Raw genomic sequence first — 57,671 nt, forward strand, 5'->3', positions numbered from 1 at the left:
AGCAGGGGAAAATAGCACCCAATATTTTGAAAAGAAACTTTAAAGCCGGGCAGCCGAACAAAAAATGGGCAACTGATGTAACAGAGTTTAATGTCTCGGGAAACAAACTTTATCTGTCTCCGATAATCGATTTATTCAACGGTGAAATCATCAGCTATAATCTCTCAGAAAGGCCTGTCTTTGCGCAGATTACAGATATGCTGAAAAAGAGTTTAAAGAAAATTAAAAATACAGAAAATATCATCTTACACTCAGACCAAGGTTGGCAATACCAGATGAAGGCATATCAAAATATCCTAAAAGAAAAAGGAATTATCCAGAGTATGTCCAGAAAAGGAAACTGTCTGGACAATGCCGTGATTGAAAACTTTTTCGGAACGCTGAAATCTGAGATGTTTTATACCAAAAAGTTTAAAACAATCAATGAGTTGAAAAAAGAAATAAAACAATACATCACTTATTACAACAACGACAGAATACGATTAAATCTAAATGGAAAGAGCCCGGTACAGTACCGAACTCTTTTCTTTAATAATTTTGTCTAAACTTTTGGGTGCAGTCTAGTACTTTGAGGAATTTTTCATATAAATTTTAAACTTTTCAGAAATTAAGAATACATTTTTTCTCTTAATTCTTTTACTTTTTTATCAGCAAGATATTCATCGTAAGACATTTCTCTGTCGATGATTCCGTTGGGAGTCAATTCGATGATTCTGTTACAGACAGTTGAAAGCATTTCGTGGTCATGAGAAGCCAATAAAATGTTTCCTTTGAAGTTAGACAGTGAGTTGTTCAAAGTCGTAATGCTTTCCAAGTCTAAGTGGTTCGTAGGCTCATCTAATAAAAGGATGTTTGCTTTCTGAAGCATCATTCTGCTGAACATACATCTCATTTTTTCACCTCCTGAAAGTACTTTACAAGATTTCAACGCTTCATCACCTGAGAAAAGCATTCTTCCTAAGAATCCTCTTACAAATTCTTCGTGACGTTCCTCATCATTTTTAGTGAATTGTCTCAACCAGTCAACCAAGCTAAGATCTTCCTGGAAGAAGTTTGTATTATCTAAAGGCATGTGAGATTGATTTGTTGTAACTCCCCAAGCAACAGTTCCTTTTTCTGCCTGAACGTTTCCAGCTAAAATTTCGAAAAATTCCGTGATTGCTAATGAGTTTTTAGATAAAACAGCAACTTTATCTCCTTTTTTAAGGTTTAAATCAATGTTTGAGAACAATAATTCCCCGTCTTTTGTTTTCTCAAGACCTTTTACATCAAGAATCTGATCTCCCGCTTCTCTTTCCATTTCGAAAATAATGGCAGGGTATCTTCTTGAAGATGGTTTAATATCATCGATGTTCAATTTATCGATCATTTTCTTTCTTGCAGTAGCCTGTTTAGCCTTTGCAACGTTTGAACTAAATCTTGCAATGAAGTCCTGAAGCTCTTTCTTCTTTTCTTCCGCTTTTTTGTTAGCCTGAGCTCTTTGTCTTGTTGCTAGCTGAGAAGCCTGGTACCAGAAAGAATAATTACCAGTGTAAAGATTTAATTTAGCATAATCCAAGTCACCGATGTGTGTACAAACCGTATCCAGGAAGTGACGGTCGTGAGATACAACGATTACTGTGTTTTCGTAGTCAGCCAGGAAATCTTCCAACCAAGAAATGGTATCGATATCAAGGTCGTTCGTAGGTTCGTCTAAGATCAATACGTCCGGATTTCCGAAAAGCGCCTGAGCCAAAAGGACTTTTACTTTGTCTTTGTTCTCAAGCTCGCTCATCATCTGCCAGTGCATGTCTTCTGTAATTCCTACGTTTGAAAGCATGGTCTGTGCATCAGATTCTGCAGTCCAACCTCCCATTTCATCGTAGATCACGCCTAATTCTCCGGCTTTAATTCCGTCCTCATCAGAGAAGTCTTCTTTCGCATAAAGCGCGTCCATCTCTTCTTTTATCTTGAATAATTTCTTGTTACCTCTCAAAACTGCTTCAAGTACCGTAAATTGATCGTAAGCAAAGTGATCCTGCTCAAGAACTGACATTCTTTTTCCAGGTTCCAAAGATACGTGTCCTGTTGTTGGGTCTTGTTTTCCAGTCAATATTTTAAGGAATGTAGACTTTCCTGCACCATTTGCTCCGATAATCCCGTAGCAGTTTCCTTTCGTAAACATGATGTTTACTTCGTCAAAAAGAACTCTTTTCCCGAATTGTAAAGATAAGTTAGATACTGTTAACATATAGTTTTGTAAATTTGGCGCAAAAATACGAAAAGAATTTGGGTAAATGATAATAATGTAATACTCAAGTTTTTATATGAAAGCAAATTTTGTATTTTTAATAACAAAATTAAGATAATGAAGATTGAAAAAACAGTCAGAATATTAAATAAAAGAGCACGATTTGAATATGAAATTCTCGAAGAAGTAGAAGCCGGGATGGTTTTGACGGGTACAGAGATCAAATCGCTACGTATGTCTAAGGCATCAATCACAGAGGCTTTCTGCCAGTTTATTGAGGGTGAATTGTATATCATTAATATGATGATTGATGAATATAAATTGGGAACTTTTTACAATCATAAAACAAAAAGGGAACGAAAGTTGCTCTTGCACAAAAGAGAATTGTTAAAATTTGAAAAAAAGCTTAAGGATGCAGGAAATACAATCATTCCTTTAAAACTTTATATTAATGAAAGAGGCAAAGCTAAAATTATTATCGCCTTGGGAAGAGGTAAAAAACTCTTTGATAAAAGGGAGGCCATAAAAGATAGAGAAAATAAACGAAACCTCGATAGAATATTAAAGAAAAGTTAAAAATCATCCTGAAAACTTTGTTTATAAAGAAAAATTATATTTATTTTGCAATATCAATTATTTAATCATTTAATTCTATGAAAAATCTAAAATTAGGAATTTCAGCATTGGCGCTTACAGTTGCCTCTACTGTTTTCGCTCAGACTACCAACAATCCGTGGATGATCGGAGTTGGTGCTCATGCGGAAAACCATAAAGCACAGGCGGGTAATTTCAGCAATACCTTCTCTGCTTCTAATTTGACGAAGACTATGTTCAATGTGGACAACTTCTCAATTACACCTCCATTATCTAAATTAACAGTTGCTAGAAACATCGGTAAAGGTTTAGTTATCGATTGGCAAACTACTGTAGGTAATGTTGAAAACCAAAGATTCAATATGGGTAAAGAATTCATGTTGATGACAGGTCTTGGTTTCCAGGCTAAGGCAGCTGGTCTTTTATGGAATGAAGAATCTTGGTTCGATCCATATTTAAGAGTAGGTGCTAACTACTTAAGACATGACTATACTGGTCTGTCTTTCCCTAGAACTGATGTTAATGGTGTAGTAGCTGAAAACGGAGAGAACGGAAATGAGCAAGGAAAAGCTAATCATTTCGCTGTTGCAACTGGTGCTGGTGTTAATTTCTGGTTAACTAAAAACTTCGGTTTAGGTGTTCAAGGAGATTATGTTTCGACTCCAGGTGATAAAGCTAACTATGCTAATTTCTGGCAAGCTTCTGCATCTTTGAACTTCAGATTCGGAAACAGAGACAGAGATAAAGATGGCATCTTAGATAAAGACGATTTATGTCCTGATACACCAGGTTTACCAGAATTCCAGGGATGCCCTGATACAGATGGTGATGGTGTTCCAGATAAAGACGATCAGTGTCCAGAAGTTGCTGGTCCGGTTGAAAACAACGGATGCCCTTGGCCAGATACAGATGGTGACGGTGTAATCGACAAAGATGATGCTTGTCCATCAGTTGCAGGTCCTGCAGAAAACAATGGTTGTCCTTGGCCAGATACAGATGGTGACGGTATCTTAGATAAAGATGATGCATGTCCTACAGTTCCTGGTGTTCCAGAACACAACGGATGTCCTCCTCCAGCAGCACCAGAGCCAATCGATGTTGTTATTACAAAAGAATTCAAAGATCTTTTATTTGATTTCAACAAAGCTACAATCAGAAAAGAATCTAACGGTAAATTAGATACTGCAGCTAAAATCATTAAGGATGCTCCAGCTCAGAATTTCGTAATCATCGGTATGACTGACAAAAAAGGTAGTGATGCTTATAACTTGAACTTATCTAGACAAAGAGCTGCTGCAGTAGTTTCTGCTCTTGAAGCTAGAGGTGTTAACCCATCAGTATTGAAATCTATCGGTATCGGTGAGCAAGAAGCTACAGTTCCTGAAACTGCTTCTGACGCTGAAAGACAAGCAGACAGAAAAGTTGTTGTAAGAGCTATCTCTGGATCAGAGTGGGAAACTTACAAGAAGTCTGACTTACCAACTAAAAAAGCTCCGGCTAAGAAAAAAGCTCCAGCTAAAAAAAGAAAATAATTAATTTTTCTAAATAATAAATACCTCCGGTTTCCGGGGGTATTTTTTTTGTTGTTGATTTTGAGTATTTTTGTCGAAATTTAAAATAAAATGGGAAGAGCGTTTGAATATAGAAAAGCTTCTAAAATGGCTCGTTGGGATAAAATGGCCAAAACTTTTTCTAAAATCGGGAAAGACATTGCTTTAGCAGTAAAAGCAGGCGGTCCTGATCCTGAATCCAATCCGGCATTAAGAAGATGCATACAGAATGCAAAAGGTGCAAATATGCCGAAAGATAATGTAGAAAGAGCTATAAAAAAAGCAAGTGGTGCCGATGCAGAAAACTACGAAGAAGTAACCTACGAAGGTTATGGACAGGGAGGTGTTGCATTTTTTGTAGAATGTACAACAAATAATACAACAAGAACTGTTGCTAATGTAAGAGCGGTTTTTAATAAGTTTGACGGAAACCTTGGGAAGAACGGTGAACTGGCTTTCATATTCGATAGAAAAGGAATCTTTACAATCGATTTGGCGCAGATCAAGATGGATTGGGATGATTTCGAAATGGAAATGATTGACGGTGGAGCTGAAGATGTGGAGAAGGATGAAGAAGAAGTGATGATTACCACTGCTTTTGAAGATTTCGGTTCTTTGTCTCATAAACTGGACGAGCTTGGTATTGAAGCAAAAAGTGCAGAATTACAGAGAATTCCAAATAATACAAAAGAAGTTACAGAAGAGCAGTTTAAGGCAAATATGAAAATGCTTGATCGCTTCGAGGAAGATGATGATGTACAAAACGTATATCACAACATGGAAATAACAGACGAGTTATTAGAATCTTTATAGAAATAAACTACTGTTTGTAGCAAATAATATTTTGCCACGAATTCACGAATTTTATTCATCAAATAAGCCTTGTTCAAAGATTTATTGATTTTCATTCGTGTATTCGTGGCTATTTTTTTTAAGTATAACAATAAAAATAACATAGTATTCACATACAGTTAATTTTCAATTAGTTTCTTTGCAGAAGAATCAATTGTGAAATCGCCATCCTTGGTAAATAGAAATACTAATCGACATGGCGATCACTTTTGGTCATTAGTTAAGATAAATATCTGCAAATGAAAAGAAACGTAGAATTGGTTGTCATTTCGGATGTACATTTGGGAACTTACGGATGTAAGGCTAAAGAACTTCTGCGGTATCTGAATTCTATTCAACCTAAAACCTTAGTTTTAAATGGCGATATTATCGATATTTGGCAGTTTAAAAAATCTTACTTCCCGAAGCCTCATTTAAAAGTTATTAAAAAGATTATTTCTTTTGCAACTAAAAATACAAATGTCTACTATATTACCGGTAATCATGATGAAATGTTCAGAAAATTTACCGATTTCGAATTGGGTAAGCTGAAAGTCTGTAATAAGCTCTGCCTTGATATTAATCACAAAAAGACATGGATTTTTCACGGGGATGTTTTCGATGCTTCGGTTCAGCATTCAAAATGGATAGCAAAACTGGGTGGAAAAGGCTATGATCTTCTCATTGTTATTAATAATGTTATAAATTGGTTTTTAGAAAAAATGGGTAAGGAAAAATATTCATTTTCAAAAAAAATCAAGAATAACGTAAAAAAAGCAGTAAAGTATATCGGTGATTTTGAATTGACAGCTTCAGAACTTGCCATAGATAATGGTTATGATTACGTTATTTGCGGCCACATTCATCAGCCGCAGATGAGAGAAGTGATTAATAAAAAGGGTTCCTGTATTTATTTGAATTCCGGAGACTGGATCGAAAATTTATCAGCTTTGGAATTTGACCAGAATAGATGGACGATTTTTCATTACGAAGATCATAAGCATTTGCTGAAAGACGATGAAACCGAAGAAATTCATGATATTAACACTTCTGACCTTTTAAAAATTGTAACTCAATTTACCTAAAATGAAAATTTTATATGCGTTTCAGGGAACAGGGAACGGTCACGTCGCAAGAGCACAGGAGATTATTCCGATTCTTAAAAAATATGCTTCGGTCGATACATTGATCAGTGGCCATCAGTCTCAATTAAGGGCTGATTTTCCTATTAATTTCCAACATCAGGGTGTTTCTTTGCTTTATAATAAAACGGGCGGAATTTCGTATACAAAAATTCTTTTCGAAAATAATTTTATCAAAGCGTTTAAAACAATTAAAAATATTGATTTAAGCAGATATGATTTAATCATCAATGATTATGAGCCTTTGACAGGCTGGGCTTGCAAAATACAAAATTTAAATATGATCGAACTGAGTCATCAGGCTTCGATGAGTTTTAAGGAAACACCAAAACCGGTAAAAAAAGATTTTTTCGGAGAATTGATTCTGAAATACTATGTTCCAAGTGAGCGAAAAATAGGTTTCCATTTTGAAAATTATCATCCTCAAATTAAAAAACCTGTCATCAGAAAAAAAATCAGAAATCTGAATGCTGATAAAAAAGGATTTTATGTTGTTTACCTCCCGAGTTTTTCAGATGAAAATATTATTAAAGTTTTAAGAGAAATTCCCGTAGAATGGAAAATTTTTTCAAAATATAATAAACTTCAGGTGAGAATTGAAAATGTTGAAGTTTTCCCGATTGATGAGATTCAATATTTAAAATCTTTCGAAAGCTGTGACGGAATTTTATGCAATGCAGGTTTTGAAACTCCTGCCGAAGCACTTTTCATGGATAAAAAACTTTTTGTGATTCCTATTCACAATCAGTATGAGCAGGAATGTAACGCAGCTGCGCTAGACAAAATGGGAATTCCGAATTCTAAAGTTTTAGATTTAGATGAAATTAAAAATTGGGTGGCTTCAGATCTTCATTTTAAAGTTGATTATCCCGATGACATTGAGGATATTCTTCTGAATGAAGTCTTAGTTCTGTAAAAAAATATCTTCCACATCATTCATTCTTCTCATTACGGCTCTGGCATAAGAACAATGCGGATATACTTTCCAATTATTTTCTCTTGAAAATTTAATGGCTTCCTCTACCAGAAATTTTCCCATTCCACGACCTTCAAATTCCGGATGAACCAAAACGAAGGAAATAATCAATTTTTGGTCTTCAGGAAATATCGTATATGTTAGTCTTCCTATTTCTTTGATTTCGTTGTTAAGTGTAATCACTCCGCCGTTTCCTGATTTATTATTTTCGAATTTCATAGCTTCTAATTTAATTAGGATTAAAAATACAAAAACTGAACCGCGCAGGTTTTGATATACATCAAGAAATAAATAATGAGTTTTCTGAATAATGAATATCGTTAGGTTTTTCAGAAGAAATCAGTACTAAAAACAGAATCTTTTAAAAGAAAATACCAAATATTCCGTTTAATTCTTAAATTTGACCAATGCGAAAGAATTTTTACCTTATCACTCTATCATTTTGTCTTGTAAGTTGTTATACCTATCAAGTGAGAAAACCTGTGGATCCGACAGCTGACAATAAGAAAGATCCTAAAAATAATGCTACTGTTGCTAATAACAATGCTTCCGGACAAAAAGATATGCAACCTGTGCCTGCTCCGATCAATGTTAAGGAGAAATTGGCAGCCAATAAAAATGTTAGAATTGATGTTGATGGTAAAAGCTATAAGGTGATTGTTGACCGTTGGGAAAACGACAGCCTTGTTGCGCACCCTGTTCGTCAGCCTGATAAGATTCTGAAATTCCATAAAAACCAGATCAATGCCGAGAAAATTGCTGAAAAAAGATTTTCTCAACCGATTGCCGATATTATTACGGTTACAGTGTATGCAGGTATTGGTGTCGGAATTTGGGCACTTTTACAACAGTAAAATTATTTTGTTTTAAGTACATTGTAATTGTCAATGCGTTATTGAGTAATTTCCTTAATACTCACTATCGATCAATTGTCTTTTCCCGTGTAGTAATTATAATCTTTAATAATAATTCCGATAAACTGTCTTTCCGTCATTTTTATAGCATCATAATCAAGTTTTAAAATCGAAATGATTTTATTTGAAAGTTTGCTAATGACTTGTCGGTCATCAATTTTTACGGCTTTCAAATAATTGTCTTTAATAATTCTCATATCGTTATCTGAAAGAGCAATAACCTGTGGAAAAGTAGGAATGTAATCTTCGTGAATATTTTCAAGAATCGTGTGAGAAATATTGATGTTATTTTTTAGTGAAATGACAGCGGTTCCGGAAGCAATATCTCCCAATCGCTGGTTGTTTTTAGAAACAATCATAGAAACTAAGCCCACCACTCCTGCGAAAGTTGTATCGATCAATCTGAATACCCAACGAATCAGATAATCTCCGAAACTTGCCTGATAACCATCAATTTTTACCACTCGTATTTTCATCAGTTTTTTTCCGGGAGTTTGCCCTTCCATCAAACTCTCAAGAACGACAGGATAAATAGAAACGGGTAGTGTAATTGCAATATAAACTGCCATTTGTGACCATTGATCTAGCCCGTCCAGAAGGTACCCCAAGTTTAAAATGCTGAAGAAAATATAGAACGCTGCAATAATGTATGCCACTTTAATAGCGCCGTCTATTAGGTACGCCAGAATCCTTTCTCCAATACTTGCAGTGATAAAATTAATATTTACATTTTGAGAGGTATTAATCGCAATTTGAGACATAATTTTTATTATTTTAGCCTTACAATTATGAGAGAGGTTTATTTCATTAAACAAAATAAAGAAAAATGGTTGGGAATCGAGCAGGTTGTTCAAGGGAAAATTAAAAAAAATCCTGATGACCTGTCTTCGCTGTATATCAATCTTGTGAATGATCTTTCATTTGCACAGACTTATTATCCTAAAAGCAATACCGTTGTTTATCTCAATCACCTTTCTTCACAGATTTTTCAGAAAATTTATAAAACAAAAAGAGTAGAGGAAAACAGAATTGTTTATTTCTTTAAAACTGAGGTTCCGCTTATTGTTTACGAATACAGAAGATATCTCGTTTATTCTTTTATTTTCTTTATATTTTTTATGCTGATCGGAGTTCTTTCGGCAATTTACGATAAAGATTTTGCCAATCTTATTCTGAGTGAAGGCTATGTAAATATGACCATCGAAAACATAAAAAACGGAAATGCAGTTGGTGTTTATCAGGATGGTTCGACTTGGGGAAGTACGATCGGTATTACATTTAACAATATTCTTGTCGGAGCAAAACTATACATTTACGGAATTACCTGCGGTTTGGGAACTTTATATCTTCTCATGCAGAATTCTATTATGGTAGGTACTTTCCAGTATTTTTTCTACGAACACGGAGCCTTGGGGGACAGTGCAAGAGGAATTTGGCTTCACGGAGCATTCGAGATTTTCAGTATGGTGGTTGAAGGAATGTGCGGATTGATTTTAGGTACTTCGATTCTTTTTCCTAAAACACTCTCAAGGTTTAACTCTTTTAAAAACGGATTCAAAAATTCATTCAAAATATTTTTAAGCACCGTTCCATTTACGGTTTGTGCCGGAATTATTGAAGGTTATGTAACGAGACATGCTCTGAAAATGCCTTTGGCTCTTAACCTGGTCATTATTTTCGGCTGTCTCGGAATCATAGGCTTTTATTATTTTATCTATCCTCATATTGTTAACCGAAGAGTAAAAAACCAGATTAATGATGCAATTTTATAAAAAAAGAGATTTCGGAGCGTTTATCAGCGATAGTTTTGCGTTCTTCAAGTTATACGGCAAAAATTATTTCAAAAATTATATTCTGCTGAACGGGCTATTGATGATCGTAATGGTCGCCATCTTTATTTTTGGGTACAGAGAGCTTCTTATGCAGATTTTTGGCTCGAATATGAATGGCGAAAGTTATTATTTTGAATCGTATTTTGAGAATAATATGGGAATGTTTATTGTGCTTGGTGTCATTACATTTATACTTTTCGTGACATTGATGATCGTCAATTATCTCTTCCCTGTTTTTTACATGAAAAGATTGGCAGAAGGACAAACGATAATAAAAACGGATGACATTTTAGGAGATTTTAAACAAAATGCGGGACGAATCGGAAAGCTTTTATTGGGTTTAATTCTTATTGTGATGCCTTTAGCAACCATCATTGTAGGGATTTCATATGCTTTGATTTTCATCGTTATAGGCTTCTTTATTTTGCTGCTTGTTTTTCCTGTGGTCATCAATATCATCAACTTTTTAATGTTTGATTACTTCAACAGCAGCAGAGGTTTTTTTGAAAGTTTAAGCTATTCTATCCGTTCTCAGTTTTCTTATTCAAACAACAGAGACGGCTCGCCTTACTGGAAATATTGGGGAGCAACATTGGTATTGCTGATTATTCTGTATGTAATTACCACTATTTTTACAATGATTCCGATGATACTCTTTATGATGAATCTTTTCACCACTGCGCCTGATGGAAATTTTGAGCAAAATCCTTTTGCTGGTGGTTTCGGAGTGCTGGTTTTTGTTTTGTACGGGGTTTCTACGCTTGTTTCGTTTTTCCTCTCAAATATACTGTATGTAAATTCTGGGTTGATGTATTACGACAGCAGAAGAGATTTTCACCAGAAAGTAGAACTTGAAGAAATTGAAACGATTGGTGTCAATGAATAAAATCCTTCTTTTTTTATTAATGATTCTGAATCTTGGGGTTGTAAAAGCTCAGGATTATGAAGACGATTTTTATATTGAAGATACTGTTGTGACCTCACATTACAAAAATATGTATGTGGCAGATTCGGTTTTAAAAGCTAATCCTCAAACTGAAAACACCGTTTTTCCAAAGAAATTTAAAGAAAATCTTCTTGCAAGATATAAAGGAAATGAGTTCGATTATACGACCTCAAAGCCAAGAGAATCTTTTTTTGAAAAATTGCAACGTAAAATTGCCCAGCTTATTCGTGCAATTTTCGGAGATACAAGTTTAGAAACATCATCACAGATTACAAGTATGGTTATCAGACTGTTTGCCATCATTTTGGTTGGGTTTTTACTGTATTTTATCATTAAATTTTTAATTAATAATAATGGATTAAGCTTTTTTGGTAAGAAGAATAAGAAAGTTGAAATCAATGAAGAGGAGCTTCATGAAAATATTCATGAAATCAATTTCCCACAAAGTATTGCAAGATTTGAAAATGGCGGAGATTACCGTTCTGCAGTGCGTTATCAGTTCCTTTTCATCCTCAAAAAACTGAGTGATAAAAAACTTATCCTCTGGAATCCTGAAAAAACAAATAAAGACTATGTTTCTGAATTAAAAGCAAATCATCTGAAAAATGATTTTTACAATCTTTCCTATATTTTCGATTACGTTTGGTACGGAGAATTCAGTATTGATGAAAACAGTTACAATAAATTTAAAAACCAGTTTCACAATTTTAAACCTTAAATAATCTTCTTAAAAAAATGAATAAAACTTTCAAAATATATGCTATCATTTTCATCATTGTCATGGTGATTCTTGCATTGTTTGAAGTAAATAAAAAGGAAGTAATAGACTGGCGCAAAAATTTTGATGTGAATCAGAAATCTCCTTTCGGACTTTTTGTTTTCAATAAAGAAGTGAAGGACCTGTTCAAAAATAAACTGTCTAAAATAGATGTAGCTCCTTACAAATATTACGCTGAGAAAAGCAGAAAACCGCACAATATTCTCATTATAGAAAGTGAAATTGATGAAGAATCTTGGAAGAAGATTTTTGATGAGGTTTCCAAAGGTTCCGATGCGATGATTATTGCCACAAGACTTCCAAAGAACATTTCAGATTCTATTGGCTTTTATGGTTCGAAAATTTCCTATGAAGATCAAAATGTTTTAAAACTGACCGATAAAAAATACCAGAATGATTTTATTAAGCTTGATAAATTTCCGTCGGGAAGAGGTTTTTCTTACATCAAACCCAAAGTTCAGATTTTAGGAAAAACCGTTGAGGAAAACAACGATGACCAGGCAAATTTTATCAAAGCACCCTTCGGAAAAGGAAATATCTACGTGCATTGCGAACCGCTGTTCCTGACCAATTATTATCTGCTGAAATCAGGAAATGTAAGATATGCACAAAGTGTTTTTTCTTATTTAAATGACAAAGAAACGCTGTGGTTTGTAGAAAGCAATACTCGAGAATCTAGCTTTCTGTTAAGATTTATTCTCGGAAATCCACCATTGAAATACGCTTGGTGGGTGTTTTTAGGAGGAATGGTTTTGTTTATCATTTTTAATGCAAAACGTAAACAAAGAATTGTTCCCATCATTGAACCTTTAAAAAATACTTCAGCAGATTTTGTGAAAAGTATCGGAAATCTTTACCTGCAGGAAGGAGATTTTCATGATATGATGGCGAAAAAAGCACAATATTTTTTAAATAAAATAAGAATTGATCTTTTGATTGATACCCAGAATCTGAATAACGAATTTGCGAAAAAACTTGAGTTGAAAACCGGAAAACCAGCAGAAATGATTACCGAAGCCATTGATTTAATCAAGAGAGCGCAAGATCCTTATGCAAGTGTAATGAAAGAAGATTTGACGCGCATTAATAAGCTTTTGGATGATATTTTACAATAGAGATTTCGGAAGGCTCCGGAGGAGTCTAACCTTTGTAGAAAAAATGAAGTTATAAAGAAATTTGAGCTCCGTAGGAGCGAAACAATAGAACCTTAATTAAAAAATGGCGAATACCTATTCACAAATTTATGTTCAATTTATTTTTGCGGTAAAAGGCAGAGAGAGGTTGATTAGTGATGAATATCGTGTACGCTTGGAAAAATATATTACCGGAATTATTGAGAATCATCATCAAAAATTATTGGCTGTTTATGCAAATACGGATCACATTCATATATTAATCGGATATAATAACTTGAATGTTCTTTTGCCTAATCTTGTAAGAGATATTAAATCTAATTCTTCAAAACTAATTAATGATGAAAATTGGTTTACCGGAAAATTTCACTGGCAGGAAGGTTATGGTGCATTTTCGTATTCTAAAAGCCAAATTGATTCGGTGATTAAATATATTTTAAATCAGAAGAAGCATCACGAAAAACAATCTTTTAAAGAAGAGTATATTGAATTTTTAACAAAATTTGAAATTGATTATAAGAATGAATATGTTTTTGAATTTTATGATGACTAAGGTGTCGCTCCTACGGAGCTCCACAAAATAACATAAAATCGCCTACAAAGGTTGAACTCCTACGGAGTTCGTCATTCTTAAAACTAAATAGAAGTAATTTGCTGTCGAGGAGGAAGGCTCCGGAGGAGTCTGAGCTTTGTAGAAAAAATAAGAAGCGAAACAGTTTTTCAAAAATAAAAAACAGAATAATATGGAAAATAACGAAGAATACAATGTAGAACCTCAAAATTCTATTAACTTAAATAAAGAACAAAAAACTCAGGACGAATTTCAATCGAGAATTGATATGATTGACCTTCGTGAAAATTTAAATAAGGTAAAAACGGAAATTGCAAAGGTAATTGTCGGTCAGGAAAACATGGTTGAGCATCTTTTAGCGGCTTTACTTTCTAACGGTCATGTTTTGATTGAAGGAGTTCCCGGAGTTGCAAAAACGATTACTGCTAAGTTATTGTCAAAAACAATAGATGTAGATTTCAGCAGAATTCAGTTTACACCGGATCTGATGCCTTCAGATATTTTGGGGACGTCGGTTTTCAGCATGAAAAATTCTGAATTTGAGTTTAAAAAAGGTCCGATTTTCTCAAGCTTTGTTCTGATTGATGAGATCAACCGTTCTCCGGCAAAAACTCAGGCTGCTTTGTTTGAAGTGATGGAGGAAAAGCAGATTACCATCGATGGAACCCGCTATGAAATGGAAGAACCTTTCCTTGTCATCGCGACCCAAAACCCGATTGAACATGAAGGAACTTATAGACTTCCCGAAGCGCAGCTTGACCGATTTTTATTTAAAATTAATGTAGGCTATCCGACGCTTGAGCAGGAAGTTGCGATTATCAAAAATCAGCATGACAACAGACTGGAAGATAAAACGGAGGCTATCAATAAGGTAATTACAGCGCAACAGCTTAATAATTATCAGAAGCTGGTAAAAAAAATTATTGTTGAGTCTCAACTGATTGAATACATTGCTAAAATCATCATCAATACGCGAGAAAATCAGTTCTTATATTTAGGCGCTTCGCCAAGGGCAAGTTTGGCATTGTTAACAGCTTCAAAAGCTTTTGCTGCATTAAGAGGAAGAGATTTTGTAACGCCTGAAGATATCAAGGAGGCGAGTTATGCCGTTTTGAGGCACAGAGTGATTGTTTCTCCTGAAAGAGAAATGGAAGGCTTGACAGCAGATGAAATTATCAGACAGATTCTGGAAGGAATAGAAATTCCGAGATAGATTGCAGGTAATAGATTTTAGGTTATAGGTAATGATTCGAGTTTAAAATATTTCGGGATGGCTAATTTTAAAGAGCTTTTAGTTTGGCAAAAATCAATAAGTTTTGTTACTGAAATTTATCAATTAACAAATGTTTTTCCTAAAGACGAAATGTACGGATTGACTTCTCAGATAAGAAGAGCCTCCATTTCAATTCCGTCAAATATTGCAGAAGGAAACTCAAGAAGAAGTGTCGCAGATTATTTGCAATTTCTAAAAATTGCAAGAGGAAGCAGTGCTGAAATTGAAACGCAATTAATTATTGCTAAAAATCTCAAATTTTTGAGCGAAGAAAATTATTTAAAGTTAAATCAAGATATTACTGAAATTTCAATAATGCTAAACGGACTCATCAATTCATTAAAATAACTAAGAACTTTAAACTGCAACCTAAACCCTAAAATCTGCAACCTTGAAAAACCTATATATCAATACACGCTTTTTTTTCGCACTCATCGGTGTAGGAATGTTGTATGTTCTGGCATTCTTCTTTCCGTTTTTTATGATTTTAGGGCATTCCTTTTTATTGTTGATTTTCCTAACCGTTTTTGTGGATTATTTACTTGTTTTCAGACAGAAAGATGCGGTTTTAGCACAGAGAATTTTACCTGAAAAATTATCAAATGGTGACGAAAATGCCATAAAGGTTGATATTAAAAATAATTACATTTTTAAAATTAAAGTAAAGGTTATCGATGAAATTCCGTTTCAGTTTCAGAAAAGAGATTTTTTAATGACAAAAGAAATTGAATCAGGGAAAAATGTTTTGTTTCAGTATTTTTTAGAACCGAAAGAACGGGGCGAATATAATTTTGGAGCACTAAATATTTACGCTTCTTCTCCGATTGGTTTTATCTCCAAAAGATTTATCTTTCAGAAAGATACTTCTCTGGCTTCTTATCCGTCATTTATTCATTTAAGAAAATACGAGTTGATGGCACTTCAGAACGAATTTCTTTTAGGGGGAATCAAAAAAATCCGAAAACTGGGACATACGATGGAATTTGAGCAAATCAAAGAATATGTTCCCGGAGATGATGTTCGAACGATCAACTGGAAAGCAACTTCAAAAACGAATCGTCTGATGGTGAATCAGTTTCAGGACGAGAAATCACAGCGTATTTTTATGCTGATTGATAAAGGAAGAACCATGAAAATGCCCTTCAACGGTTTGAGTCTTCTTGATTATTCCATCAACGCAACCATGGCTTTGTCACATATTATTCTGAAAAAAGGCGACCGCGCCGGAATGATGACCTTCTCCAAAAAAGCTGAAAATAAAGTGGCTGCAGAAAATAAATCCGGACAATTAAGAAAAATTTCAGAAGCATTATATAATATTAAAACCGATTTTTTTGAAAGTGATTTTAACCGATTGTATCAGGATGTAAAATATTCAATTAATCAGCGAAGTCTAGTTTTGTTATTTACCAATTTTGAAACATTGGACGGATTAAACCGACAGATGAAATATCTTCGTGGAATTGCAAAAAATCATTTGTTGGTTGTTGTTTTCTTTAAAAACACTGAAATTCAGAAGCTCATTCATTCTAATCCTGAAAGTATGCAGGAAATTTATGATGAAATTATTGCTGAGAAATTTGAGTTTGAAAAGAAACTCATTATTCAGGAATTAAGAAAATACGGAATTTATTCTGTCTATACTTTACCAGAAAATCTTAATGTAGAAGTAATTAATAAGTATCTTGAGATCAAAGCAAGAGGAATTTTATAAATAAAAAAACAGATGAAAAAATTAATTATTGTTGCAACAGTTTCATTAATAACTTTAAGCTGCGAAAATAAAAGAGAAAGAATTCAGAGAGAGGGCGAACCGGAAGTTTTGCTTGTTGAGTCTGAAGATGCAGGCATGAATGCTGCTATTGAAAATGCAAAGAAAACTTTTAAAACCAATTTTCATCCTGCATTGATAAGTAAGAATCCTGATTTCTCAAATTTTGCGATTAAACAAAGATTTGATACTCCTGAAGGCGGCGAAGATATCTGGATCGGCGACATTGTCTTCGATAACGGAAAATATCGTGGAACTGTTCAGAATGAGCCTGTAAATCCTCTTGATGTTAAGCTTGGTGATGAGGTTGTTGTTAACCTTGAAAATCTTTCCGACTGGATGTATTATGATAAAAATATTGTGAAAGGAGCTTACACTGTAAAGGTTTTAAGAGAAACCATGAGTGATGAGGAAAAGAAAGAAATGGACTCTCAAGGACTGATTTACGGATAATCCTAAAATTTAATCTTAACCGGATATTTTATAATTTTGCAATAAGCAATAAGCAATAAGCAATAAGCAATAAGCAATAAGCAATAAGCAAAAAATGAAAATTACTTTAAACAGAATCAACGACAATTTTTTATTTGAATGTACCAACACTCAGGGAAATTCAATTTTATTAGATAATACTTCTCAGCCAGGAGCAAAAGGAGTTTCTCCAATGGAAAGTGTTTTAATGGCGGTTGCGGGTTGTAGCGGAATTGACGTTGTTTCTATTCTTAAAAAACAAAGACAGGAAATTACGGATTTTAAAGCTGAAGTTGAAGGCGAAAGAATTCCTGTGGATGATGCAAAACCTTTCAAATCAATCACGGTAAAGTTTTTTTTGGAAGGAAATATAGATACTAAAAAAGCATTAAAAGCTTCAGAATTATCATTCGAAAAATACTGTTCTGTATCAAAAACATTAGAACCAAACGTAGAAATTGGCTATGAAGTTTTTGTAAATGGAGAAAAAGTAGAATAATAGAGTATTTAGGGTTTGAGAGTTATGGATTTCTTATCCCTCAAACCCTAATACGCTCCAACTCTCCAACTCAATTAATCAAGTCTCGGTTTTAACAGTTTTGCCACGGTTGCCGTCCATCCTGTTTGATGGGAAGCTCCAACCCCTCTTCCGTTGTCCCCGTGGAAGTACTCAAAGAATGTGATGTAATCTTTGAAGTTAGGGTCGTAATTAAATTTATAATTTCCTCCATTAAAAGCACGTTGCCCACTTTCGTCTTTCAGAAAAATAGAGCAAAGTCTTCCGCTGATATTTTGGGCAACCTCATCCAAATTTTTCTTTTCTCCGCTTCCGGTCGGGAATTCCACTTTTAAGCTGTTACCATAATAAAAATGAAAGCGTTGTAAACTTTCCACAATCAGGAAATTAATCGGGAACCAAATCGGACCCCGCCAATTGCTGTTGCCGCCAAACATTCGGCTGTCGCTTTCTGCTGGAGTATAGTAAACTACGTTTTTATTTCCATGAACGGTAAATACAAAGGGATTTTCCTCATACACTTTAGACATGGCACGGATTCCGTAGGAACTTAGAAATTCTTTTTCGTCGAGCATCCGGTTCAAAACTTTTGTCAGTCTTGTTTTTCTGAGGATACTCATCAGATGTTTTCTCCCGCTTCCTTCTTCTTCCCAATGGGATACTAAAGAGGTGAGTTCAGGTTTATTTTTCAAAACCCAATCCATCCTTTCCCTGAAATTTGGCATCTTATCCAGCAAATGATGATCTATAATTTCAACTGCAAACATTGGGATTAAACCGACAATACTTCTAAGTCTTAGGGAAACACTTTCTCCGTTTCCTAACTGTAAAACATCGTAAAAGAAACCGTCTTCCTCGTTCCAGAGCCCTTCTTTCCCTTCTCCCATGTTTTCCATCGCTTCTGCAATGTAAAGATAATGCTCAAAAAATTTGATCGCCATATCTTCATACACCTGATAATATTGAGCGAGCTCCATTGCCATTCGCATCATATTTAGTGCATACATTGCCATCCAGCTCGTGCCATCGGCTTGTTCGAGATGTTCACCATCTTTCAGTTCCATATTTCGGTCAAAAGCACCAATATTATCTAAGCCTAAAAATCCTCCACCGAAAATATTTTTTCCGTTTTTATCTTTTCGGTTAACCCACCACGTAAAATTTAGCAATAGCTTCTGAAAAACTTTTTCTAAAAATAAAAGGTCGGGTTTGCCATTTGTTTTTTCATCAATTTTAAAAACTCTGAAACAAGACCATGCATGAACCGGTGGATTGACATCACTTAAATTCCATTCATAAGCAGGCATTTGTCCGTTCGGGTGCATATACCATTCTTTGGTCAGCAAAAGCAATTGATTTTTAGCAAAATCAGCATCAATAATTGCAAACGGAACACAGTGAAACGCAAGATCCCAAGTCGCATACCAAGGATATTCCCATTTATCGGGCATCGAAATAATATCTTTATTGTGAAGATGCTCCCATTCAGTATTTCTTACATAATTGTTGAAATCTCTTGAAGCTTCATGATTAGGATCGCCTTTCAGCCATTTTCCTACGTTGTAATGATAGAATTGTTTGTTCCACAAAAGTCCGGCGAAAGCCTGTCGCTGAACATTTTTTTCATCATCGCTATAAATATCCTGTTGAATTTCATCATAAAATTCATTGGCTTCATTAATTCTTGCATTAAAAATATCATCAAACTGATAAAATGCGTCATCCATATCATAAGGCGACAATCTGAATTCGAAAACTTTATAACTTCCCGCTTCAATAATTTCATCAATAATGAATGCTGCTTTCGTTCCTCTTTTTTCAGGGTTTATGGTATTTGATTGATGGATAATATAGTCGTTGATTCCATCTTTGTAATAAGCATCTTCTACTATTGGGGTACCATGAAGTTTAGGATGGTTGGTTTCATTATCACAAAAAACGCGTTCTGCATTTCTATTTTTTGAGTAAAACTTTTTGATGGGAATACTGTCATGTAAAACATTGATACAGCCTTCTTTTCCTGCTTCTACCTGACCTTTGTATTCATTATAACCCCATTTCCAGTTGTTTCTGTACCAGACAGTTGGCAACACAACAATTGGAGCTCCTTTGTCACTTCTGTTGCAAACCGTAACTCTGATTAAAATGTCATTAGCATCAGATTTACAGTATTCTATGAAAATGTCAAAGTATTCATCATTATCAAAAATTCCGGTGTCAAATAATTCGTATTCAGGCTCTTTTTTTGAACGCCTTGCGTTTTCTGCTACAATATCTTCATAAGGAAATTCGTTGATCGGGTATTTATAGACCATCTTCATATAGCTGTGAGAAGGCGTATTATCCAAATAATAAAAAATTTCCTTAATATCTTCGCCGTGATTCCCTTGCGGGTTGCTCAATCCGAAAAGACGTTCTTTTATTCTTTTATCTTTTTTATTCCAGAATGAAAGGGCAAAACAAAAAAGTTGTTTGGTATCCGAAATTCCTGCAATACCTTCTTCTCCCCATCGATAAGTATGGCTCTCGGCAATATCATGATTTGCAAAATGCCATGCATTCCCGTTCGGGCTGTAATCTTCACGCACATTTCCCCATTGTCGGTTGCTGACGTATGGTCCCCAATTTTTCCAGTCTTTATCTTGTAATCTTTGTTTTTCGGTACTCATATTTCAACATTTTTCATTACGAAGTTAGTTTTTTTGCTAAAAATTTCCAACTCGTTATATTTGAATTATAATTAATGTATTACTGAAAACCTTTTGTTTATCGGTGTTTGTAATGTTAAATTAAATTTTTATAAATATTTGAAAGAAAAGTTTTATCTTTGCACCATTCGTTCATTAAAATATTGAAAATGTTATCAAGAAAGGTTGAGGGATTAGACCCTGTGAAACCTTAGCAACCCTTTGCGCAAGCAATGAAGGTGCTACGTTCTACCAAAATTATTTTGGACAGATAACTACTGAATCTTTTTTCAGCCATTTCCTGTGGCATTTTCAATTGTATTATTAAAAAATAATAGAATTGAAATCAGAACTTAAACATATTAATTTTTCGTATCAAACTAATTCCGGTAAGGAATATGATATCCCGCTGAACTATCAGATTTTCGGGCAGGATCTGTTTTCTTCGCCGATTGTTTTAGTTAATCATGCCTTAACCGGAAATTCCAATGTTTCGGGCGAAAGGGGATGGTGGAAACAATTAATTGGTGAAAATCAGGTCATCGATACCCAAAAATATACAGTTCTATGTTTCAATATTCCCGGAAACGGATTTGATGATTTTTTAATTGATGATTACGAAGATTTCACGCCTTCAGATATGGCCAATATCTTTTTAAAAGGTCTTGAAATTTTAAATATTAAAAGTTTACACGCCATTGTTGGAGGTTCTTTAGGAGGCGGAATCGGCTGGGAAATGTTGGTAAAACAACCAAATCTTGCTGAAATTTTCATTCCTATTGCCTGCGATTTTAAAACCCACGATTGGCTTCATGCACAATGTTTAGTTCAGAAATTTTTATTAAATCAAAATGATGAACCATTACAAAAAGCCAGAATTCATGCAATGCTGTGCTACCGAACGCCGGAATCGTTAAATGATAGATTTCAGAACAGATACAGTCAGGAAAAACATAGATTAGAGTCCGAAGATTGGCTGATTTATCACGGAAATGCTTTAAACGAAAGATTTAGTTTAAAAGCTTATAAGCTGATGAATCATTTACTGATGAATATAAATGCCAAGGAAGATCATTTGGAAAAAATCCAGGCACGAATCCACATGATCTCCGTTGATACAGATCTATTTTTCCCCGCTTCTGAAATTCGAATGTGCTTTCAAAAGTTGAAAGAAAAAAAGGAAAATGTTTTCTATCACGAGATCACCTCAATTCATGGGCACGACGCCTTCTTAATGGAATACGAACAATTAAATACTATCATTAAAAATATTTTGTAGAAGATGAAAAGTAATGCTAACGAAATAAAATTTTTAAAAAACAGATCAATCATCAAGTTTGAAGGGGAAGATTTCTTAGGCGAAATCGGGATTGACGGACGAATTTTCAAAGCGCTTACGTTGGCGCGAATCAGTGTGGGAGTAATTTCCCAGCAGGCGATCGAAAACGGGATTTCTATTCTTGTTCAGGAAAGTGATTCTGAAAAAGCGGTCAATTGCCTAATTGATGAATTTGAAGCAGAAAGAAAATCAGGGAAAGTTTCTCAGATTTACAGCATAAATAATGTGTCGGTTTTAGGCTTTGTTGCAGAAGATTTCAATAAAGTTTTGGCAGAACTGGCTAGAAATAACGTTTTCCCATTGCTTTTAAACCAAATTGCAGCAGAAAAAAGGGTAAATATTATTGTAACTTCTTCTCAGGACGAAAAAGCAAAAAACATCATCGAGTCTGAGATCTCTAAAAAACCGAAAACAGTTCATTTGGCAATTATCGGCCACGGAAATGTTGGAAAGACTTTAATAGAACAGGTTTTAGAATCTTCGGATGAAATCAAAAGACGTAAAAAAATAGATCTTAAAGTTGTAGCAGTAGCCAATTCCAGAAAAATTGCATTCAACAAAAAAGGTTTCGACAACAATTGGAATGATGAGGTGGTAACAGCAGAAAATCCTTCTAATGTTGAAGAATTAATCAACTTCTCAAAAGAGAATCAACTGGAAAATTTGATTGTTGTAGATAATACAGCAAGTAAAGATTTTGTCCACAATTATCATGCTTTGGCAGAAAACGGTTTCGATCTGGTTTCTTCTAACAAAATTTTCAACACGCTTCCTATCGAAGAATACCGTAAACTAAGATATACGTTGAATAAAAACAACAGACGCTATTTATATGAAACCAATGTTGGTGCAGGTTTGCCGTTAATTGATACCATAAAACTTTTGCATCTTTCAGGAGAAAATATTACAAGAATTAAAGGCGTTTTCTCAGGAACATTGAGCTATGTTTTCAATAATTTTTCTTTAAGAGACGATAAGTTTTCAACAATCATTAATGAAGCGTTGGAAAAAGGTTATACAGAACCGGATCCAAGAGAAGATCTGTCTGGAAACGATGTGGCGAGAAAATTATTGATTCTGGCCAGAGAATTAGACTTGATTAATGAATTTGAAGATATCAATATTCAAAACTTGGTTCCTGAAAGTCTGCTTGAAGTTTCAAAATCTGAATTCCTTTCAAGACTGGAAGAATTAGACCAAGAATATCAAAAAATCAAAGAGAGCCAAGAACCTGATCATGTTTTAAGATATGTCGGAGATCTTCACGGAGACTTGCAAAAAGAAAAAGGTGAGTTGGATGTAAAACTGATTTCTGTTCCTGCAACTTCTGCGTTAGGACAATTAAAAGGTTCAGATTCCATCTTTGAAATCTATACAGAAAGTTATGGAGAACATCCGATCGTCATCATGGGAGCAGGAGCAGGAGCAAAAGTGACTGCAAGAGGTGTTTTCGGAGATATTTTAAGAGTAAGCGAAACGAAATAAAACAGCCAGTTGGACCCGAAGGGTCCAACATCAATAGCCGTAGGTGAAACCTATGAAAAAAAAATGTACAACGAATCCGAAGGATTCAATATAAATAACCCTATATAAACTATGGGAAAATAGAAATGGAAAACGAAAATTTTGAAACCTTTGCCATAAGAACCCAAACTGAAAGAACTCAGTTTGATGAACATTCAACGCCTTTATATTTAACATCCAGCTTTATTTTTCAGGATGCGGAAGATATGAGAGCGAGCTTTGCGGAAGAAAAACAAAAGAACCTGTACAGCCGTTTTTCAAATCCGAATGTAACGGAATTCACGGATAAAATTGCAAAAATGGAAGGCGCAGAAGCCGGATACGCTTTTGCAACAGGGATGGCGGCAATCTATTCAACATTTGCTACTTTGTTAAATGCGGGTGATCATATCGTAAGCTGTCAGTCGGTTTTCGGGTCTACGCATACCTTATTCACAAAATATTTCCCGAAGTGGAATATCGAAACAACCTATTTCAAAGCAGAAGATGCTGAAAACGTAGAAAAATATATTCAGCCAAACACAAAAATTTTATATCTGGAAACGCCTACAAATCCTGCAATTGAGGTTTTAGATTTGGAGTTTTTCGGTCAAATCGCAAAGAAGCATAATCTAATTTTTATTGTGGATAACTGTTTCGCAACACCTTATTTGCAACAGCCGATAAAATACGGTGCAGACATAGTAGTGCATTCCGCAACAAAATTAATTGACGGTCAGGGTCGTGTTTTGGGTGGAGTAGCGGTCGGAAGAGAAGATTTGATTCGTGAGATTTATCTTTTCGCGAGAAATACAGGCCCTGCAATGTCTCCTTTCAACGGCTGGGTTTTATCTAAAAGTTTAGAAACTCTGGCAATTCGTGTTGAAAAACACTGTGAAAACGCTTTAAAAGTAGCGGCGTTTTTAGAAAGTCATCCGAATGTGGAGTTGGTGAAATATCCTTTCTTAAAATCTCATCCAAGTTATGAAATAGCTAAAAAACAGATGAAATTGGGCGGAAATATCGTAGCATTCGAAATCAAAGGCGGAATTGAAGGTGGAAGAAACTTTTTAGATAAGATTAAAATGTGTTCACTTTCCGCAAACCTTGGCGATACAAGAACGATTGTGACGCATCCGGCTTCTACAACGCATTCCAAATTATCGGACGAAGAAAGAAATGAAGTGGGAATTACGGCGGGTCTGGTGCGTTGCTCGGTAGGTCTGGAAAATGTGGATGATATCATCGCAGATTTAAAACAGGCATTGGATTAACAATAAGCCTTGTCAAGGTTCAAAACCTTGACAAGGATTTTAAATCAAAATAAAAAATGAAAAATTCAGAACAACTATACAAAGCATTATCCGAGAGAATTTTAATTCTTGACGGAGCGATGGGAACCATGCTTCAGCGATACAAATTTGAAGAAGAAGATTATCGTGGTGAGCGTTTTAAAGATTGGGAACATCCTGTAAAAGGCAATAACGATTTATTATCGTTAACGCAACCTCATGCGATTGAAGAAGTGCACAAAAAATATCTGGAAGCAGGTGCAGACATCATCGAAACCAATACGTTTTCAGGAACGACCATTGCAATGGCAGATTACCACATGGAAGATTTGGTTTACGAACTAAACTACGAATCTGCAAAAATTGCCAGAAAAGTGTGTGACGAATTCACGGCTCAAAATCCTGACAAACCAAGATTTGTAGCAGGATCCATCGGTCCAACAAATAGAACGGCAAGTTTAAGTCCGGATGTTAACGATCCGGGTTACAGAGCGATTACATTTGAAGAACTGAGAGTTGCCTACAAACAGCAATGTGAAGCTTTATTAGACGGAGGTTCGGATGTTTTGTTGGTAGAAACTATTTTCGATACCTTAAATGCAAAAGCAGCTTTATTTGCCATCGATGAACTTCAGGATGAAAGAGGAATCAAAATCCCGATTATGGTTTCAGGAACAATTACCGATGCTTCGGGAAGAACATTGAGCGGACAGACTGCAGAAGCATTTTTAATCTCCGTTTCGCATTTGAATTTACTAAGTGTAGGTTTCAACTGTGCTTTGGGAGCCAATCAATTGACACCGTATTTGGAAACTTTGGCTCACAATTCAGAATTCCACGTTTCTGCGTATCCGAACGCTGGTCTTCCGAATGCTTTTGGAAAATATGACGAAACGCCGGAAGATATGGCAAGTCAGATCAAAGAATACGTGGAAAAAGGATTGATCAATATTATCGGAGGTTGCTGCGGAACAACGCCGGATCACATCAAAGCGATTGCAGATCTGGTAGCCCAATATTCGCCAAGAAAATTGAAGGAATTTGTCTGATTTAATAGATTTTTTTTATTGAATCGATAATAAAAGGAATGGTTTTTAATATTAAATTTAAGTATCATGCAAATTTAATACTATGGAAAAACCGATTTACCTTAAAGATTCAGAAGATGCAAAACTGTTTAATGAACTAAGAAAAAGAGTGAACCAACGCGTAGAAACTATTCCCGAAAACAGGGATCTTTACATTCAGATCAAAGCCATTATTTTGCCTTTGGTCTATTTTGGCTTATATGTGTTTGCGCTTTTTAATGTCAATAGACCTTGGATATATATTTTGAGTTTTGTGTTGATGGGGATTTCTTTGGTGTTGATTTATTTGAATTTAATTCATGAAGCTGCTCACAATAATATTTACAAAAGCAAAAGATTGAACAATCTTGTTTTGCATATTTTTGATTTTGTGGGAGCCAATTCCTACATCTGGAAAAAAAGACATATTGCAAGCCATCATGCTTATCCGAATGTTGACGGTTGGGACACTGATATCGAACAAAGCGGACTTTTGTTAATCGTTCCCTGGATCAAAGCAAAAGGCGTTCAGAAATATCAGCATTTCTTTTTCTTTTTGGTATATCCTTTATATCTGTTCAATTGGATGTTTATTCGTGATTTCAGAGACTTTTTCGATAGTGAAAGAGTGATTCTGAAAACACAGGGAGCAATTCCGGCAAAAGAAAAAATTAAAATGGTTGCCTATAAACTGTTCTATTTTTTCTATCAGATTGCAGTTCCGGTTTTGTTTTTTAAAGTATCCATCGGTTTGGCTTTGGGAGCTTGGTTTTTACAGGTTATTGCGGCGAGTATTTTCGCTCTTTTTGTACTGCTGCCTTTACATCCGCTTCCTGACAATGCTTTTCCGAAACTGGATGAAAAAAACGGGTTACCGTTCAGCTGGCTTCACCATCAGTTTGAAGTAACCAATGATTTAACAAATAATAACTGGTTTATCAGGAATATTTTGGGGAATTTCAACTTTCACGTTGCCCATCACCTTTTCCCGAATTACAGTTATGCCTATTATAATGAAATTACAGAGGAAATCGAAGAGTTTGCGAAAGAACATAACCTGGGTTATAAACGGTTTCCGATTTTTACCGCTTTGGGCAAACATGTGGATTTGCTGAAGCAGAATGCGAATAACGCATATTTTATTTTAGAAGAATAATTTGATGAAATATTTAAGATTATCGGGGCTCGAGCCTTTGATTATTACACCGGAAAGTAATTTTATCAACGTTGGGGAAAGAACCAATGTTGCCGGTTCAAAGAAATTTTTAAGATTAATTAAAGAAGAAAAATTCGGGGAAGCTTTGGATGTCGCCCGTCATCAGGTTGAAGGTGGTGCACAGATTCTTGATGTCAATTTCGACGACGGATTGATTGACGGGAAAGCTTCCATGATTAAATTTTTAAATTTAATTGCTTCCGAACCGGATATTTCCAGAATTCCTCTCATGATTGATTCTTCAAAATGGGAAATTTTAGAAGCTGGATTACAGGTTGCTCAAGGTAAATGTGTAGTGAATTCCATCAGCTTAAAGGGCGGTGAAGAAGAATTCATCAAACAGGCAAAAGCAATTAAGAGATATGGTGCAGCTGTGATCGTGATGGCTTTTGATGAGGTGGGACAAGCCGATACGTACGAGCGTAGAATCGAAATATCAAAACGTTCTTATGATATCTTAGTGAATCGTTTAAATTTCCCCGCAGAAGACATTATTTTCGATTTAAATATTTTCCCGGTTGCAACGGGAATGGATGAGCATAGAAGAAATGCAATCGACTTCATTGAAGCAACGAGATGGGTTCGCCAGAATCTTCCATATGCATCGGTGAGTGGAGGAGTTTCCAATGTTTCGTTTTCGTTCCGTGGAAATGATACGGTAAGAGAAGCGATGCATTCGGTTTTCCTGTATCATGCGATTCAGGCGGGAATGAATATGGGAATTGTAAATCCTGCGATGTTGGAGGTTTATGATGAAATTAATAAAGAACTTCTCGAGCTTGTCGAAGATGTAATCCTTGATAAAAGAGAAGATGCTACAGAACGACTTTTAGATTATTCTGAAAAGCATAAATCGGTCAAAAAAGAAAAAGTTGAAGATTTAGAATGGAGAAATCATCCTTTACAGGAAAGAATTACACATGCTTTGGTAAAAGGAATCGACCGTTTCATCGAAGAAGATGTGGAAGAAGCAAGACAACAGGCGGAAAAACCACTGCACGTTATTGAAATCAATCTAATGACCGGAATGGGCGTTGTCGGAGATCTATTTGGAAGTGGGAAAATGTTCTTGCCACAGGTTGTAAAATCTGCAAGAGTAATGAAAAAAGCGGTGGCATATTTACAGCCATTCATTGAAGCTGAAAAAGACGGTTCAAAACCTGCCAACGGAAAAATTCTGATGGCAACGGTAAAAGGTGATGTTCACGACATTGGAAAAAATATTGTGAGCGTAGTTTTAGGTTGTAACAATTACGAAATCGTTGATTTGGGAGTAATGGTTCCTGCCGAAAAAATTATCCAGACAGCGATTGAAGAAAAAGTAGATGTTATCGGACTTAGCGGATTGATTACGCCAAGTTTGGATGAAATGGTCTACATCGCTTCAGAATTAGAAAGACAAAATTTAGATTTTCCTTTATTAATTGGTGGTGCAACAACTTCAAAAGCACATACTGCGGTGAAAATCGATTTAAAATATAAAAATGCAGTTGTTCACGTGAATGATGCTTCCAGAGCGGTAAACGTGGTAAGTTCATTGCTGGGCGACAGAAATAAAGAATATGTAGAGGATTTAAAGAACGATTATTCTGAATTCAGAGAAAAATTCCTGAACAGACAGGTTGATAAAGATTATGTTTCGATTGAAGATGCCCGAAAAAACAAATTTAAAATCGATTGGGAAAACGAAGAAATTTTTACGCCCAATCAATTAGGAATTAAGGTTTTTGAAAATCAGGATTTGAGGGAATTATTACCTTTCATCGACTGGTCGCCGTTTTTCAGAAGCTGGGATTTGCATGGAAAATATCCGAATATTTTAGAAGATGAGGTTGTAGGAACTCAGGCAAGGGAATTGTTCAAAGATGCACAGGTTATTTTAAATCGAATTTTAGATGAAAAATTATTAACCGCAAAAGCCATTTTCGGAATTTTTAAGGCTAATTCGAATGAAACGGATGATATTTTAATCTTCGATGAAAATAATGAACAGAAAGTAAAATTCTTAACATTAAGACAACAAGCCCAACGTTCAAAAGGAAAAGATTATCTGGCTTTAAGTGATTTTATTGCGCCTCAAAGTTCAGGAAAAACCGATTATATGGGTGCTTTTTGTGTAACCACAGGCTTCGGAACAGATGAACTGGCAGAAGAATATGAAAAAGCGAATGACGATTACAATGCCATCATGGTAAAAGCTTTAGCAGACCGTTTTGCAGAAGCCTACGCTGAATTTTTACATAAAAAAGTAAGAACCGAATATTGGGGTTACGCGAATCAGGAAAATTTAAGCAACGAAGAATTAATTGCCGAAAAATACAAAGGAATCCGTCCGGCTCCAGGTTATCCGGCTTGTCCCGATCATTTGGAAAAACATGCAATCTGGGATCTTTTAAAAGTAAAAGAAAATATTGGCGTTTATTTAACGGAAAGCTTAGCCATGTTCCCAACTGCTGCAGTTTCGGGATATTATTTCGGAAGTCCACATGCAAAATATTTCGGATTGGGAAAAATTGCAGAAGACCAGTTAAAAGAATACTCTGAAAGAAAAGGGATTTCTCTGCAGGAAGCCAGAAAATGGCTGAATCCTAATTTAGCAGATGGAATTTAGTTTGAGATTCGGCGGCGGCAAAGCCGCCGCCGAATCTCAAACTTCAAAATAAATATTAAAACAGATTATCAAATAGTTATGATTGATTGTTGTTGGCTTTTTAATCGTAAATAACAACTTTCAACACGCAATAAAAATATAAAATGAAGATTACTGATCATATAAAAAACGCAAACGGAAAAACTTTGTTTTCCCTCGAAGTTGTTCCGCCCCAAAAAGGAATCGGGATTGAAGATTTATATAAAAACATTGATCCTTTGATGGAATTTAAACCACCATTTATCGATGTGACAACTTCCAGAGAAGAATATATTTATATCGACAAAGGAAACGGTTTGATGGAGCGCCGCATCACAAGAATGCGTCCCGGAACATTGGGAATTTGTGCGGCCATTCAACATAAATATAATGTAGATACGGTTCCTCATTTGCTTTGCGGCGGTTTTACCAAAGAGGAAACAGAATATCTTTTGGTAGACTGTATGTATCTTGGAATTGATAATATCATGGCTTTGAGAGGCGATGCAATGAAAGGTCATCAATATTTTGAGCCAACTCAGGGAGGTCATGCCAGTGCGATGGATCTGGTTCATCAAATTAATGATCTGGGAAGAGGAAAATATCTTCATAACCAAGACGAAGAACGTGAAGAGCATAATAAATTCTGCATTGGCGTTGCCGGTTATCCCGAAAAACATATGGAAGCGCCTTCAATGAATTATGATTTGAAATGGTTAAAGCAAAAAGTAGATGCAGGAGCAGATTATATCGTAACGCAAATGTTTTTTGATAATAAAAAATATATTGAGTTTGTAACAAAGGCTCGCGAAATGGGAATCACCGTTCCTATTATTCCGGGAATTAAGCCGATTGCAACGAAAAAACATTTAAAAATTCTTCCTCAAATCTTTAAAATTGATTTACCGGAAGAACTAATCAATGAAGTTGAAAATGCCAAGAATAACGAAGCCGTAAAACAGATCGGAATTGAATGGGCGATTACTCAAAGTAAAGAACTTTTAGATTTCGGAGTCCCTGTTTTACATTTTTATTCGATGGGAAAGAGTGATAATATTAAAAAAGTAGCCTCAGAGCTGTTCTAATAAAGTAAAATGATATTTGATGAAAGCTTGTTGAAAGACAAGCTTTTGCTTTTTTTAATGAAGTCTATTTATAAAAGTTTCGGCGGAGCCAAAGGCCCCCCCGAAACTTTATCATAACATCGGATGCCTTTCAAATTCCTTATTTTGATCGAATAAATAACGATAAGTCGCCAATTTTCGGGTCACTGTAGTATCAAGATTCTCGGCAATTTTGATCATTTTAGGATTAAAATCACCAATCCACTGCATTTCTGTGACTTTAAAATCCGTGTGTTTTCTAAGGTGCTGTGTTCCTTCCCAAATCATGTACCCTTCCAGGCCTTTTCGCTGCCATTCGGGGACGACACCAAAAACAAGTCCCACCATTTTTTCGTTTTTCTTAAACTTTTTAATCCAGAGAAATTTTAGCTTTTCCCAAAGTCCGAATTTTCCGTTGAGATATTTAAACCATTGGTTCGTGTCCGGAAGATTCATCCACATGGCAATCGGCTTTTCATTTTCATAGACGAACCACGAAATATGCTCATTGATAATCGGTTTCATGGTCTTAAACATTTTCAAAACCTTCGATTCTTCCATGCATTTTCCCTCGCCATGTGCTGCCCAAGCTCTGTTATAAATTTCAGTAAAATCTTTGGCAAATTTCCCCAGCTTATCTTTCGTCATGGGTCTTGCAGAAATTTCAGGATTTTTGCTGTGCTTTGCGTGCATGACGGTGAAAACTCTCGAAACTTCAGCAAAAATTGGTCTTGAAAAACACAATTGTTCAAAGTAAATCTTTAAACCATAATTCTCGAAAAGTTCTTTATAATACGGGAAATTATAGTTCATCCCAAACAAAGGTTCTATAAAACCTTCAATTACCAATCCCCAAAATTTATCCCGTTCCCCGAAATTAATCGGTCCGTCCATCGCTTCCATTCCTCTTTGCTGAAGCCAGTTTTTGCAATGGTCAAAAATAAAATTTGCTGTTTCCTGATCATAAATACAGTCAAAAAATCCAAACCCGCCAGTCGGTTGCTTTTGTGTGTACGTTTCATTGATGAAAACCGCAACTTTTCCTACCGTCTCATTGTTATTTTTAAATAAAAACCTTGCACATTCTCCGCTTTTAAAGAATTTATTTTTTTCAGGATTAAAAACATCTTCAATATCGATATTTCTTGGTCTGATGTAGTTTTTGTCGTGTTGGTAAAGCCTTGCCGGAAACTCTAAAAATTCCTTTTTCTGGGATTCGTTTTGTACTTCTTCAGCAATAATCATGATGTAAAATGATAGTGGAGTTGAAAGATAATGTTTTTCAGTCAAATTAAATATGACCAACAGATTTTATCCGTATTTTTGTGCAAATTAAATAAAAATGGTTGATTTTACTGATAACGACGATGATATTTTCACTGGAAAAGAACATACGCCTATACGGGAAGATGCTTTTGATAAATCGCCAGAAGAGAAGATAGAAAAAATTACGGAACTTTTTGGGGAAATCATGGAAACATTGGGTATGGATATGACCGATGATTCTTTAAAAGATTCTCCGAGACGTGTGGCAAAAATGTATGTGAACGAAATTTTTGGAGGACTTCTTCCTGAAAATAAACCTGGAATTTCTACATTTTCAAACAAATATAAATACCGCCAGATGTTGGTAGAAAAAGACATCACGGTATATTCTTTCTGCGAACATCATTTTTTACCGATTATCGGGAGAGCGCATGTTGCTTACATTTCGAACGGTGAAGTGATCGGTCTTTCCAAAATTAACAGGATTGTTGATTATTATGCGAAAAGACCGCAGGTTCAGGAAAGACTCACGATGCAGATTGTGGATGCCTTAAAAGAAGCTTTGGGAACGAAAGATGTAGCCTGTATTATCGATGCAAAACATCTTTGTGTCAACTGCAGAGGAATAAAAGATACGGCAAGTTCTACGATCACAGCGGAATTGAGCGGGATTTTCAGAACCAATCCTATTACAAGACAGGAATTCCTCCATTATGTGGGAAGCCATGCAAAATTGGATTATTAAGTAAGATAACAGAATTATGGATTATCAGATTCTTAAAAATATTGTAAACGAAGAGCTTCAGAGGTTTGAAAATATTTCGGAAGAAGCATGGTCAGCAAAAATTTCTCCTGAAAAATGGTCTAAAAAAGAAATTTTAGGTCATCTTTGTGATAGTGCTCTGTCGAATATCAGGAGATTTGTAATTACTCAATACAAAGAAAACGAGAATATTGTTTATGATCAGAATTTTTGGGTAAAAGCTCAGAATTATCAGAATGTTCCAACTTCGGATATCATCAATCTTTGGAAATTTCTTAATCTTCAGATTGTAAATGTTGTTGAAAACATTCCGGATGAGGCTCTGCAGAGAACCTGTGATATGACAAAAAACGAACCTCAGGTTTTTACGTTGGAATTTATTATTAATGATTATATTAGTCACTTACAACATCACTTAAAAGCTATTTAATAATGATAAAATTTAAAAAAGTTTCAGACAAGATTTTTTTAACAACCATTATTTGTTGTTGCTGCGCTTGCTGCTGTTAAAAGGTTTTCATCTTTTAATAAAATAAAACTTTACACTAAATTTTAAAAATCATTAAATCAAAATAAAAAAATGCAATTAAAAATATACAACTCGCTTGCGGGAGAAAAAGAAATATTTAAACCTATTTTAGACGGAAATGTGGGAATGTACGTTTGTGGACCGACGGTTTACAGCAATGTACATTTGGGAAATGTAAGAACTTTCCTTTCTTTCGACTTTATTTACAGAAGTTTAATGCATTTGGGTTACAAGGTAAGATATGTAAGAAATATCACCGATGCCGGTCACCTTACCGACGATGGAGATGTAAATAACGACCGATTCGTAAAACAGACCCGTCTTGAGAAACTGGAACCTATGGAAATTGTACAGAAATATACGGTAGATTTTCATAAAGTTCTGGATCTGTTCAATTTATTGCCTCCGAATATCGAACCGACTGCAACAGGTCATATCGTGGAACAAATTGAATTGACACAAAAATTAATTGAAAGAGGATTCGCCTACGAAAGCAATGGTTCTGTGTATTTCGATGTTTTGGAATACAATGCAAGAGGTTTGAATTACGGTGAATTGTCAAAAAGAAATATTGAAGAACTTTTCGCAAATACCCGCGATTTGGACGGACAGGGCGAAAAGAAAAATCCACAGGATTTTGCATTGTGGAAAAAAGCTTCTCCTGCACACATTATGAGATGGAATTCGCCTTGGGGAGAAGGTTTCCCGGGATGGCACCTTGAATGTACTGCAATGAGCACGAAATATTTAGGGGAAACTTTCGATATTCACGGAGGTGGAATGGATTTGAAATTCCCTCACCACGAATGTGAAATTGCACAAGGAAAAGCCTGCAACGATACCGCTCCTGTAAATTATTGGATGCACGCCAATATGTTGACGATGAATTCTCAGCGTATGAGTAAATCTACAGGGAATTACATTTTGCCGATGCAGTTGGTGACTGGTGAAAATGATTTCTTTGAAAAACCTTTCCATCCGTCAATTGTACGTTTTTGCTTTTTACAGGCTCATTACAGAAGCGTTTTGGATATTTCTAATGATGCCATGCTGGCGAGTGAAAAAGGATTCAGCAGATTAATGGAAGCGATTAAAGTTTTAAATAACATCGTTCCGAATGATGAAAAACAATCCGGTTTCAGCCTTGAGGAATGGAAAAACAAAGCGTATGATGCGTTAACGGATGATTTCAATTCTCCGGTTTTGATTGCACATTTATTTGAAGCGGTAAAATATATTTTTGCTTTGAATGATGCTAAAGAAACGATTTCAACGAAAGATCTAGAGGAATTAAAATCTACTTTAAATGCTCTTGTTTTCGATGTTTTAGGACTTCAGACTATTGAAGAGAATAATAACGAAAAATTAGATCAAACGCTGAAAGTTTTAATTGAACTAAGAAATCAGGCAAGAAAATCGAAAAACTTTGAACTTTCAGACCAAATCCGTGATAAACTTCTTGCAGAAGGTATTGAGCTGAAAGACGGAAGAGACGGAACTTCTTACGTTTTAAATTAGAATAAAACTTAGAGCTTTTAATATATCTCTCGCAGATTTTACAGATTACGCAGATTTTTCATCACACCCATCTGCCAAATCCGCAAAATATGCGAGAGTTTTTTATGTATTAAATTGTTTTATTAAGGCTATGCTTAGGTGCTTTCAGCATGACAATATTGTGGATAACTTAGCTGAGTGAAACGCCTTTGCGAACGAAAAATATTTTCAATGATTTTAAATATAGCTTAGCGAACTTTGTGTTGAAAAAATTTCTTGTCTCAACCTTAAAATTTTTCAAATCCAATCCAAAAATTATGTAACTTAGTCATACTAAAATGATTAAAATCAAAATTTATATACTATGAAAAAACATTTATTCCCTATTGTCTTATTGCTATTTGGAAACACAATCAACGCACAACAGGATTTTTTTGCATTAACAGGGAAAAACTCTCCCGGAATTGAATTCAACGATTTTCGTGCAATGAATTCGGATGCTACTTCTGGCGAAAGTATTTTTAGCGTTTCTTCAGAGGCGAAAGTTACCTCTCAAGCGAGAAATGCTGTAATTACAGAAATTAAGAATGCTTACAGCAATTCTCAGGCGACTACTTTGGCTGCATTAGCTTTCGATTCTTCCGGAAACAATCTGGTGTATATGCCCATGTTTTCATCTAATATTTATGTTTTAAATCAACAAACAAAAGAGATTACCTTAGTTGAAAATACGGTTGCAAGAGTTACGTCCTGCGACATCAATTCTCATATGACAAGGATGGCGACCGGATACGATGGAAATATTTATGCAATCAATAATGCAGGAACACAATTTATTCAAATTGGCAAAAAAAACAATCAGTATATTGTTAATGACCTTGGAATCATTAAAGATGATGTTTCAAACGGTAAAAATTCGTTCACAGCAATGGAGACGGGTTTTGGAGGTGACATGATTGCTGATGCAGATAACAATTTCTATGTTTTCGCTGCTTCGGGAAATGTGTTCAAGGTTTCAACAAAAGAACTAAATGCAAAATTTGTAGGTAAAATCACAGGTTTGCCCGAAAATTATTCTGTAAACGGAGCTGCTGTCAATTCAAAAGGAAATATTGTTGTTGCAAGTGCGAAAGGTGCTGCTCTGTATGAATTGAATCTTGATAAGTTAGAGGCAAAACAACTTCCGGGGGAACAAAATCTTCATATTTACGATCTGGCAAGTAAATATTTTGCAAACGACAGAGCGGTAACGAAAAATATTTTTGCGAATATAGATATCTATCCGACAAAAGTTGATGATCAAAACATTACTGTAAATGTAAACGATAAATCAGTAAAAGGAAATATTAAAGTGAATATTTTTGATATCTCGGGGAAATCTGTAATGTCATCCACTTTATCGGTAAAAGACGGAAATCTTAATCAACAAATTTATTTAAGAAACTTAGTTACCGGAGCTTATTTGGTGAATATCGCTGAAGAATCGGGAAAAACTTTACTTTCTAAAAAAATTGTAGTGACAAAATAATTGACTTTTTTATAATATTTTGAACCTTTTCTCACTTTTGAGAAAAGGTTTTTTAATGAATATTTGATATTACAACAATTCGTTTTTCAATTTTTAAACGTATTTTTAATGAAAATATACATCGATGAAATTGTATTTTAATATTGAATACCATACAAAACCTGGAGAAAAACTAGCGTTGGTTATTGATGAAAAAGATTCTGCTGTTCGAAATCATACAATGTTTCACACCGAAAATGGGTTGTGGAAATGTGAAGTAGATTGTTTTTCGAAGTCAATAGATTACAAATATCAGCTTAAAGATGAGAGAGGAAATATTCTGCGGGAAGAATTTGTAAAACATCATCTGAATTTTCCTCATAATTACAAAGAATTTCTAATTTTTGATGAATGGAACAGTAAAAATTTTCCTGAAAATTATTTAAACAATAAAATTCTTCGAAATAAATTTACTCAATTAAAACCGCAAAAATTTTCGGTTTTAAAAAAGCATACACACTTACTCAGGATTGAAGCACCAATTTATAATCCTGACTGGGAAATTGTAATTATTGGAAATACATTTTCTTTAGGAAACTGGAGTTATGAAAATGCCATTCATATGTCGCAAACAGATTTCGGAATTTGGGAAGCTTCGGTAGAGATTCCGGAAATTCAGATGATTCAATATAAGTATGCAATTTATGATAAAACTCAGCGGAAGGTAATTGATGTGGAAAATGGAGGAAACCGTTCAACAGCTCCCAATAACCAAAAAGATGTTTTACAGATTGTAGCAGACCACTATTTTAAGTTTAAATCTTATCAGATGTATCATGATGCCGGAGTTGCAGTTCCTGTTTTCTCATTGCGAACCGAAAATGGCTTTGGTGTGGGAGAATTTTCTAACCTAAAAAAACTTGGAGATTGGGCAAATAATGCTTCTTTAGGAATTATTCAGATTTTACCGATTAACGATACGACTGCAAATTATTCTTGGACGGATTCTTATCCTTATGCAGCGGTTTCTGTTTATGCTTTGCATCCGCAATATATTTCTATTGAAAATCTTGATTATGAATTACCGAAGGATTTAATTGAAGAATATGAGAATGAAAAAAGTAAACTGAATTCTTTAGAATTAATTGATTACGAAAAGATGATTTCTTCAAAATGGAAGTATCTGAAAGCTATTTTCAATCTAGAAAAAGAGAAAATTTATAAAGACAGAAGTTTTAAGAAATTCATAAAAGATAATGAAGGATGGCTATTGCCTTACTCTGCATTTTGCGTTTTGAGAGATAAGTATAAAACGCCTAATTTCAATATCTGGAAAACTCATAAAAAATATATTGCAGGAAAAATAGCTCCCTTTTTTTCATCTAAAAATAAAGATTTTGATGCGGCAATGCTCCATGCTTGGATACAGTTTCAGTTGCATAAACAACTGAAAGATGCCGTAGATTATGTTCATAGTCTGGGAATTTCGCTGAAAGGAGATTTGCCGATCGGTATTTATAGATATTCCGTAGAAGCATGGACAGAACCTGAATTATTCGGGATGGATTTTCAGGCTGGAGCACCACCGGATCAGTTTACAGAAATCGGGCAGAACTGGGAATTTCCGACTTACAATTGGGAAGCGATGAAGAATGACAATTACAGATGGTGGAAAAACAGATTCAAAGCTTTGGAGCAATATTTTGACGCCATGAGAATCGATCATATTCTTGGATTTTTCCGTATTTGGAGAATGCCAATTTCAGCAACGCAGGGAATTTTGGGATATTTTTATCCTGCGATTCCTGTGGTTTTAGAAGAGTTTAAAGCCAGACATATTCCTTTTGATTTTGAAAGATATTGTAAGCCTTTTATTAACGATCAGATTTTATGGAAATATTTTGGTGAGGAAACTTTCAGAGCCTTACATTTCATGGATAAAAATTCAGATGGAACTTATCATTTTAAAGAAGAGTTTAATACTCAAAGAAAACTTTCAGCCCATTTTAAAAACCAACCTGAAGATGAAATAGCAGAAAAGCTGGTTTCATTGTGCGCAAATGTATTGTTTTTATCTGAAGAAAAAAACGGTGAAACTGTTTATCATCCGAGATTTAATCTATTTAAAACAGATTCTTATCAATATCTTTCAGATTGGGAAAAGCAGTCTCTCTATGAACTTTACCAAGATTACTTCTACAAAAGACAGGATTATCTGTGGAAAGAAAAAGCAATGGAAAAACTTCCTGTGATTCTGAATGCTACCAATATGCTGATTTGTGGTGAAGATTTAGGCTTGGTTCCTGATTGTGTTCCTGAAGTAATGGATGAATTGGCGATTGTTGCGCTAAAAGTTCAGCGAATGCCTCCTGGAAATCTTCCTTTCTATAATCCGAAGCAAGCAAGTTATCTGAATGTGGTAACAGCATCTTCTCATGACAGCTCCACACTTCGCCAATGGTGGAAAGAGAACAAAGTTTTAACACAAACGTATTTTAATCAACAATTAAGTCAGCATGGAGAAGCTCCAAAAGATTTAACTCCATATTTGGCTGAAATTATTATGAAGCAGCATCTTTACAATGATGCCGTTTTGGCGATTTTTCCAATTCAGGAATTTCTGGCTACCGATGGAAATTTAGCCAATCCTAAGATGGATAATGAAAGAATTAATAATCCTGCAGTATTTCCTCATTATTGGCGATACAGAATGCATTTAAATGTTGAAAATTTAATTGAAAATTCAGGTTTTAATGCGAAAATTTCAAATTGGGTTAATGATAGTGGTAGAAAATAAGTTAAATTATTTAATTGAAAATCAGTTGATTGTAAATATTTTAAAAAGAAGTTTTATCTTAGGATTTAACTTCTTTTTTGTATCTCAATCAAAAAGACAGGAATGATAATTCTTAATATAACCAATTAACGATTAACGAAATGAAAAAAATATTTATAGGATTTGCACTTGGATTAGCGACGTTAACGTTTGCTCAGCAATATCCAAATAACGGTTGGGGTAATGACGACTATTACGGAAATAATGACGGATATTACAGTGATGAAGATGACAGGTATTATTTCCCGGATGATTATTATTACAATTATCCGCAGGATTATTATCCACAGGATTATTACCAGAGTTATTACAACGATTACAGACAAAGTATCATTAGTATCAACTGGAACAACTTTTTTATCCAGAACAGATTAAATCGTTGGCAGATTGACCAGATTCTGTATTTAAATAATTTATATGCAAATTTTGCAGCGTGGAATAATTTCTACAGATTTAATCCCGACAGATGGTATTACGACAGATTCTATGCAATGGAAAGAATTTTAGGACCGAGAGTTTTTGTGGTTTTCCAAAATAACTATTATCATGGAGCCAGCCCGATTGTGTATTTCCAGAATTACAGAAGAACGTACTACACACCAAGATTTAGAGTTACGCCTAGATATAGAAATGTAAATATTAATATTTACAGAGTAGACAGAAACAGTTTCAGAAGAAATGATAATCCTACTTTGAATGTAGTAAGAAACTCAGGCTTCAGAAATGGTAACGGTAACAGTTCAGGATTCAGAAATAACAATGGTGTTAGAAATGGTAATAACGGAGGTTTCAGAAATTCTGATAATGGCGTAAGGGGAAACAATGGAAATAATGGTGTAAGAGGCAATTCAGGAAATGGTGGTTTCAGATCTGAAAGCCCAAGGATGGAAACTCCGAGAGCGGAAAATAATTCTCCAAGAAACAATGGTAATGGAGGGTTCAGATCAGAAAGCCCTAGAATGGCTTCTCCAAGAGTGGAAAGCAGTTCACCTAGAAATAACGGTAATGGAGGTTTCAGATCCCAGCCGAGAAACGAAAATTCAAGTCCGAGAATTCAGAACAGTTCGCCGAGACAGCAAAACAGAGGAGGTGAAGGAAGAGGGTCTGGTTTTAGAGGAAATTTAGTTAGTAATTAGTTTTCATATATTATATTTGAGTGGTGTTGAGAGTAGGTTTTATTGCTTACTCTCTTTTTTATTTTAAAAATATTTAAATATTTAATAATAAAATTTAACATTAATTATGAATTTTGTTTTTAACTTATCCTGGAATTATACATCAAAAAGATATAAGAAACCAATTAATAATTGTAAACACATGAAAAAATTAGTACTAGCCGCAGCCTTTATCGTAACAGGAAGTTTTGCAATGGCACAGCAGGTAAATCCTCAGGATAAAAAAATCAACAGAGAGGAAATGCACAAAAAAATGGAGCAGAAGCAACAGGAAAGAATAGCTGAAATGCAGAAAGAATTGAATCTGAATGATTCTCAGGTTGCAAAAATCAAAAGCCTCCAGGAAAAGCGTAAAGCAGAAATGAAAGCTGAGTTTGAAAAAAACAGAGGTGAAAGACAGGCAAAAATGGAGCAGATGAAAGCAAAAAGACAGCAGATGGATAATGAAATGAAAAGCATCTTGTCTCCTGAGCAATACGATAAATGGCAGGCTTCGAGAAAAGCTAAAATGGAAGAGAGAAAAGCAATGATGAAAGAAAAAGGACTAAATGGAGAAAGAAGAATGATGAAGAGAACTCAGAGCGGAACTTCTATATAAGCTGAATAGGTTTATAATTTTGATTTTTAATGTTGGAAGGGCAGATTTTTTCTGCCCTTTTTGTATTCAATCTAAATCTAAATTTAAGTGTTTGTTTTTCCTTTCGACCGATAATCCGTAAATTTGAGTATAAATTTTTATTATGGTAAGTGAAAAAATTGCACAGTTAATAAACGAACAAATCGCACACGAGCAATATGCGGCTCAATATTATCTTTCAATGTCTGCCTGGTTTTCAGCAAAAGATCTTGACGGCATTGCTAATTACTTCAGAGTGCAAAGTAAAGAAGAATTGATGCACGCAGATAAAATGTTTGATTATTTAAATGATGTAGGTGGAGAGATTATCCTTGGAGAAATTGCAAAACCGCCACACGAGTTTGAGAACGCAACAGATATTTTTGAAAAAGCATTGGAGCATGAAAAGAAAGTGACAAGAAGTATTTTCAATATTGTAAAAAATGCAAATGATGAAGGAGATTTTGCAACAACTTCTTTCTTACAATGGTTCATTAATGAGCAGGTAGAAGAGGAGGCAAGCGCGTCTCAATATGTAACTAAAATTAAAATGGTTTGTGATAATCCATCGGCTTTATATCTTTTTGACCAAGAATTGGCGAAGAGAGTTTTTGTAGCAGATGCGACAGCTTAATTAAATAAATTAAATTTTCGGCGGCACCAAAGGTGCCGCCGAAAATTTTTAGCTTTATATGAAATACAAATTACAAGTAAATTAACTGGGTTTTAATAACTTTCATTCCTAAATTCTCCAAAACAGATTTATACGTTTCAATTTGTTTTTCATTCTTTGCGGTTTCCATTCCGGTCTTAAAATCAACGATAATATAACCTTCATCACTTTTTAAAATTCTGTCGGGGCGATAAATTTTACTGATACCTCTTTCAGAAATCATAATATCTTTTTCATTAATTACTTTCCATTTTTCATCAAAAAATTCAGAATACTGATGAATGATTTTTTTCAGATCTTCTTTAATATTTGCTTTTTCATCAAGCGTGATCTGACCTTCTAAAACATAAGTTTCCAGCACTTTATCAATGTCTTTTTCAGTATTGATTTTTGATAGCAGCTCGTGTACAAAAAGCCCGATTCTTACTTTTTCATCTCTTACCTGATAATTTTTAGAGGGGGTTGCGATTTTTATCGAGCTTGTATTTTCGTGTTCATTTCTCAGGTTTTCGATACTTTTGGTTTTAAATCCAGAATTTTTATGACTGATTTGTTTTTTCAGCATTTCAGGAGAGGTATTATACAAATCAAATTCATCCAGATTCTGTGGATTTTTAGACTGTACAAATTCCAGGATTTCTAAATTATTTGAAGTCTTATTAGGTTTTTGCAGATAAAAAAACAACTGTTCCACAGGCCGTGTTGTGGCAACATATTGCAGGCATAATCGGTCGACAAGATTTTTATAAGCATTTTCCATGTTGAATTTTTGAATGCCTGGATCGTAAACTTCGAGATTTTTATTGAACTGATTGATGTTGACAGACTTTAAGGGTGAATTTGTGTCATTTTCAAACCAATTGGTAAATTCAGAGTCTCGGTTTTTATTCATCATCGGAATGAAAACAACGGGAAATTCAAGTCCTTTTGCCTTGTGAATCGTCATGATTTGAATCGCATCAATATTCTCAGAAGCCTGAATCGTGTAGGTTGAAGCTTCTTCATCCCAGTATTTCAGGAATTCTTTGGTGCTTGCTCCTGCATTTTGAGTAAAATTAAAAAGCATTTCAAGGAAGTTGAGAAGAAAGTCGGTTTCTTTATTTTCAATTGAAAATTCATTGATATAATATTCGACAAAATTGTAAAGATTAAATTTCGGAAAGTGATCCTGCTTTAATTTTAGATCATATTTTTCTTCTATAAACTGAACGATCTTTTCATGCTGTTCCAAAGCCAGAATTTCTTTCATTCCCAAAGTAAAATCAGACATATCAATTCTTCCGAGTCGGTTCAGATAAAACATCATCATAATCAGGTGGGGTTTGTTTTTCGGATTCGTTTCCCATTTCAGAAACTCCACGACAGCCTGCAAAGTATTCGATAACTCTAAAGTCAGACCTTTGTCGGAAATTGTTTTGATGTTGGTTTCTTCGCCATTATAATTGATTTTCAGATTTCCTAATTTTTGTGAATAAGAAAAAATATCAAAATTTCCACGGCAGAGAATTGTAATGTCTGAAAACCTGAAGCCGTTATCAAGACATTCCTGAATATCTTTCTGCATTTTATCCGTAACATCGTTGTAAAAATCTTCATTGGTTAAATTTTCAATAAGATTCACTTTTACACGCCCTTCAATACTCGATTTTGGATTTTGTTCACCATCGGTTCCGAAAATGTGTTGATGTTCTTCTTCAAGATGTAAAGAATGAAAATGATAGAGATCATTATTAAACTGAACAATATTTTTTGCGCTTCTCCAGTTATCTTTTAACACTAATAAATCTGCTTGTTTGGGAGAAAACTCTTTCTTGTTGATGATGTTCAACATCAGTTTGCTTTCTCCACCGCGAAAGCGGTAAATACTTTGTTTGGGATCGCCAACTAAAGTAAAAGAGGTATTTTCTGACGAAATACTGTGGTCTCTCAACGGGACAAAGTTCTGCCACTGAAGCTCTGAAGTATCCTGAAATTCGTCAAAGAAATAATGCTGAAACTGCGAACCCACTTTTTCGTAAATAAACGCAGACGGTTCGTTTTTAAGATTTTCGTTAATTAAAATATTGAATTTTGAAAGCAGAACCAAATCATTTTCTTCTTCAATTTTTCTCAGCTCATCCTGAATGTCTTTATTCACTTTCAAAGGCAGCAAAGCAGATAGTATTTTTTCTTTTTTTTGAGTTTCGATGAACAAAAGAATCAGCTTCATTCTGTTTTCCAGAAGTTGTTCTAATATTTCTGAAATTTCCGATTCTTTATGTTTTGATTTCGCGGCGGCTCCTTTTCTGTATTTTTCAACTACAGACTCTTCAGTGGAGCTTGGAAAAGGAAATCCCGGTCTTTTTTTCAGATAAAAATCGATCACTTTTGGGAAGAATCCACCGAGTCCGTTTTTTCCCTGTGCAAAATCTTCAATCTCAATGTTTCTTGATTTGAACAAATCAATCGAACTTAAAGCAAGTTCCAAAGATTGCTTTTTGTTGGAAGTAATTTCTTTTCTCAGCGTGTTTTTAATGCTTTCATAATTTACATCGTCAAATTCTTTATTGTTTTTGAGGTGTTCGTAATGAATATCTTTCACAAATTCTTTTGCAGAATCGTAAAGGTTTTTATTAAGATTAATTCTTTCGTTGTTTTCAAGACTGTAATCTACATAATCCATAAATGAATTGGAGATATTCTCGTTTTCTCCAATTTGGTCAAGCATTTTATCAACCGCTTCAATTAAAAATGGTTCAGCATCAATTTCAAGATTAAAATTTTTTGCCAAACCTAATTCATAGGAAAAACTTCGAACCAATCGGGAATTGAAGCGGTCAATTGTTCCGATATTTAAAGTCGAATAATTATGAAGGATGTAATCTAAGAGTTTTTTTGAGCGATGATGAAGCTCGTCGATTGTGATTTTTAAACCTTCTGTTTCAAATGCTTTCTGAATATTTTTTAAATCATTATTTCCGGTATAATTTTCTGCGGTAAATTTTCCGAGCCACGAAAGAATTCTTTCTTTCATTTCGTTGGCTGCTTTGTTGGTAAATGTCAACGCAAGAATGTTTCTGATCGATTGCTGCTGGTTAGGATATCTCAGGCAAATCATCAAAAGTCGCTGTACGAGAGCATAAGTTTTCCCGGAACCGGCCGATGCATTGATTACAGTATAAGAGTTTGACATTTTGAACGAAAGATTTTGTGCAATTTAGATAAAATTTAGTTTAAAATTTAACAAATAGAAGCCCATATTTTAACAGTTTTGAACTTAAAACTCAAAAAAAATATTAAATCGCGTTAAGTCTGGTTAAACTTATGATTAGATTAAAAAATAACTTTAGTTTTGTTCAATAAAACAATAATCTGTGAAATTTAAACTACTCTTTATCTTATCGTTTGTTTTCTTCATCCAAATCAATGCTCAAAGCTATATATTTGGGAAAATTTCTTCTGAAGACCTTACTGAGGTTCCCAGTGTGACGGTGATCAATATGCGAACCAACGAGCAGGTATTTACCAACAGAGATGGTCATTTTATGGTAAGCGGAAGGGAAGGTGATGTACTCCGGTTTTTCAAAAATGGGTATGAGCGAATGGATCTAAGGGTTTCTAAACAAAATATAGAATCCCCGATGAATGTGAAACTGGTGAGAGCAGCCCAATTAATTGCAGAAGTGGAAATTAAAAAAGGGCTTAGCGGAGATTTAAAAATCGATTCTAAAACAATGAATCCTCCTGCAAAAGTCGAAAAATTAAGAGCGGATATCAGTAATTATATTAAACAAAAATCTGACCCCCGAATTTTAGCCGCTAGACCGGGAGAATTCGTTCAGCCAAAAGGGCAGGGGTTTTCTATAGGAAAAGTAAAAAACAAGTGGGATGACCTTGACTTATCCAATTATCTGGCCTATGCTCTGGGCGATCAGTATTTTGCCGACTTAAAAATAGAAAAGCCTTTCATTCATCATTTTATTACTTATATCCTTTCAGGAGGGTTTGAAAGACAAAAAATCCTTAAGTATGGCTTTGTAAGTGACGCCGATTTAAGAAGGTTTCAGAATGCGGTTCTCATGAGAATTGACTCTTATAAAGTACCACAAATGCAAAAATAACTGCAAGTGATTAGGAAAATTTTTGCTGTATTTTTCTTTTATATTACGGCAAATTTCTTTTGTCAGCAAAAAGTTTCGGGAACTATAATGAGTGAAAACGACATGGTTATAAGCTCCGTTTTAGTTGTCAATATGGCAAATGATAAAAAGGTTTACAGTAATTCTTCTGGTGAATTTTCAATTGAAGCTTCAGAGAAAGACGAGATCAGATTTGTGAAAAATGGGTATGAAAGAGTTTCGAGGAGGGTTTATAATGTAGATATTTCAATGAATGTTGTTCTGATAAGAATTCCCGAAGAAATTGAGAAAGTAGAAATTGTTTCTGTAACAGGAAATTTATCTAAAGATTCTAAACGCTTATCGAAAATTGATAAGAAGGAGCAACTTCAGAAAGATATAGGTCTGCCTAAGCCTCCCGAAAAGCTACGTGAAGTTCCCGCAGAATTAAACAGAGTTTTATTAGGTGCAGCTTTTGGAAGTATCAATGTTCAACATGTTTATGATTTAATAAGCGGAAAATCCAGGCGGCAAAAAAGATGGTATAAATATGAAGATATACAGCTTGATATTACTTGGATCAGAAATAGAATCGATGATGAATATTTTGTGAAAAACGAAATACCTGCAGAAAAAATTTTAGAGTTTTTGGAATTCAGTTTTATCGTGAAGCCAGAGATAAGGTCTTATATTAAAGTTAAAAATATAAACAGGGTAATGTTTAATCTTGAAGAGGTTATTCCCGTGTATGTTGAAAGACTTAAAGAAAATACAAAATCTACAGAATGAAAGCCATATCTATTTTTGACAGAATCTTGACGGTAATTTGTTTGTTAATGGTAATCTGCATATTTTCTCAACAAAACATCTCTGGTAGGATCGTGGATGAAGAACAAAATCCTGTGGTTAATGTCTTAGTTTTTAACATCAGCAAAAGTTTAAAAGTTTACAGTAATCATTCCGGTTACTTTACGATTGAAGCAACAGACAGGGATGAAATAAGATTTATAAAAGAAGGTTTTTATCGAACAGATAAGATTGTGGAAAATCTATTTAACACTCAGATGGAAGTTATGCTTTTACGCGCAGAAACTTTAATTCCTGAAGTTGAAATTAAATACAAATCTTCCGGAAATTTGGCAAGAGACAGTAAACATTTTGATGATTCTAAAAAAGTAGCTGACCTGAAATCTTATGTTAACGAGTACATGAAATCTGAACTGAATGAACCTCTTCCCCGAAATACAATCCCTAAATCTTTTCAGGGACACGATTTTCAGGCAGGACTAATTGATTTAATAAAAACTTTAGGTGCAGCAGTGGGTTTAGTAAAGAAAGCTGTTTCTCCAAAAATTACGACTCCTAATTATATTGAGACCCAGAATTTTCTTGCTAAAGTAAAAGAAGAAGTCAATTTAGATATATTTGAAAAATATGGAATGGATGAAGAACGCATTGATCATTTTTTGGCATACGCAGAAAAAGTTAATCATCTTTCCAAAAAGTATCGTAAAAACTTCAATGCGGCTACCATTTTAAGTGAATTGCAGTCAGCTTTTGTAGAATATTCTAAGCTGAATAAATTGAGTAATTGAATTTTATAATGCTTTTATAATTTATATTAATGATAAACAATATCATAAATTTCATCTTTCACCTCATTTAGATTTTCAGGAAAATAGTTGGCAAGAAGCCAAAGCTGAAGACTTTTTTTGCCTTCACCATAACTTGGCTGTATATACATTTCATCAATCAAATTAAAACCGTTTCGCTGGTAAAACGAAAACCTTCGTTTAGAATCTTCGTTCAGATGTTCTGGTTCGATTTCTAAAATAATTCTCGGATGATTTTTAAATAAATAATCAGTAATGTATGAACCTAATTTTTGATTTCTAAATTTAGAGAAAACTTCAAAATGCTCCACGAAAATATGATTGCTCAATTCCCAAATAATAAGATAGCCAATGTTTTTAGAATCATGCAAAACAGAAATTATTTTCACCTTTGGATGCGTGAAAAGTTGTATAAATTTATACCAATCACGTCTCTCATATTCCGGAAAAGAAGTTGAATATGAATCATAAATCTGTTGTACACGATAATCCTCGGGCGAAGTAATCTGTAAAAATTCCATAATTAAAGGTCGAAAACGCTCGGTCTTCTTGTAATGAAAATATCTTTGATCCAAAGTGTGAAAGCCAAACCGAGGTAGATAAGAAAGAAAAATCCTGCTGTCGCAAAAGTGGAGTAAATAAAGAATACTCTCAGTTTAGAAACCGGGATTCCCAGTTTGGCGCCCATTCTTGTGAGTACTCCAAACCATTCGCGTTCCATTTTATGACGTAGATTATCAAACATGATCTATGATTCTTTTAAAATTTTAAATCCGATACCGCAATTTAAGCAATTTTTTGTTTCACAGCAGGTTTTAAAGTGATAAATAAGACTCTGACTTTCTACAGAATTTCTGATTTTTAACCCTAATCTCTTCCATTGTTCTGTGACTGAATTTTTTTCTGCCTGAATTTCGCTGTAAAAATTCAGAATTTCGTCATTGATATTTTCATTCAGGTGTTTATGGTAGGTGAATTTTATGGGAAGAATTGAGTTCAAAATAACCAGTTCAATGAAATCTTTCGTTAAACTTTTTGTTTGATTTACCGGAGATATTTTCCCGAAATTGAAATGGTTATCCCAATACTCTGAAGCTTTTATATCTTTAAAAATTTCAATTAATCCATTGGTGCTTTGCGCTGAAATAATTTTTGAAAATAAATTCTGATACTGAAAATAAAGATCTGCTAATTGTGATAATCTGATGGTTGGGAAATTTGGAGGTCTTAATCTTAAAAATTTTGGCTGAATTTTAAGCTCTGAACTATTATATTTAGCCTTAATAAAATCAAATTCTCTTTTCCATATCTGCATTTGAGAATCTTGCGGGTTTTCAAGCCAGCCTGAAATTCCAAAAAATAAAGCTTCAAGCTGGGTTTTGTTTTGCCGTATTTTATTGATTACGGCGAAATCTATGCTTTCTGCAATTTGCTTAAATATTGCGGCATTTACTTTCAAGCCGAAAGAGTAGGCAAGATAATGAAACAAAACGGCTTCGTAATTATTTTTTTGTCGCAGCAAATCAGATTCTATTTCTACCGATTTTTCCTCAAGTTTTCTCAATAAATTTTCTTCGTGAAAGTTTACCGGAATTTTTTTAGTGCTGAAAATCTTTTCACATGGAACAAATTGACTTTCTTTTAAAAGGTTTTCATATTTCTGAAAAACATTTCTGTCTATATGATCTTTTAGTTCCAGGGTTGGAATATTCAGTTCTTTAAATTCTTTGATCTCGATATCATTCTGAAAAACGACATGCAAAATAATATTTTTATAAGCCGAATCTTTTGAATGCTGATGAAAAATCCAGTCGGAAGATTTTACGTGAAGTTCAATATTTCCGGCAAGAGTAATGTTTTTGGTTTTAATCTTTGCCATCAGAAAATCAGGACCGGAATCGGTATTCCATCTCCCAAAATCTAAAATTTCAATAGGATTTCCTTCCGTATCGGTAAAATTGAAGCGGGTGAATATTTTGAAATTCCAAAGATATTGAAGTAATTTTTCGTTCATCAGCTGTGATTTTGTGTGACAACTAATTTAGTGAAAATTATTTTTTTTGAGATTAAAATTTATAACGTTTTTGTGTCGCTCCTCCGGAACTCGTTTTTTTTGTGATGATAATGTTGTGTTTTCTATAAAGGTTGCGCTCCTACGGAGCGCGCCAATCGTCTGTCAATGATTCTTTGCTAAAGGGTTCGGCTCCGAAGGAGCCGAACTGAAAATTGGTAAACAAAAAAATCAGAGCCAATGCCCTGATTTTTTTGTTTATTTGAATAAGTTTTAAGCTTTTGTCAGCTCACCTTTAAAATTCTCAATAGTTGTTTTATACATATCTTCGTAAATAGGAAGAATATTTTTCAAATCAAATCTTATGGCTTGTTCTTTAGCATTCACTTTCATCTGATTAAGGAGCTCATCATTGCTTAATAATTTAATACAATAATTACTCATTGCTTCTACATTTCCGATTTCTGCTAAAAATCCTGTTTCTCCTTGAATGTTCACTTCAGGAATTCCACCGGCATTCGAACTGATTACAGGAGTGTTTGCTGCCATAGCTTCCAAGGCTGCCAAACCGAAGCTTTCCTGCTCAGAAGGAAGTAAAAATACATCTGAAAGCTGAAGAATTCTGTATAAATCATTTACCTTTCCTAAAAGTCGGATCTTTGAAATTAAATCAGGATTTTCTTCCAAAAACTGATTGACTTTTTCCATGTCGGGACCCTCACCAATGATAATCAGTTTAGATTTAACTTTTTTCTCTACGTTTTTAAAGATTTGAAGCACTTCGTCAACGCGTTTTACCGGGCGTAAATTAGAAACGTGAATCAATATCTTTTCGTCAGGATTGGCAAACTGTGTTCTTTGGCATTCGTTGCAGTCGTCGAATTCAGAATTGTCGATGAAATTGGTAATGACCTGAATTTCTTTTTTAATATTGAAGAACTGCAGCGTATCTTTTTTCAAGCTTTCAGATACAGATGTAATGGCATCTGATTTATTAATTGAAAATTCAACTGCGTGTTTATAGCTAGGATGTTGCCCAACTAATGTAATATCTGTTCCGTGAAGTGTTGTGACCAATGGGATGTCGTTGTTGTCTTCCTTTAGCATTTGCTTGGCTGTAAAAGCGGCATAAGCATAAGGAATCGCATAATGAGCGTGAAGTAAGTCTAGTTTATAAAGATTTACAACACGGTAAATCATCGAACTCAGCGCAATATCGTACGGTTGATACTGAAAAAGCGGATAGGTCTGAACATTGACCTTGTGAAAAAATATATTGGGGTTCGTAATATCTAATCTTGCAGGAAGTGCCGAACTGATGAAGTGTACTTCATAGCCTTTGTTTGCCAAAGACATTCCGAGTTCTGTTGCCACAATTCCGCTTCCGCCGTATGTTGGGTAGCAAAGTATGCCTATTTTCATCTTTTATTTTTTATTTGATGTCAATTTATTTTGTGTGGGAAGATTTCAAGTCGATTCCCATTCCTGGTTTTAATTTTTCGTTGACTAAAACGGGAAGTCTTCCCGAAATTTTTGTTTTTCCATTTAATGCATCTGCGGTTGCGATCATCGAATCATCGTTATTTTCATAAGAAACCAAAACGGTGGAAACTTTAGAGACATCCATGTCTTTCAAAGCATAAGCACTTCCGAAAACATTAAGAATCACATTTTGATTTTTACTTAAATCAGACAATATTTTTTTTGATTCTGATGAAATTTTATATGGCTTATAAGCGGTAGAATTATCTTTATGAAAACCAACAATCACTGTTGAGTTTGCAGGAATTGAACTGATCTCGGAAGCTTTTTTAATGATAATTTTCGAATTTATATTTAATTGATTTGCAAAAGTTTGGAAAGGAGCTTCTTCCAACGGAACGTAATAATAGGTCGTGCTTGAGTTTAGAGGAAGTAATTTTTTTTCGTCTTTTAATAATGTTAAAGCATTAGAATAAAGATTTTGAACCAGTTTCGTATGCGAATCATTATTGAGATCGTAATTTATGTTTTCAGGATTTTTTGGAGTATATTGACTTAGACCTAAATAATATTTAGTTAAAAGAATTTTCTTTACACTTTCTTCAACCCTTGCTTGAGAAATTTCACCTTTATCAATTGCTTTTTGAATCAGTTTTTTACCTTCTGCTACACCTTGAGAGAAAAGCATAATGTCATTACCTGCTTTAAAAGCTAAAGCATCTAATTCTCCGGGTTTGTATTTGTTGGCAACAGCACCCATATTCAAAGCATCGGTTATAATTAAACCTTTATACCCTAGTTTATCTTTTAATAAATCGGTTATAATTTTTTTTGAAACTGAAGCAGGAATTCCTTTCCCAGATTCGAGGGTTGGTACATATAGATGAGCAACCATCACACCTCCAATTCCTTTATTTATCAATGCTTTAAAAGGTGCAAGCTCTGTTTTATTTAATCTTTCCAGATTATGGGGCACTACAGGAAGGTCAAGGTGCGAATCGGTACTGGTATCGCCGTGTCCCGGAAAATGTTTGATTGCTGCAAGGATATTGTTATCCTGCAAACCATTTGCGTAAGATAAAGCAGACTGTGTTACATTAGAAACCTCAGAACCGAAACTTCTGTTCCCGATAATAGGATTATTCGGATTTGTGTTTACATCAACCACCGGTGCAAAATCCCAGTTGATTCCCATTCTTTTGCAGTCTTCTGCAATTTTTGCGGCCATCTGGTAAATCAGTTCTTTATCCTGAATCGCTCCCAAAGTCATTGCCCATGGAAATTTGTGAGCAGTGTTGATTCTCTGATACAGTCCCCATTCTGCATCCATTCCAATCATCAACGGAACTTTCGATTTTTGTTGGAATTCATTAACAAGGGTAATTTCTCTTGCTGCATCATCCTGCATCAGTATTAATCCGCCAATTTTGTCATTAATGACAATATTTCTCACCTGATTGATGTAATCTTCACCTTTGTTGGTGTATAATGCGACTATAAAAAGCTGGCCTAATTTTTCATCTTGGGAAAGACTGTTATAAGTCTGGTCAACCCATTGATTGGCTTTCTTCATTTCTGCCTTTGAGGTGTCTTTAGGCAGGTATTGCGCTGAAAAATGAGATGCAGTGCAAGTTATAATTAAGAGAAAATTAAAAACTAATTTCTTCATGATGTATTGAATATGAACAAAAATACGATTAAAAAATGATGGGCGACAATGTTTTTATAATTTTTGGTATATGTTTTGATTCGGCATATTCTATAATAATCTAAAATTTATATAATGAGAAAGTTTTTCCCAATTTTAATGTTAGCTTTTGTGAGTTTTTTTACTTACAGTTGCGATAATAACGATGACGATGTGCAATATGTTGATAATGATACTTATTCTGGCGTTGTAGAAATCACAAGAAGTTTTCAATTTAACAGTGCCGGAGCTTTTGGAGAGCAGCATGTCATCAGAGAAGAAATAAGTAAATATGGCATGATGGATTCTGATAAGGTCTTAGTATACAGATTAAAAGGTGTTTCTAATGGTCTTGATGTTTGGGAACAGATTCCTAAGAAAATATATCTTTCAGACGGAAATGAAGTGGATTATGATTTTGACTTTACCAAAAATGATGTTCAAATCTACGTGAATGGAACATTTAATGTAACTACAGCTCCTGAATTTTACAATAATCAAACATTCAGAATTGTTCTGGTTCCTGCCGGATATTTAAATAAGGGAGTCTCTAAGGTAGATTACAGCGATTATAATGCAGTAATTAAATATTACAACATTGATGATTCAAAAGTTGTGAAAATAAAATAATAAATCTTTTCAAATTTTTATAATAAAAAAGGCTCCGGAACTTGTTTCGGAGCCTTTGATTTTTCAATTGTCATTATTATCGTCTAAGAAATGGCCAAAAAAATCTTTTTTAGTTTGCAAATAGCCTCTGCTGATCTCATTTGCCGGGATTTGTAAAGGTATTCTTGAGTTTAGTACAATGTTGCTTTCCTGTACAAATTTTACCTTTTCAGGATTATTGGTCAAAAGATTAATGCTTTCAATTTTTAGCTGATTGAGAATTTCAATCGCAATACCAAAATTTCTGTCGTCTGCAGGTAAACCTAATTCCAAATTTGCCTGTACCGTATCAAATCCTTTTTCTTGTAAAGAATAGGCTTTAAGCTTGTTGATGATGCCTATATTTCTACCTTCCTGACGAAGATAAATAATAACGCCTCCGTTTTCGTGTATATACTTCATGGCTGCATCAAGCTGCTGTCCACACTCACATTTTTTAGAATGGAAAACCTCTCCGGTAATACATTCAGAGTGAAAGCGTACATTCACAGGTTGAGACAGATCAGTGTTTTCAGCAACTATTGCCATATGTGGCATCCAGTCGTTTTGATCTTCCGAGAAGGCTATCATTCGGAAAGTACCGTGTTCTGTGGGAACATTGGCTTCCGCCTGAATTTTAATCATTGAATTGTTTGTTTATTTTTTTCCGTTAAGAGAATCCTCGATTACAGTAACATTTGTTTTTAATCTTACTAAATATCTGTTCAAAACCTCGTCCTCATCTTTTTTTAGATCTTTTCTAAGCTTCTGAATTTTCTTGTAAGATTTTTCTAAATTACGGATGGTTTTATTTTTTCCGGATTTGTTCCCCGATTCTATCGCATAAAGATAATTCTGGAGTGTATATTTAAGGTTGCCAATTTCTTCATTTAACGCAGAATTTGAGAATTTAGGAAAAGTAGAAAGCAGATTGGTGATTTCTGATGCATTAACGTTTTCTGTGATGTTTATGCTGATACTCTTATTGTTAGACTCAGTTTTTGTGTCACCCGAAAAGCTGCCTGATACAGGCGACATATTCAGTTTTTCGGTCGCGCATGAAGAAGTGATTATTAATAGTATTCCAAGAAAAAATAGTCGTTTCATTTTTGCTCCTTTTGATAAAGGATTGGGTTAAGACTTTCATCATTGTACATCTTCATTTGTTTGTACACTTTCATCTTAACATCACCGTTTTCAATATCATTAAGCAATTGAGTGATTGAAGCACATAAATCTTCTTTCTGAGTAAGCAATACGTCTAATTTTTGCTTGCAATTTAGACGGTGCTCTTCGGAAGCAGATTCTCGATTTGCTTCTAACGACATATGATAAACCTTCAGTGCTAAAATAGATAATCTGTCAACAGCCCAAGCAGGAGTTTCAGTATTGATTTTAGCATCAGGTTTTGGAGTAATATCTTTGTATTTGTTTAAAAACCAACTGTCTATAAATTCCACTAAATCAGTTCTTTTCTGATTTGATGCATCTATTGTTCTTTTCAATTGAAGAGCTTCAACAGGGTCTATATTTTCATCTCTTATTATATCTTCCAAATGCCATTGAACGGTATCAATCCAGTTTTTAGCATACAAAATTCGTTCCAAAGTATCACTTTCAAACGGGTTTTTAATAGGAGTATCAACGCTGTCTAGTATATGGTAATCTTCAATAGACTGGTTGAAGATTTTCCAGGCAGTATCGGTAAAATTCATTGAAATAAAGAAATTTTAGTGGCTTGCAGTATTATTGTTAGAAGAATTGCTGTCTGTTTTTGAACCAGGTTTTTCGTCTTCTTTGATAGCGTCTTTAAATTCTTTAATTCCCGAACCCATTCCTCTCATCAATTCCGGAATTTTTTTACCTCCGAAAAGTAATAAAAGAATAATGGCAACGATAAGAATGTGCTGCCAAGATAAGGCTAATATTGTTAATGTATTCATTTCTAAATTTTTTGCAAAGTTAATCTTTTTTTAATACGAAACCCAACCCAATGGATCAACTGCCTGACTTCCGTTCCATATCTGGAAATCAAGTGTATAAGTTCCATCGTAGTCTTGTGCTACAGCTCCTACAACCGTCCCTGCAGAAACCTGCTGATTTTTAGAAACGGTATTGCTGCTAAGGTTTGAATAAATGGTAAAATAATCACCATGCTTAATCATAACCGTTTTAGTACCATCTGCAGAAGGAATTACCTGTGAAACTGTTCCCGGAAAAACGGCTCTCGCAGAAGTTCCTTTTGCTACGGAAATTTTTATCCCGTTATTCTCTTCCCATATATTTTTAAAGACCGGATGTTGTTGTTTTCCGAATCTGTGGGTAATTGTTCCTGAAGCAGGCATTGAAATTCTGCCTCTGTTCGCTGAAAAATTACTTCCTGCAGAAGGTGCGGAAACCCCGAAGTTGGTCATTGCTTTCGACTCTGCAGCTTTTTTATCATCTTCTTTTTTCTTAGCTAATGCAGCTTCCGCCTCTCTGGCTGATTTCAGTTTTTCAGCAGCTTCTCTTGATCTTTCATTAGCTTCATCCAAAGCTTTCTTTGCCGCAATTTTTCTGGCTTCATCTTTAGCGCTTGCTTCGGCTTTCGCTGCTTCTGCAGTACGTTTTCTGTCTTCTTCCTCACGTTTTGCTGCAAGTTCAGCAGCTTTTTTTGCTTCAGCTTCAGCTAATTTTCTTTCTCTTTCTAATGCTTCGGCTTTTGCTTTTGCTTCGGCTTCAATTCTTGCTTTTTCTCTTTCTGCGGCAATTTTTGCCAGACGGATTTTCTCGGCTTCGGCCTTCTTCCTCGCTTCTTCTTCAGCTTTTGCAATCCTTAATTCTTCAGCGATAATGGCCTTAATCTGTCCTTCTAAAGCTTTAGACTGAGACTGTTTTTGTTTAAGTTCGGCGGTCAGTTTAGATTCGTTTTTCTTGAATTCTGTCACCAGCTGTTCTTTCTGCTGGCGTTCAACAGCAATTGTCGTTAAATCTTTCTTCTGATTTACCAACAGGTTTTCCTTCTCTACTGCTGATCTTTTTTTCTGTTCGACCGATTTTTTTAATTCCAAAGCTGCATTTGTAATTTCAGCTGCTTTTTTATCCTGATAATCGGAATACTGTTTCAAATACTGTACTCTCCGTAAAGCTTCACCCAGACTTTTTGAGGAAAGAATGAATGTTACTTTATTCTGAACGCCTTTATTTTTATAGGCATTCACCAAAACCTGAGCATAGTTTTTTCTTAAAACTCCCAGCTCACGGTTCTGTCGGTTTATTTCAAGCTGACGAAGATAAATTTCATCTTCAATAAATCTTTTTTCTTTTTGGGTATTGTTATAAACCTTCTCTCTAAGCGCTAATTTTTTATTAACGTTATTTAAATATGATAGTGATAATTTAGATTCATTTCTGGTTTTTGCCAAATCTGAATTTATTTGAGCGATCTGTTTTTTCAGATCAGCATTTTGCTTTTGTAACTGCTCCTTATTTTGTTGGGCATATTGTAATCCGAACAGCAAAATACCTATTAAAAAGCTAATTTTTTTAATCATTTAATCTCAATTTTCTTATAATTGGCTGGAACAGAATAGGGTGTTTCCATCCTCGAAAATTCAAATTTCGTGTTTTCCAGTAAAATTTGGCTGGATTTTGAACCTTTTATAATTATTTTAACATTTTTTGGAAGTTTTACTTCGTTCGGAAAGGTTTCCCAGTTTTCATATACGATTTCAATGGCGTCGTTGGATTTTACGTCCTGCAATTTTACCCAATTCAGGTTAAAATCGTTGGTGTATTGCATTTCGGTTTTATACTCTCTTACAATATCGTTGGTAACAATTTTCTGATTGGTGATTGAGGTAAGCTTGTAGCCTTCCGAATTTTTTACAATATTGGAATTGCTGTTGGAAATTAATAAAAAGGTACGTCCCATTAGCAGTTTTTCCAATGTTTTATAATCGATAAAATTGACGTTTAAAAGATTGTTAAGATAATCAAAATCAGAATCAATATAATTTTTATTATATCGGTCGATAGCTTTGATTCCTTCCGGAGTAATGAGTGCACGTGCAGCAGGAATGATAAGGAAAGAAATATTTGCCCATATTTTTTTGTCGTTTTCAATATAAATGGTTGCATCCAAAGGGCTTACTCTTAAATCGCTCGCTGTGATTTTACTGTTGATTTTTACGTGGTCAAATTTAGGATGAATAAGAATCTTTTCATAGAAAGATAGTCGATCCTGAATATTTTTGTCATCTTTCGGGTCGTTCTTATTGCCGGAATTTTCCACTGTGATACTGTCGTTTTCAGAAGTATTCTGGTTGATTGCCTTTCTGCTTTTACAGGAAAGTATGGTGAGTGTGATAATCAATAAGATAGCCCAATTTTTCATTATGCAAATTTTAATAATCTTTTACAATATTAACGCCAAACCACACAAAGAGTATTGTGTGGCTTTTCTCAACGTTATTTATTTAAATTTATTTCGACAAAAAGTCCAAAACAGAAAAATCTCCCAAAGAAATTTCTCTTGCAACTCCGAAATACTGAGCCGAACTTCCGATCATTGAGTTAGAAAGATTTCCGTGATCGATTACCGTTTTCTCCTGAATCAAAGAATTGTCTATATTTGAGTTGATTACTTTTGTTCCTTTTCCTAAAGAAACATAAGGCCCGATTTTTGAGTTTGAAATTTCAACCCCTTCACCGATGTAGCATGGCTGAATGATCAAAGAGTTCTGAATGTTTGCCGATTGAGGATATTCTGTAAACAGATCTTTTTCATACTCCAGAATTTTTCCGTTGGTTTCTACCGTAGCATTTTTGTTTCCGCAATCCATCCAGTCGTCTACTTTTCCTAGTGAGAATTTAGCACCTTTCTGACGAAGGTTTTCCAATGCAGTTGTTAACTGATATTCACCAC

54 protein-coding genes and 1 riboswitch (1 of these 55 running past the window's edge) are annotated in these 57,671 nt (G+C 34.6%); of the genes, 36 read left to right on the forward strand and 18 right to left on the reverse strand.

Annotation, left to right across the window (positions count from 1 at the left end):
• Positions 1–545 (forward strand): IS3 family transposase (locus ACR1PN_RS02315; RefSeq protein WP_433978710.1); only part of this gene is annotated, 545 nt, incomplete at its 5' end.
• Between the two features lie 62 nt (positions 546–607).
• On the opposite strand, the gene ACR1PN_RS02320 is transcribed toward ACR1PN_RS02315, so the two are convergent.
• Positions 608–2,230 carry an ABC-F family ATP-binding cassette domain-containing protein gene (locus ACR1PN_RS02320; protein WP_433978711.1) on the reverse strand — a complete coding sequence of 541 codons (1,623 nt, stop codon included), beginning with the start codon at positions 2,228–2,230 and terminating at the stop codon, positions 608–610.
• Between the two features lie 117 nt (positions 2,231–2,347).
• Here ACR1PN_RS02320 and smpB point away from each other — a divergent pair, with 117 nt between their 5' ends.
• From smpB to ACR1PN_RS02345, 5 genes are all read left to right on the forward strand, one after another.
• Complete coding sequence (gene smpB / locus ACR1PN_RS02325; RefSeq protein ID WP_433978712.1) at positions 2,348–2,806, forward strand: SsrA-binding protein SmpB; 459 nt, start codon at positions 2,348–2,350, stop codon at positions 2,804–2,806.
• Between the two features lie 77 nt (positions 2,807–2,883).
• The gene (locus tag ACR1PN_RS02330) at positions 2,884–4,356 is read left to right on the forward strand and encodes an OmpA family protein (protein ID WP_433978713.1); all 1,473 of its coding nucleotides are present in this window, start codon (positions 2,884–2,886) and stop codon (positions 4,354–4,356) included.
• Positions 4,357–4,446: 90 nt separating this feature from the next.
• Entirely contained in the window at positions 4,447–5,187 is a 741-nt protein-coding gene (locus ACR1PN_RS02335) for a YebC/PmpR family DNA-binding transcriptional regulator (protein ID WP_433978714.1), read from the forward strand.
• 278 nt (positions 5,188–5,465) lie between these two features.
• Positions 5,466–6,290: a UDP-2,3-diacylglucosamine diphosphatase gene (locus tag ACR1PN_RS02340; protein ID WP_433978715.1), complete on the forward strand. Its 825-nt coding sequence runs from the start codon at positions 5,466–5,468 to the stop codon at positions 6,288–6,290.
• A gap of 1 nt (position 6,291) precedes the next feature.
• Positions 6,292–7,263, forward strand: a complete 972-nt coding sequence (locus tag ACR1PN_RS02345; protein WP_433978716.1) for a glycosyltransferase family protein — start codon at positions 6,292–6,294, stop codon at positions 7,261–7,263.
• Here ACR1PN_RS02345 and ACR1PN_RS02350 read toward each other — a convergent pair.
• A complete protein-coding gene (locus ACR1PN_RS02350; protein ID WP_378176988.1) occupies positions 7,252–7,542 on the reverse strand; it encodes a GNAT family N-acetyltransferase in 291 nt (96 codons plus the stop codon). The two genes, ACR1PN_RS02345 and ACR1PN_RS02350, sit on opposite strands and share 12 nt — an antisense overlap.
• 188 nt (positions 7,543–7,730) lie before the next feature.
• Between ACR1PN_RS02350 and ACR1PN_RS02355 the strand changes: the two genes are divergently transcribed.
• Complete coding sequence (locus ACR1PN_RS02355) at positions 7,731–8,177, forward strand: hypothetical protein (protein WP_433978717.1); 447 nt, start codon at positions 7,731–7,733, stop codon at positions 8,175–8,177.
• A gap of 71 nt (positions 8,178–8,248) precedes the next feature.
• Here the strand turns inward: ACR1PN_RS02355 and ACR1PN_RS02360 are convergent, their stop codons facing one another.
• Positions 8,249–8,998, reverse strand: coding sequence for an RDD family protein (locus tag ACR1PN_RS02360; RefSeq protein ID WP_433978718.1), 750 nt, complete (start codon positions 8,996–8,998; stop codon positions 8,249–8,251).
• A 27-nt stretch (positions 8,999–9,025) separates the two neighbouring features.
• Between ACR1PN_RS02360 and ACR1PN_RS02365 the strand changes: the two genes are divergently transcribed.
• The 10 genes from ACR1PN_RS02365 to ACR1PN_RS02410 all read left to right on the forward strand — a co-directional run bounded on the left by ACR1PN_RS02365 (position 9,026) and on the right by ACR1PN_RS02410 (position 17,511).
• Positions 9,026–10,009: a stage II sporulation protein M gene (locus ACR1PN_RS02365; protein ID WP_433978719.1), complete on the forward strand. Its 984-nt coding sequence runs from the start codon at positions 9,026–9,028 to the stop codon at positions 10,007–10,009.
• Positions 9,993–10,955: a DUF4013 domain-containing protein gene (locus tag ACR1PN_RS02370; RefSeq protein WP_433978720.1), complete on the forward strand. Its 963-nt coding sequence runs from the start codon at positions 9,993–9,995 to the stop codon at positions 10,953–10,955. The genes ACR1PN_RS02365 and ACR1PN_RS02370 overlap by 17 nt, the downstream gene beginning before the upstream one ends.
• The gene (locus ACR1PN_RS02375; RefSeq protein ID WP_433978721.1) at positions 10,948–11,733 is read left to right on the forward strand and encodes a DUF4129 domain-containing protein; all 786 of its coding nucleotides are present in this window, start codon (positions 10,948–10,950) and stop codon (positions 11,731–11,733) included. The genes ACR1PN_RS02370 and ACR1PN_RS02375 overlap by 8 nt, the downstream gene beginning before the upstream one ends.
• A gap of 17 nt (positions 11,734–11,750) precedes the next feature.
• Positions 11,751–12,908 (forward strand): hypothetical protein, encoded by a 1,158-nt coding sequence (locus ACR1PN_RS02380; protein ID WP_433978722.1) that lies wholly within the window; start codon positions 11,751–11,753, stop codon positions 12,906–12,908.
• 103 nt (positions 12,909–13,011) lie between these two features.
• Positions 13,012–13,479 carry an IS200/IS605 family transposase gene (gene tnpA, locus ACR1PN_RS02385; protein WP_433978723.1) on the forward strand — a complete coding sequence of 156 codons (468 nt, stop codon included), beginning with the start codon at positions 13,012–13,014 and terminating at the stop codon, positions 13,477–13,479.
• Positions 13,480–13,669: 190 nt separating this feature from the next.
• Positions 13,670–14,710, forward strand: coding sequence for an AAA family ATPase (locus ACR1PN_RS02390; RefSeq protein ID WP_433978724.1), 1,041 nt, complete (start codon positions 13,670–13,672; stop codon positions 14,708–14,710).
• Between the two features lie 57 nt (positions 14,711–14,767).
• On the forward strand, positions 14,768–15,118 hold the full coding sequence (locus ACR1PN_RS02395; RefSeq protein ID WP_433978725.1) for a four helix bundle protein: 351 nt from the start codon (positions 14,768–14,770) through the stop codon (positions 15,116–15,118).
• Positions 15,119–15,161: 43 nt separating this feature from the next.
• Positions 15,162–16,484, forward strand: a complete 1,323-nt coding sequence (locus ACR1PN_RS02400) for a DUF58 domain-containing protein (protein WP_433978726.1) — start codon at positions 15,162–15,164, stop codon at positions 16,482–16,484.
• Between the two features lie 12 nt (positions 16,485–16,496).
• Entirely contained in the window at positions 16,497–16,994 is a 498-nt protein-coding gene (locus ACR1PN_RS02405) for a YegJ family protein (protein ID WP_433978727.1), read from the forward strand.
• Positions 16,995–17,088: 94 nt separating this feature from the next.
• Positions 17,089–17,511 carry an OsmC family protein gene (locus ACR1PN_RS02410; RefSeq protein ID WP_433978728.1) on the forward strand — a complete coding sequence of 141 codons (423 nt, stop codon included), beginning with the start codon at positions 17,089–17,091 and terminating at the stop codon, positions 17,509–17,511.
• A gap of 74 nt (positions 17,512–17,585) precedes the next feature.
• On the opposite strand, the gene ACR1PN_RS02415 is transcribed toward ACR1PN_RS02410, so the two are convergent.
• Positions 17,586–20,198, reverse strand: a complete 2,613-nt coding sequence (locus ACR1PN_RS02415; RefSeq protein WP_433978729.1) for an MGH1-like glycoside hydrolase domain-containing protein — start codon at positions 20,196–20,198, stop codon at positions 17,586–17,588.
• A gap of 188 nt (positions 20,199–20,386) precedes the next feature.
• Positions 20,387–20,494: riboswitch (SAM riboswitch) on the forward strand.
• A 62-nt stretch (positions 20,495–20,556) separates the two neighbouring features.
• Here ACR1PN_RS02415 and ACR1PN_RS02420 point away from each other — a divergent pair.
• From ACR1PN_RS02420 to metF, 7 genes are all read left to right on the forward strand, one after another.
• Complete coding sequence (locus tag ACR1PN_RS02420; protein WP_433978730.1) at positions 20,557–21,495, forward strand: alpha/beta fold hydrolase; 939 nt, start codon at positions 20,557–20,559, stop codon at positions 21,493–21,495.
• A gap of 3 nt (positions 21,496–21,498) precedes the next feature.
• Positions 21,499–23,040 carry an ACT domain-containing protein gene (locus ACR1PN_RS02425; protein ID WP_433978731.1) on the forward strand — a complete coding sequence of 514 codons (1,542 nt, stop codon included), beginning with the start codon at positions 21,499–21,501 and terminating at the stop codon, positions 23,038–23,040.
• A 125-nt stretch (positions 23,041–23,165) separates the two neighbouring features.
• A complete protein-coding gene (locus ACR1PN_RS02430; RefSeq protein WP_433978732.1) occupies positions 23,166–24,332 on the forward strand; it encodes an O-succinylhomoserine sulfhydrylase in 1,167 nt (388 codons plus the stop codon).
• Positions 24,333–24,388: 56 nt separating this feature from the next.
• Entirely contained in the window at positions 24,389–25,399 is a 1,011-nt protein-coding gene (locus tag ACR1PN_RS02435) for a homocysteine S-methyltransferase family protein (protein ID WP_433978733.1), read from the forward strand.
• An 82-nt stretch (positions 25,400–25,481) separates the two neighbouring features.
• Entirely contained in the window at positions 25,482–26,573 is a 1,092-nt protein-coding gene (locus ACR1PN_RS02440; protein ID WP_433978734.1) for a fatty acid desaturase family protein, read from the forward strand.
• A 4-nt stretch (positions 26,574–26,577) separates the two neighbouring features.
• A complete protein-coding gene (gene metH, locus ACR1PN_RS02445; protein ID WP_433978735.1) occupies positions 26,578–29,244 on the forward strand; it encodes a methionine synthase in 2,667 nt (888 codons plus the stop codon).
• A gap of 143 nt (positions 29,245–29,387) precedes the next feature.
• Positions 29,388–30,347, forward strand: coding sequence for a methylenetetrahydrofolate reductase [NAD(P)H] (gene metF, locus ACR1PN_RS02450; RefSeq protein WP_433978736.1), 960 nt, complete (start codon positions 29,388–29,390; stop codon positions 30,345–30,347).
• 111 nt (positions 30,348–30,458) lie between these two features.
• On the opposite strand, the gene ACR1PN_RS02455 is transcribed toward metF, so the two are convergent.
• Complete coding sequence (locus tag ACR1PN_RS02455; protein WP_433978737.1) at positions 30,459–31,655, reverse strand: hypothetical protein; 1,197 nt, start codon at positions 31,653–31,655, stop codon at positions 30,459–30,461.
• Positions 31,656–31,707: 52 nt separating this feature from the next.
• Here ACR1PN_RS02455 and folE point away from each other — a divergent pair, with 52 nt between their 5' ends.
• From folE to ACR1PN_RS02495, 8 genes are all read left to right on the forward strand, one after another.
• Entirely contained in the window at positions 31,708–32,376 is a 669-nt protein-coding gene (gene folE / locus ACR1PN_RS02460; protein WP_126653391.1) for a GTP cyclohydrolase I FolE, read from the forward strand.
• Between the two features lie 16 nt (positions 32,377–32,392).
• Positions 32,393–32,824 carry a DinB family protein gene (locus ACR1PN_RS02465; RefSeq protein ID WP_433978738.1) on the forward strand — a complete coding sequence of 144 codons (432 nt, stop codon included), beginning with the start codon at positions 32,393–32,395 and terminating at the stop codon, positions 32,822–32,824.
• Positions 32,825–32,974: 150 nt separating this feature from the next.
• Positions 32,975–34,441, forward strand: a complete 1,467-nt coding sequence (gene cysS / locus ACR1PN_RS02470; RefSeq protein WP_433978739.1) for a cysteine--tRNA ligase — start codon at positions 32,975–32,977, stop codon at positions 34,439–34,441.
• A gap of 343 nt (positions 34,442–34,784) precedes the next feature.
• Positions 34,785–35,948: a T9SS type A sorting domain-containing protein gene (locus ACR1PN_RS02475; protein ID WP_433978740.1), complete on the forward strand. Its 1,164-nt coding sequence runs from the start codon at positions 34,785–34,787 to the stop codon at positions 35,946–35,948.
• A 124-nt stretch (positions 35,949–36,072) separates the two neighbouring features.
• On the forward strand, positions 36,073–38,724 hold the full coding sequence (locus ACR1PN_RS02480) for a 4-alpha-glucanotransferase (protein ID WP_433978741.1): 2,652 nt from the start codon (positions 36,073–36,075) through the stop codon (positions 38,722–38,724).
• A 140-nt stretch (positions 38,725–38,864) separates the two neighbouring features.
• Positions 38,865–39,899 carry a hypothetical protein gene (locus tag ACR1PN_RS02485; RefSeq protein ID WP_433978742.1) on the forward strand — a complete coding sequence of 345 codons (1,035 nt, stop codon included), beginning with the start codon at positions 38,865–38,867 and terminating at the stop codon, positions 39,897–39,899.
• A gap of 181 nt (positions 39,900–40,080) precedes the next feature.
• Positions 40,081–40,536 (forward strand): hypothetical protein, encoded by a 456-nt coding sequence (locus tag ACR1PN_RS02490; protein ID WP_433978743.1) that lies wholly within the window; start codon positions 40,081–40,083, stop codon positions 40,534–40,536.
• Between the two features lie 142 nt (positions 40,537–40,678).
• Positions 40,679–41,188 (forward strand): ferritin, encoded by a 510-nt coding sequence (locus tag ACR1PN_RS02495; RefSeq protein ID WP_378177066.1) that lies wholly within the window; start codon positions 40,679–40,681, stop codon positions 41,186–41,188.
• Positions 41,189–41,258: 70 nt separating this feature from the next.
• Here ACR1PN_RS02495 and ACR1PN_RS02500 read toward each other — a convergent pair whose 3' ends face one another.
• A complete protein-coding gene (locus ACR1PN_RS02500) occupies positions 41,259–44,399 on the reverse strand; it encodes a UvrD-helicase domain-containing protein (protein WP_433978744.1) in 3,141 nt (1,046 codons plus the stop codon).
• 181 nt (positions 44,400–44,580) lie between these two features.
• On the opposite strand from ACR1PN_RS02500, the gene ACR1PN_RS02505 reads away from it, so the two are divergent.
• Genes ACR1PN_RS02505 through ACR1PN_RS02515 form a run of 3 tightly spaced genes read left to right on the forward strand, consistent with a single transcriptional unit; the run spans position 44,581 to position 46,919 of the window.
• The gene (locus ACR1PN_RS02505) at positions 44,581–45,327 is read left to right on the forward strand and encodes a hypothetical protein (RefSeq protein WP_433978745.1); all 747 of its coding nucleotides are present in this window, start codon (positions 44,581–44,583) and stop codon (positions 45,325–45,327) included.
• A gap of 6 nt (positions 45,328–45,333) precedes the next feature.
• Positions 45,334–46,113 (forward strand): carboxypeptidase regulatory-like domain-containing protein, encoded by a 780-nt coding sequence (locus ACR1PN_RS02510; protein WP_433978746.1) that lies wholly within the window; start codon positions 45,334–45,336, stop codon positions 46,111–46,113.
• On the forward strand, positions 46,110–46,919 hold the full coding sequence (locus tag ACR1PN_RS02515) for a hypothetical protein (RefSeq protein ID WP_433978747.1): 810 nt from the start codon (positions 46,110–46,112) through the stop codon (positions 46,917–46,919). Before ACR1PN_RS02510 ends, ACR1PN_RS02515 begins: the two co-directional genes overlap by 4 nt.
• 26 nt (positions 46,920–46,945) lie before the next feature.
• Here ACR1PN_RS02515 and ACR1PN_RS02520 read toward each other — a convergent pair whose 3' ends face one another.
• The 5 genes from ACR1PN_RS02520 to ACR1PN_RS02540 form a co-directional block, all read right to left on the reverse strand.
• On the reverse strand, positions 46,946–47,458 hold the full coding sequence (locus ACR1PN_RS02520; protein ID WP_433978748.1) for a GNAT family N-acetyltransferase: 513 nt from the start codon (positions 47,456–47,458) through the stop codon (positions 46,946–46,948).
• A 2-nt stretch (positions 47,459–47,460) separates the two neighbouring features.
• Positions 47,461–47,682, reverse strand: a complete 222-nt coding sequence (locus ACR1PN_RS02525) for a PspC family transcriptional regulator (protein ID WP_034678114.1) — start codon at positions 47,680–47,682, stop codon at positions 47,461–47,463.
• A gap of 3 nt (positions 47,683–47,685) precedes the next feature.
• The gene (locus tag ACR1PN_RS02530; protein ID WP_433978749.1) at positions 47,686–48,951 is read right to left on the reverse strand and encodes a DUF2851 family protein; all 1,266 of its coding nucleotides are present in this window, start codon (positions 48,949–48,951) and stop codon (positions 47,686–47,688) included.
• A gap of 270 nt (positions 48,952–49,221) precedes the next feature.
• On the reverse strand, positions 49,222–50,370 hold the full coding sequence (gene bshA / locus ACR1PN_RS02535; RefSeq protein ID WP_378177090.1) for an N-acetyl-alpha-D-glucosaminyl L-malate synthase BshA: 1,149 nt from the start codon (positions 50,368–50,370) through the stop codon (positions 49,222–49,224).
• 25 nt (positions 50,371–50,395) lie between these two features.
• Complete coding sequence (locus ACR1PN_RS02540) at positions 50,396–52,099, reverse strand: glycoside hydrolase family 3 protein (protein WP_433978750.1); 1,704 nt, start codon at positions 52,097–52,099, stop codon at positions 50,396–50,398.
• A gap of 114 nt (positions 52,100–52,213) precedes the next feature.
• Here ACR1PN_RS02540 and ACR1PN_RS02545 point away from each other — a divergent pair, with 114 nt between their 5' ends.
• Positions 52,214–52,747, forward strand: a complete 534-nt coding sequence (locus ACR1PN_RS02545; RefSeq protein WP_433978751.1) for a hypothetical protein — start codon at positions 52,214–52,216, stop codon at positions 52,745–52,747.
• A 63-nt stretch (positions 52,748–52,810) separates the two neighbouring features.
• On the opposite strand, the gene ribA is transcribed toward ACR1PN_RS02545, so the two are convergent.
• From ribA to ACR1PN_RS02580, 7 genes are all read right to left on the reverse strand, one after another.
• Entirely contained in the window at positions 52,811–53,410 is a 600-nt protein-coding gene (gene ribA, locus ACR1PN_RS02550) for a GTP cyclohydrolase II (RefSeq protein ID WP_378177099.1), read from the reverse strand.
• 12 nt (positions 53,411–53,422) lie between these two features.
• The gene (locus tag ACR1PN_RS02555) at positions 53,423–53,872 is read right to left on the reverse strand and encodes a hypothetical protein (RefSeq protein ID WP_378177102.1); all 450 of its coding nucleotides are present in this window, start codon (positions 53,870–53,872) and stop codon (positions 53,423–53,425) included.
• Positions 53,869–54,480 carry a DUF4254 domain-containing protein gene (locus tag ACR1PN_RS02560; protein WP_433978752.1) on the reverse strand — a complete coding sequence of 204 codons (612 nt, stop codon included), beginning with the start codon at positions 54,478–54,480 and terminating at the stop codon, positions 53,869–53,871. The genes ACR1PN_RS02555 and ACR1PN_RS02560 overlap by 4 nt, the downstream gene beginning before the upstream one ends.
• 15 nt (positions 54,481–54,495) lie before the next feature.
• A complete protein-coding gene (locus ACR1PN_RS02565; protein ID WP_378177108.1) occupies positions 54,496–54,708 on the reverse strand; it encodes a twin-arginine translocase TatA/TatE family subunit in 213 nt (70 codons plus the stop codon).
• A gap of 30 nt (positions 54,709–54,738) precedes the next feature.
• Positions 54,739–56,298 carry a peptidoglycan DD-metalloendopeptidase family protein gene (locus tag ACR1PN_RS02570; protein WP_433978753.1) on the reverse strand — a complete coding sequence of 520 codons (1,560 nt, stop codon included), beginning with the start codon at positions 56,296–56,298 and terminating at the stop codon, positions 54,739–54,741.
• Complete coding sequence (locus tag ACR1PN_RS02575; protein WP_433978754.1) at positions 56,295–57,140, reverse strand: DUF4292 domain-containing protein; 846 nt, start codon at positions 57,138–57,140, stop codon at positions 56,295–56,297. The genes ACR1PN_RS02570 and ACR1PN_RS02575 overlap by 4 nt, the downstream gene beginning before the upstream one ends.
• 88 nt (positions 57,141–57,228) lie before the next feature.
• A protein-coding gene (locus ACR1PN_RS02580) for a sugar phosphate nucleotidyltransferase (RefSeq protein WP_378177117.1) crosses the window boundary here: on the reverse strand, positions 57,229–57,671 show its final stretch. Its footprint extends 574 nt past the window's final position; 443 of the gene's 1,017 nt are visible here — the last part of the coding sequence; its start codon lies beyond the right edge, outside the window; the stop codon is at positions 57,229–57,231.

This window comes from Chryseobacterium sp. RLHN22 (assembly GCF_051011795.1).
Classification (GTDB): Bacteria; Bacteroidota; Bacteroidia; order Flavobacteriales; family Weeksellaceae; genus Chryseobacterium; species Chryseobacterium zhengzhouense.

Excerpts from the sequence above, each read along its gene's own strand:
- ACR1PN_RS02465 (WP_433978738.1), top strand. The coding sequence starts at position 32,393 with ATGGATTATCAGATTCTTAAAAATATTGTAAACGAAGAGCTTCAGAGG.
- ACR1PN_RS02425 (WP_433978731.1), top strand. The coding sequence starts at position 21,499 with ATGAAAAGTAATGCTAACGAAATAAAATTTTTAAAAAACAGATCAATC.
- ACR1PN_RS02485 (WP_433978742.1), top strand. The coding sequence starts at position 38,865 with ATGAAAAAAATATTTATAGGATTTGCACTTGGATTAGCGACGTTAACG.
- bshA (WP_378177090.1), bottom strand. The coding sequence starts at position 50,370 with ATGAAAATAGGCATACTTTGCTACCCAACATACGGCGGAAGCGGAATT.
- ACR1PN_RS02570 (WP_433978753.1), bottom strand. The coding sequence starts at position 56,298 with ATGATTAAAAAAATTAGCTTTTTAATAGGTATTTTGCTGTTCGGATTA.
- ACR1PN_RS02480 (WP_433978741.1), top strand. The coding sequence starts at position 36,073 with ATGAAATTGTATTTTAATATTGAATACCATACAAAACCTGGAGAAAAA.
- ACR1PN_RS02320 (WP_433978711.1), bottom strand. The coding sequence starts at position 2,230 with ATGTTAACAGTATCTAACTTATCTTTACAATTCGGGAAAAGAGTTCTT.
- cysS (WP_433978739.1), top strand. The coding sequence starts at position 32,975 with ATGCAATTAAAAATATACAACTCGCTTGCGGGAGAAAAAGAAATATTT.
- ACR1PN_RS02430 (WP_433978732.1), top strand. The coding sequence starts at position 23,166 with ATGGAAAACGAAAATTTTGAAACCTTTGCCATAAGAACCCAAACTGAA.
- ribA (WP_378177099.1), bottom strand. The coding sequence starts at position 53,410 with ATGATTAAAATTCAGGCGGAAGCCAATGTTCCCACAGAACACGGTACT.
- ACR1PN_RS02355 (WP_433978717.1), top strand. The coding sequence starts at position 7,731 with ATGCGAAAGAATTTTTACCTTATCACTCTATCATTTTGTCTTGTAAGT.
- ACR1PN_RS02475 (WP_433978740.1), top strand. The coding sequence starts at position 34,785 with ATGAAAAAACATTTATTCCCTATTGTCTTATTGCTATTTGGAAACACA.
- ACR1PN_RS02360 (WP_433978718.1), bottom strand. The coding sequence starts at position 8,998 with ATGTCTCAAATTGCGATTAATACCTCTCAAAATGTAAATATTAATTTT.
- ACR1PN_RS02555 (WP_378177102.1), bottom strand. The coding sequence starts at position 53,872 with ATGAAACGACTATTTTTTCTTGGAATACTATTAATAATCACTTCTTCA.
- ACR1PN_RS02340 (WP_433978715.1), top strand. The coding sequence starts at position 5,466 with ATGAAAAGAAACGTAGAATTGGTTGTCATTTCGGATGTACATTTGGGA.
- metF (WP_433978736.1), top strand. The coding sequence starts at position 29,388 with ATGAAGATTACTGATCATATAAAAAACGCAAACGGAAAAACTTTGTTT.
- ACR1PN_RS02370 (WP_433978720.1), top strand. The coding sequence starts at position 9,993 with ATGATGCAATTTTATAAAAAAAGAGATTTCGGAGCGTTTATCAGCGAT.
- ACR1PN_RS02380 (WP_433978722.1), top strand. The coding sequence starts at position 11,751 with ATGAATAAAACTTTCAAAATATATGCTATCATTTTCATCATTGTCATG.
- ACR1PN_RS02435 (WP_433978733.1), top strand. The coding sequence starts at position 24,389 with ATGAAAAATTCAGAACAACTATACAAAGCATTATCCGAGAGAATTTTA.
- ACR1PN_RS02575 (WP_433978754.1), bottom strand. The coding sequence starts at position 57,140 with ATGAAAAATTGGGCTATCTTATTGATTATCACACTCACCATACTTTCC.
- ACR1PN_RS02440 (WP_433978734.1), top strand. The coding sequence starts at position 25,482 with ATGGAAAAACCGATTTACCTTAAAGATTCAGAAGATGCAAAACTGTTT.
- ACR1PN_RS02540 (WP_433978750.1), bottom strand. The coding sequence starts at position 52,099 with ATGAAGAAATTAGTTTTTAATTTTCTCTTAATTATAACTTGCACTGCA.
- ACR1PN_RS02405 (WP_433978727.1), top strand. The coding sequence starts at position 16,497 with ATGAAAAAATTAATTATTGTTGCAACAGTTTCATTAATAACTTTAAGC.
- ACR1PN_RS02415 (WP_433978729.1), bottom strand. The coding sequence starts at position 20,198 with ATGAGTACCGAAAAACAAAGATTACAAGATAAAGACTGGAAAAATTGG.
- ACR1PN_RS02345 (WP_433978716.1), top strand. The coding sequence starts at position 6,292 with ATGAAAATTTTATATGCGTTTCAGGGAACAGGGAACGGTCACGTCGCA.
- ACR1PN_RS02410 (WP_433978728.1), top strand. The coding sequence starts at position 17,089 with ATGAAAATTACTTTAAACAGAATCAACGACAATTTTTTATTTGAATGT.
- ACR1PN_RS02350 (WP_378176988.1), bottom strand. The coding sequence starts at position 7,542 with ATGAAATTCGAAAATAATAAATCAGGAAACGGCGGAGTGATTACACTT.
- ACR1PN_RS02330 (WP_433978713.1), top strand. The coding sequence starts at position 2,884 with ATGAAAAATCTAAAATTAGGAATTTCAGCATTGGCGCTTACAGTTGCC.
- smpB (WP_433978712.1), top strand. The coding sequence starts at position 2,348 with ATGAAGATTGAAAAAACAGTCAGAATATTAAATAAAAGAGCACGATTT.
- ACR1PN_RS02565 (WP_378177108.1), bottom strand. The coding sequence starts at position 54,708 with ATGAATACATTAACAATATTAGCCTTATCTTGGCAGCACATTCTTATC.
- ACR1PN_RS02545 (WP_433978751.1), top strand. The coding sequence starts at position 52,214 with ATGAGAAAGTTTTTCCCAATTTTAATGTTAGCTTTTGTGAGTTTTTTT.
- ACR1PN_RS02335 (WP_433978714.1), top strand. The coding sequence starts at position 4,447 with ATGGGAAGAGCGTTTGAATATAGAAAAGCTTCTAAAATGGCTCGTTGG.
- ACR1PN_RS02375 (WP_433978721.1), top strand. The coding sequence starts at position 10,948 with ATGAATAAAATCCTTCTTTTTTTATTAATGATTCTGAATCTTGGGGTT.
- metH (WP_433978735.1), top strand. The coding sequence starts at position 26,578 with ATGAAATATTTAAGATTATCGGGGCTCGAGCCTTTGATTATTACACCG.
- ACR1PN_RS02500 (WP_433978744.1), bottom strand. The coding sequence starts at position 44,399 with ATGTCAAACTCTTATACTGTAATCAATGCATCGGCCGGTTCCGGGAAA.
- ACR1PN_RS02560 (WP_433978752.1), bottom strand. The coding sequence starts at position 54,480 with ATGAATTTTACCGATACTGCCTGGAAAATCTTCAACCAGTCTATTGAA.
- ACR1PN_RS02520 (WP_433978748.1), bottom strand. The coding sequence starts at position 47,458 with ATGGAATTTTTACAGATTACTTCGCCCGAGGATTATCGTGTACAACAG.
- ACR1PN_RS02525 (WP_034678114.1), bottom strand. The coding sequence starts at position 47,682 with ATGTTTGATAATCTACGTCATAAAATGGAACGCGAATGGTTTGGAGTA.
- ACR1PN_RS02390 (WP_433978724.1), top strand. The coding sequence starts at position 13,670 with ATGGAAAATAACGAAGAATACAATGTAGAACCTCAAAATTCTATTAAC.
- ACR1PN_RS02395 (WP_433978725.1), top strand. The coding sequence starts at position 14,768 with ATGGCTAATTTTAAAGAGCTTTTAGTTTGGCAAAAATCAATAAGTTTT.
- ACR1PN_RS02495 (WP_378177066.1), top strand. The coding sequence starts at position 40,679 with ATGGTAAGTGAAAAAATTGCACAGTTAATAAACGAACAAATCGCACAC.
- folE (WP_126653391.1), top strand. The coding sequence starts at position 31,708 with ATGGTTGATTTTACTGATAACGACGATGATATTTTCACTGGAAAAGAA.
- ACR1PN_RS02490 (WP_433978743.1), top strand. The coding sequence starts at position 40,081 with ATGAAAAAATTAGTACTAGCCGCAGCCTTTATCGTAACAGGAAGTTTT.
- tnpA (WP_433978723.1), top strand. The coding sequence starts at position 13,012 with ATGGCGAATACCTATTCACAAATTTATGTTCAATTTATTTTTGCGGTA.
- ACR1PN_RS02365 (WP_433978719.1), top strand. The coding sequence starts at position 9,026 with ATGAGAGAGGTTTATTTCATTAAACAAAATAAAGAAAAATGGTTGGGA.
- ACR1PN_RS02515 (WP_433978747.1), top strand. The coding sequence starts at position 46,110 with ATGAAAGCCATATCTATTTTTGACAGAATCTTGACGGTAATTTGTTTG.
- ACR1PN_RS02530 (WP_433978749.1), bottom strand. The coding sequence starts at position 48,951 with ATGAACGAAAAATTACTTCAATATCTTTGGAATTTCAAAATATTCACC.